We start from the raw sequence: 57671 nt of genomic DNA, 5'->3' as shown, positions 1-57671 counted from the left end.
AGGGCCAAGAAATATCACTAACTATAGTATGCCGATTCAATTGGTGACTATAATCAAGCAATTGCTTCTATTTCGCCAGCGATCTTGTTGAAAATATTGATATTTTTAACAATTTCAGTAGTCTCTTGAGGGCCGGCTTAACGTGGGATTATGCACGCTGTAATGCTAATAGTATTTTCGGTGCTACTCTCGTAATAACAAACAACATCAGGAGAATTCAAGCTTTCGCTTGATTGGGACCACATATGCCTAAAACCATTTCACATGCCTTGCTCAAGAACTTTCTCGGGCAGGCACCGCAGTGGTACAAAACGACGATCATCTGCTTTTTGATCATTAACCCCTTCGTAATGTTCCTGATTGACCCTTTCGTCGCAGGCTGGCTGCTCATTGGTGAATTCATCTTCACCTTGGCCATGGCGCTTAAGTGCTACCCCCTTCAACCAGGAGGCCTTTTAGCGCTCGAAGCCGCCATTCTCGGTATGGCTGGGCCGGACGCCATCTATCAAGAGGTGCTCGCCAACTTCCAGGTGATCTTGCTGCTGATGTTCATGGTGGCCGGCATCTATTTCATGCAAAATTTGTTGCTATTTGTGTTCACCAAGATTTTGGTAACCGTTCGATCAAAAGTATTGCTATCTCTTTTGTTCTCCTTTGTTGCCGCTGTTTTGTCGGCCTTCCTAGACGCGTTAACGGTAACCGCGGTACTCATCAGCGTGGCAGTGGGCTTCTATTCGGTGTACCACAAGGTGGCCTCAAACCACAACACGGGCAAACACGACCACGGCGATGATAGCGGGGTGGTGGAATACCACCGCGAAGACCTCGATCAATTCCGCTCTTTTTTGCGCAGCCTCATCATGCATGGCGCTGTCGGCACCGCACTGGGCGGCGTATGCACGCTGGTCGGCGAGCCCCAAAACCTCTTGATCGCCGAAAAAGCCGGCTGGGACTTTATTAGATTCTTCCTAGAAATGGCACCGGTGACCATGCCTACTCTTGTAGGTGGATTACTGTGCTGTGTCGCACTCGAAAAATTGCGCTGGTTTGGCTACGGCGCTGAAATACCAGACAACGTTCGCATTGTATTAAAGCAATACGCCACAGAAATGGATGAAAATCGCACGCCCACTGAAAAGGCGGCGCTGATTATTCAAGCGGTGGGCGCAGTCATTTTAGTCTTCGCGCTCGCCTTCCACGTGGCAGAGGTTGGCTTGGTTGGATTGATGATTATCGTGCTCCTAACGGCATTTAACGGCATTATCGAAGAGCATCAGATTGGCCACGCGTTTGAAGAGGCCCTGCCGTTCACCTCACTACTCGTGGTGTTTTTTGCGATTGTGGCGGTGATTCATGAGCAACACCTCTTTTCGCCAATTACCAATTGGGTACTGGCACTGGATCCGGCGCAACAACCGCCCATGCTGTTTATTGCCAATGGCGTGCTGTCGATGATCAGCGACAATGTGTTCGTTGCTACTGTCTATATCAATGAAGTCAAAGCCGCCCTAGTGGCAGGCACTATTGACCGCCCCCATTTTGAGAAGCTAGCCATTGCAATTAATACCGGTACAAACCTTCCGAGTGTAGCGACACCCAATGGCCAAGCGGCATTTCTCTTTCTGTTGACGTCTGCTCTGGCTCCCCTCATTCGATTGTCCTATGGTCGAATGGTGATTATGGCGCTGCCCTATACGTTCGTTCTCGGTGGTATCGGGCTTTACGCAGTTACCTACAATATCTAATCCTCTTTGACACTGCCCGCCAGACATTGGGTCTGGCGGGCTGTAACCCCCCTGCTAGCCACATGACTGAACACCCCACATCGCCAGATGACCCTTTTCGTGCGCAGCATAAACGCCGCCTTGAATACATGCCTTGGTTGTACTTTTCGCTAAAGCCAAAACACCTGGCGTGGGCCAAAGTCTGGCAGGAGTCGCTACAATCAACGCTCAGCGCCATGGAAACCGTTCACTTTGAAGGCGATTGCTTCCTCGCATCATCAGCAACTTTGTTCGCCGAACCCGGTCGAGACATCGACATTCACCAAGGCACTTATATCGCGGCAGATTGCTATCTGCACGGTCCAATTGTTTTGGGAAAAAAGGTTTCTTTAAACCAAGGCTGCCGACTTGAAGGCGGTAGAGCCGGCATCCAAATTGGCGACCATACCCGCATTGCCGCCGGCTGCCATTTCTATGCGTTTAACCACGGCATATCGCTTGATCGTCCATTGATGGACCAGCCGACAACGTCGAGAGGCATTGTAATAGGGTGTGATGTATGGATTGGCGCGGCCTGTGCAGTCACCGATGGCGTCACCATAGGTGATCACGCTGTGGTCGGCATAAACTCCACCGTAACGCGTGATGTGCCACCCTATGCAATTGTTGCAGGATCACCTGCGAGAATTGTGGGTGATCGCCGGGACCGCTGACGCATTGCCCCAGCCCCGCCGTGTGCGAATCGCTAAGTGCGCTCCAATTCAACTTGCTCTTGCTGTTTTTGAGGTGCGCTGGGCAACAGCCCTTTTTCTTCCAAAGCCTTTTTAGATGAATCCACCCCCTCTTGAAAATGGCGCAACAATCGCTGCCAACCCTCTAACAACTCCGAGTTCGCTCGCCGCACCTGTGTTTCAAGAGTTTGCGACTCCAAGTCAGCCACGTGCGCTTCCAATGCCGCAAGCTTTTGCTCTAAATCAAATACCTGGACTTTGAGTTCTGCAATAGTGATCGCCAGATTTTTTTCGCGTTCGATACTCTGTAAATACTGCCAAACCAGCAGCACAAATAAAAAAACAAATAAGGCACCTGCAGAGCGCATCATGAACGCTAGTCTCCCTGGTTGATTTGCTGAACAAATTTAATCAGCCTGGCCTTAAGCGCAGGTGGAATTTCTTTCAGCACCAACGTATCGGAACCGGGATCATAAACCACCGTTTGCCCTAAACATTCTGAAGAAAAACTCAAGCTCAACTGATCTGTCCGACCACTGATCCTCACAAACTGGCGCATTTGTTTGCGATCGGCATAAAACTGGGCGGGCGCCTCTGGTGCCGCCTCGATGACAAAGCGCTCAAACGCGGCGGGTTCTTCATCACTTATTTGCTGAGACAGAGTGGCAATTTCGATGGCTTTACCGCTTTTATCTTGCTCTATACAAAAATCCGCCACCTTTTTCTTGCAGGCAACGGCTTGCTCTTCGTGCAGATTCGCTGAATAGCGCTCAACCAACTGCAAAAAAGCGGATGTTTGTGCCGCGTGATCTACCGGGTCAGCGAATCCCACAGCAGCTTCAAATGCCTCTGACAGCGGTTTTTCCCCACGCGCGCGCAACATCGTTAAATACGGCTCAGGTTCTGTCGCTTGCCACTCGGTGATGGAAATCTTTACACCGGCGCGCAAACCCCGCACATCAATATTTTTTGCGTCCGCCAACTGCATGGCAGGATCAATATAGATTCCACCTTCGTGCTGCAGCAGATATAAATAGATGCAATCTTCGTCGGCTAAGGTTTCGTGCAACAATAAAAGAAAACCATCAAAGTGAGCAACTGACTGGGCCATTTGGAGTTGTAAATGGTCAGCAAATCGCTCAGAGAAAGCATGGAAACTTTGTTTTTTCTCCAAGTACTCTGCCAGCCAAGCAGGCAGCGGGCAGGCGCCGGCATCTCTATCAAACTGTCCAAATTGCTTGCCGGCCTTGCCAATAAACGCCAACTTCAAATCTTGGCTTATATCCTGAGCGAGACCGTTTAAGCTGTGGGCAGCGGCAGACTTGGTGAGCTGGGTGACATCATCGTTGACGTGAAATCTATGGATCGACAGAGCATTTATGGGCATAGCAAACTAACAGACCAATTTGTACATTCACAGGTGCACGCACACGCGTTAAGCTAGCACCCAACCAAAGGAAATCGGGAGGTATTATGCCGCAATTGCGATCACTAGGCGCCCTGTTATTTTGGGCAGTAATTGCCGTGCCACACACAACCGCGGAACCGACAAACGTCGTCATTACAGAGTTGAGTTGGGCCGACAAACAGTTTATGGAGGCCCAAATTGCCCGGGTTGATGACTTAGTCAGGACTGAGCTGGGTGCGCAGATTCATGGCCAAGAGCGGGATTTAGACGTCTTACAACGCGTTGTTAGTCGCAATTTGGTTGAGCGCACTGATACCCAGACACAACAAGCGCTCGGGCTAGCACTGGGCAACGTCATTGCCAATAAGACGGGTATGCAATGGGTAACCTATGTTGACGATGCGGGCAGGAGCCGAGCGCTGTGCGTAAAAGACACAACCCACTGCCTATTTCCAATGACGATGCTCTCGCGTCGCATGGCTGTAGGCCTTTATCCAGAGGTCAAGAAAATTTATGCGGAGGCCCTAGAAATGGTGGCTCCAGTCATAAACAAGAGCCCTTACGACGTCGCGACAGAGGGCTAATCTTGTCGACTACCCGTGTAGTGCCCTAGATCTTTTGACAGGCGCTCGCGGGCAATTGCACGATACGAGCGAAATGATGCGGCCATGACGCCACTTTGCTGAGCAATCTTCATTTGTTTGATCCGCTCGTCATCCACATAGCGGGCTAAGCGGTGCACCTTGGCCTTGGCGGGCCCATACAAAACCGGCACCCACTCGTCGATACAGGCGACGGCGTCTTCAGGAGAGAGCCGCAAGAAAGGGAAAAACGCGTTGTATAAACCCACCAAATTCTTCTCGCCTGGCGCGTGCAATGAACCTGGCGTCAACCAGCTGGCGGCAAAACGGAATGGGAACAACAAGATATTTTGGGCAGACTTCAACAGTTGGAAGATAAAATTCAACGGCAAATAAACTGTCAAAACTAAACACTGCACGATAAAACGCGAGCCATCGTTAGACCAAGACAGCCGCTTAAGATTGCGAGGCCAAAAAAGCGCTTTAACGTCGACTACATCCGCCACAAGTCGACGCCTATGATAACGGCGAGCGATATCGAAGCAGGCAGACTCGGCTTCAGATAACAGCCCAACGTGCTTGTTATGGGGAATCAAGAGAGTCATTTCCTTATGCCTTAATACCTATATAGCACGCAAATTTAGTAGCGCGGACAATATGTCTAGTTTACCTGCTTGCAGGGTAAATACACTTTTAACGCGCCTTTACCAGCTACCGCCTCTCTGAACAGCCCCTAATATAGACTATAGTACAAGAAAGAAAAACCCCCTCAAACACTCGCAACTGCTGCTCTGGCGCGCCAGGTCCAGTACTGCACCCGCCCATCAGGCCGCCTCAATCAATAGACCGCGAGCCCAACGTTGAGTAACGCCGGCGGCATCTGGTTATCCAATTTAGCCACATCGTCTAAATCGGCAATATCCAGCTCAATCGCACGCCGGCCTTTTAGCCATTGCTGCTGTTCGAGTTTAGCCTTTATATCTGCAGCGCTATTGGAAGCAGGCCATACCTGAATTGAAATTTGGCTTGTGGGCAGGTAAAAACTCAGGGGGAGTGGCGCGTCTGGCACGGATTGATTAATGCCAAATGCTAAGCCCTGCAGGTACAACCAGCTACCCAAGCGGGCAAACTGAGGGGAAGGGAAAGCGCGGCCATCGAGTGACTCGCCACAGCTCAGCTTATGTGCCCTATCGACTAACTCTGCTCGCGCAAGCAACGATTCAGGCCAGGTGACAAAAGGGATAGACGAATCTTCGGCGCGCTGTTGTTGCCCACCCATTAAGCGGCCAGAGTCTGACAACACCCAACCTTTAGGCCCTGGGGTCTGCCAACCCAATTCCGCCAAAACCAAATTGAGTAACCGTGCTGGTAGCTTTAGCTTCTGCCCAATCTGACTTGCGGTTAAGGGCGCCTCTGGCAGATCCTGCCAAATTCCATGCCCCACAATCGCTTCTGGCCACCCCACATATTCACCGTATTTAGGGTGACTTAGGTAAATGCCGCCCTCAAACTTGCCCTTCTCGGTGAGCTGCCAACGGTCGTCGACCTTGACCATCCAATGGGCGCGAGCCAAGAGTACAAATACCTCTTTAGGCTCTTTTGCGAGCTGCTTAGCCAGTGCGGTCGTCGATAGATATTTGATATCAGCCATATAACTGCTTTGCCTAAAAAACCTTCACATTAAAACAGTCTGCATGGAGGGTAAAGAATAACTCGCTATGAGCGGCCGTTTTTTGTACAATACGCGCCCTTTAAATTTGGCGACCGCGCGGGATATAGCGGTAGGCCATACTCTACCGAGATAATTCATGTCTTTGCCTTCCAGCTTTGCCGACCTGGCACTGGCTCCTGCCGTTTTGAAAGCAGTTGCCGAACTAGGTTACGAACAACCCTCTCCCATTCAAGCCCAAGCCATACCCCATCTCATTGATGGACGGGACATATTAGGTGTGGCACAAACCGGTACCGGTAAAACGGCCGCGTTTGCATTGCCCCTCCTGACCAAGATTGACGTCAATGACAGCAGTACGCAAGTACTTGTATTGACGCCCACACGTGAACTTGCGATTCAGGTTGCCGAAGCCTTTCAACGCTACGCTACCCACATGCGTGGCTTTCACGTGCTGCCTATATATGGCGGTCAGGAGATGCGCTCCCAATTGCGACAACTCCAACGTGGCGCCCAAGTTGTTGTTGGCACACCGGGCCGCGTCATGGACCACTTACGTCGTGGCAGCCTTCAATTAAACAAACTGAATGCCATCGTGCTGGATGAAGCCGACGAAATGTTGCGCATGGGGTTCATTGACGACGTTGAATGGATTCTTGAGCACACACCGGCCGAGCGTCAAACCGCCCTGTTTTCCGCAACTATGCCGCCGCCCATTAAGAAAGTGGCAGATCGCTATCTGAAATCTCCCGCAGAAGTAAAAATTTCGCCCGAGAGCAGCACCGGCTCAAACATTGAGCAACGCTACTGGATGGTAAGCGGCACCAACAAGATGGATGCCCTCACCCGTATTCTCGAAGTTGAAGATTTTGATGCGATGATTATTTTTGTGCGCACCAAAACCGCAACGGTTGAATTAGCTGAAAAGTTAGAGGCGCGCGGTTTCTCAGCCTCCGCTATCAATGGCGATATGAATCAGGCGCTGCGTGAGCGAACCATCGAACGTCTGAAACAAAACAAACTCGACATCCTCGTCGCCACCGATGTTGCTGCCCGCGGTATCGATGTTGAGCGCGTAAGCCATGTCATGAACTACGACATCCCATACGACAGCGAAGCCTATGTACACCGGATCGGCCGAACTGGCCGTGCAGGTCGAAGCGGCAAGGCCATTTTGTTTGTGGCGCCTCGGGAAAAGCGATTGCTCTACGCAATTGAAAAAGCCACCAATCAGCGCATTGAACGTATGGATCTGCCGACGGGCGATGCCGTCACAAAGCAGCGCATTGATCAATTTAATTTGCTATTAACCACTACCCTGACCGAGCAGCGCAACAAATTAGATTTTTTCTACGAGCTGCTCGCTGATTTCAGTCAGACCCATGACGTATCTGCTGAGGAAATCGCCTCCGCGTTGGCCTACCTGTGCCAGAAGGAGCGTCCACTTCAAGTCAAACTCGCGGATATAGTCGCCGGTTCGGACAATGACCGAGGCCGACGCAACGATCGGGGTGAACGTGGTGAGCGCGGCGAACGTGGCGATCGCAAAGACAAACGCGAGCGCGGCCCGAAGCGTGACGACATCCCCATGGATACCTATCGATTAGAAGTCGGTCGCGATCATGGTGTAAAGCCGGGTGATATTGTGGGTGCCATTGCAAACGAAGCGGGAATTGACAGCCGCAACATTGGTAATATTCGCCTTCAAGATGGCCATAGTACGGTTGAACTGCCGAGCGGCATGCCCAAGGAAACCCTGACGCATTTGCGCAAAGTGTTTATTCGTAGCCAGCCGATAAACATCAGCCTTGACGCCACCGGAGCCAGTGGCAATTACGAAAAACCAAAGCGGCGCCCACACAAAGGGGATCGCCCAGCACGTTTGGGCGATAAACCCGCTCGCAAGCCACGCAAGTCAAAAGCGCGCGACTAAGCGCCTCGCAGCGTGAAAAAATAATCCCCGCATAAAGCGGGGATTATTTTATGTGCGCTTAATACAATGACGTTAGGACTTCTAAAACATACCGCCAAACTCAACTAGCGTTGGCGCTGCCTCTTCGGCGGGTATATGGGCGCGGCGCCCTCAGGCCGGGTTTTGAAACGCTTATGCACCCATAGGTATTGCTCTGGATGCTGCTGAACTGAGCGCTCGATTTCCGCATTCATTCTGCCAGTATCTGCTTCAGCATCTTCAGTCGGAAACCCCTTAAGATGGTGCAGGCGCAAAACATAGCCATTAGCACCCCCTCTGTACGCCTCTGCAAACACCACCGCCGCACCGGTTTGGCGCGCAAACTGATGTACGCTTGGCACCGTAGCGGTTGGCACACCAAAAAATGGCACAAACAAACTTCGCTTTCGACCGAGGTCCTGATCTGCCGCTAACAGCCCAGCTTCTCCACGAGACAATCGCTCGATAAATTCCGGGACTTGTTTGCGCGGTATTAATCGTGCCTGGTAACGCTCACGCGATCGAGTGGCCATGTATTCCCACAACGCATTGTTGTTGACACGAAACAATACATTCACCGGCCGCTGCAGACTCAAATAGGCATACACCATTTCAACACAAGTATTGTGCAAGCCAAAAAACAGCACAGGTCGACCAGCTAACTGCTGGAGAACCTCACCGCCCTCAAGGGTAAAAAAACCTTCGAACCGCGAACGCCTGCTCCACCATACCAAGCCACTTTCGAACAGGGTTAAACCTGCTCCAGCAAAATGCGCACGCGCAACTTGCCAGCGTCGCGCATCTGACCAATCTGGAAAACAGAGCGATAAATTCTGCAATGCAATTGATCGCCGCTTTGGCAAAAGATAAAAAAGGCAACAACCTAGGCCGCCTCCAACGCGTTTCACTACACCATAGGGCAAGCGCGTAACCAACCACAAAAAGGCGAACCACAGCCACAACAGCCAGTACTTTGGCAACAAGAATGACCATTGAAATACTTGCGCCTCACGATGAGCTGCACTTGAGCGCGCCTGAATACTCGTTGTTTTCAATCACTAGGCCTCATCAAACATTTGGATATGGTAGCCCGCCTCCACCGCATCCTTTAATGCCTTATCTGCTAACAATATCCGATTGTCCGTCATTGTTGACTCCGGCAATCGTTTGCGATTTTCAATAACCGCCTCGTTAAAACCGGCACGCATTAAATAAATTTTACAAAGATTTTCCGCGCCAAATAGATCTTTAAAATTGATATAAACGATAAACGGAACCTGCTGCCCAACAGAGATCCCTGGCCGCGCTTTTACGGCGCTCGCCGAAACTGAAAATACGTACATAAATACCTCAAGTAGCCAAAATAACGCGCAACGCATCAAGTTTTAATGCCGCGGCGGATAAGTATTCTAATAACGCCTGCTGATCCTTTTTCAGCTGCTCAACCTCCTGTGGCCGAATTGCCGGATTGACCTTTGCAAGCGCAGCGAGACGCGCCACCTCATCACCTAGCTTCTCAGTAAGATTGGCCTGCGCTTGCGCTAACAACGCCTCTTGACGCGGGGCGACGGCCAACTGAGCCTTCTTGACTAATTCCGCAATGGGGTCGCGGGCTTGCTTGGCAATTTGCTGAGCAGTGTTGCGCGGCAACTTCTGTAGCAAGGGTTGTAATTTTTCACTGGTCAGCACGTCAGTTAGATCGCGACCAGACATATCCACCAGAACACGGAGTGGCGTCAACGGAAGATAACGGAACAACTGCAGAGCACTGGGAGCGGCCACGTTTAGCAGAAATACCGCCTCTAACATTAAGGTTCCAGGCTTGATGGGTCCGAGCTTGATAGTGGCCACGGAGGTATTTCCGAAACCACCACTTAGCACCATGTCCATTGCGCCGGCGACCATCGGATGCTCCCAAGTCAGAAACTCTATATCTTCTCGGGACAATGCCATTTCACGCTGATAGGTGACGGTGACACCATCACCGGGCAAAGCGGGAAAGTGTGCACACTGCATATGATCACCGGGGTGTAAAACCAAGCTCACCGACGAGTGTGGCTCTTGCTCAACGCCATAGGCATCAAACACACGACTCATGTAATCCTCTAGCTGACCCCGCCCCTCCTGCTCAATCAGCGCTTCAATCACACCATCTGCGACATCCATGCGGCAGGAATTCAATTCCAGCAAACGGTTCCGACCCGCTTCCAATACTGCTTTTAATTCTTGCGTCTGGGACCTTGCCGCATCAATGATTGCATCCCAATCATCTGTTTCACCTTCTAGTACCGCGGCAATCATTTCACATTGCTGATCGTAAACAGCAGCGCCCACGTGACACACCTCTTCGAAGGCGTTCAGGCCATCGTGATACCAGCTAAACAATTTTTCCTGTGGACTAAACTCGTAATATGGCACCCAAATGTGCACATCATTGCGCTGCCCGATGCGATCTAGTCTCCCGATGCGCTGCTCTAAAAGATCTGGATGCTTTGGCAAATCGAACATAACTAAATTGCTAGCGAATTGAAAATTACGCCCTTCGCTGCCGATTTCGGAACAGATAAGTGCCTGTGCACCTTCATCAATATCCGCGAAATATGCGGCTGCACGGTCTCGCGCAACCAGCGACAGTCCTTCGTGAAATGCGCTTACCGCAAAACCCTCTGACAAGCGAAGGTGCGACTCTAAATCCAACGCAGTTTCCGCGCTGGCGCAGATCACCAGTACTTTTTCGCCACGATGCTCCCGCAACCATTGACTCAACCAGGTCACGCGCGCATCGAATTCAGGCCATGTATCTCCCATGTCCTCGCGTAGCTGTTGCTCTGGCAGTAGATCGGGATCCATTAGTACGTCTGGCGCTTGCAATGCAACAGGATGCACATGGCGCGCTGGGAAGCCCTCGACGCCGTGACGGGTATTTCTAAACAATACGCGACCGGTACCGTGTCGATCCAACAACTGATTTAGCGCCACTTGCAAATGCGACGCACGCTCTAGCGCGTCTTCGGAGTTGACGATCTGTTGTACCACCTCAGCATCTACAAAATCTCGCAGTTGTGCTAATACTGAATCGGCAACCGCTGCCTGTGCCACAGATGCCACAGGAACAATTTTTTGTACCAAGGCATTGACGTCAGCGTACTCACCTTCCTGGCGCTTAAACGCCTCGAGATCATAATAACGATCAGGATCTAACAGGCGCAGACGGGCAAAGTGACTCTCTACACCAAGTTGTTCAGGCGTCGCCGTCAACAGCAATAACCCCAGCGCTTTTGCTGCCAATGACTCTACCGCTCGGTACTCATCACTGACCGAATCAACAGACCACTTTAGGTGATGCGCCTCGTCAACCAGCAACAGATCCCAATGCACCGACAGCGCCTGATCCAGCCGGACCTCGTCATCAACGAAAACCGACAAAGGGCAAATGATGAGCTGCGACGTCTCAAAGGGATTCGGAGCCTCAACCTCGTGCATTGACAACTCATCATCGTCGACAATCGACAAATCCCGCAACCGCTCTTCAGTGAACAAACTAAATTGCAAATTAAATCGGCGCAGCATTTCCACTAGCCACTGGTGAACCAAAGAATCCGGCACCAAAATCAGCACCCGATTGGCACGACCATTAATGAGCTGCTGATGCACGACTAAGCCCGCCTCAATGGTTTTGCCCAAACCCACCTCGTCGGCCAACAACACCCGTGGTGCGAAGCGATTGCCCACCTCATTGGCAATGTAAAGCTGGTGTGGCAACAATTGCACCCGCGCCCCCAACAACCCATAACTGGGGGACGATTGCTGCTGCTTTAGATACTCCAGTGTTTCCAGGCGCAAATTGAAGCGCTTGAGAGAATCCACTTGACCAGAAAACAATCGATCCATCGGTGCAGAAAACTGCACAAAGGAATCCAAATCAATTTCTTCAATTGCGTGCTCACGACCCTCAGGATCCAATCCTTGGTAAATCAGTAGTCCGCCTTCCTCGTGTATCGCGGTGACCTTGATACGCAACCCTTCAGCCGAGCGAATACTGTCACCGCGTTGATATCGAACGCGACTGATGGGTGCATTGTTCATGGAATAGGTTCTGCGCTCCCCCGCGGCGGGGAAACTAAGGGTCACCAAGCGGTCTTCGACCTCAAGTACCAATCCAAGCCCTAATTCGGCCTCTGTGTCGCTGATCCAGCGCTGACCCATTTCAAATGTCTGTTGAGACACGCGATACCTCGTTTTATATTGCTACCGGTCGCCCGGAAAAAGCGCACATTATAGCGCGACCACCCAACTTTCGGGCAGTAAATAGACGCCCATAAAAAAAGCCGGCACGCGGCCGGCTTTCATTTACAAGGGTAATTACAGCTTGCTGTCGAGCTCAGGAACTGCGTCGAACAGGTCTGCAACCAAGCCATAGTCGGCTACCTGGAAAATAGGCGCCTCTTCATCTTTGTTAATGGCCACAATCACTTTACTGTCTTTCATGCCCGCCAAATGCTGAATAGCACCAGAAATGCCGACGGCTACGTACATATCGGGAGCAACGATTTTCCCAGTCTGACCTACTTGCATGTCGTTAGGTACGAAACCCGCATCCACAGCGGCGCGCGATGCGCCAACGGCTGCGCCCAGCTTATCCGCGACCTTGTACAACAACTCAAAGTTGTCGCCATTTTGCATGCCGCGGCCACCTGAAATTACTATTTTAGCGCTGGTTAACTCTGGGCGGTCGCTCTTGGCAAGTTCCTCGCCAACAAATGATGAAATACCCGCATCGTGTGCCGCACTCACAGTTTCGACGCTTGCACTACCACCCTCAGCCGCAACGGCATCAAACGCGGTACCGCGCACAGTGATCACCTTGATCGCATCGGTGCTTTGCACCGTGGCGATGACGTTGCCAGCATAAATCGGGCGCTGAAAAGTATCAGCACTTTCAATACCAGTGATATCGGAAATCGCTTGCACATCCAGCAGAGCTGCCGCTCGAGGTAACACGTTCTTACCACCAGTAGTCGCAGGAGCCAGGATGTGGCTGTAGTTTTTACCCAACTCTGCAATTAGCAGACCCAAGTTTTCAGCCAAGCCATGGGCATAAGCGGCATTATCTGCCACGAGAACTTTCGCAACACCAGCGACTTTAGCCGCCGCTTCAGCCGCGGCACCACAATCTGTGCCCGCCACCAAAAGTTCGATGTCACCACCAATCGCTTGAGCCGCCGCAACGGTGTTTAACGTGGCGCCCTTCAGGCTCGCATTATCGTGTTCTGCAATTACTAAAATAGCCATTTAGATCACCTTTGCTTCGTTCTTCAATTTCTCGACCAGCTCCGCCACATCAGCAACTTTAATGCCTGCTTGACGCTCTGCTGGTGGGGCGACTTTTAACAGCTTAACGCGAGTGGCTGTATCGACACCCAAATCCGCCGGTGTCACGGTTTCGAGAGGCTTCTTCTTAGCCTTCATGATATTTGGCAGCGATGCGTAGCGCGGTTCGTTCAAACGCAAATCCGTCGTGACAATCGCTGGCAAGTTCAAGGCTACCGTCTGCAGGCCGCCATCGATCTCACGGGTGACCTTAACCTTACCTTCGGCAACATTGACCTCAGAGGCAAACGTGCCCTGTGGCATGCCGGCGAGCGCGCCCAGCATTTGTCCGGTTTGGTTGTTATCGCCATCGATGGACTGCTTGCCGAGAATCACCAAATCGGGTGTTTCTTTGTCGACGATGGCCTTTAAACACTTGGCCACGGCCAAGGGCTCTAAATCAGTATCCGTCTCAACGAGAATGCCGCGATCGGCACCCAGCGCCAAGGCTGTGCGAATTTGCTCTTGAGATTGCTTAGCGCCAATAGAAATCGCCACAATTTCGGTTGCAACGCCCTTTTCTTTTAGGCGCACAGCTTCTTCGACGGCAATTTCGCAAAATGGGTTAATAGACATCTTGGCGTTGGCGGTATCCGCCCCAGTGCCATCGGCCTTTGCGCGTACTTTTACGTTGTAATCAACAACGCGTTTTACAGCTACAAGAATCTTCATGGATATTCCGTTCGCTCTTCAGATGAGGACAAGAGCATGGGTGATTACATGCCCACCTGGTTTACTGTCTCACGATTATCCGGTATAAATTCGAACAAGCGTTTGAGAACCCCGCTATACTGACGTTTTTGCCCCCTAAAAGCAAGGAGCCAGAAGCGAGACAAAGCCTAGACCAGAGCAGGCTTTCGTATCAAACCCAAGTGAAAACGACATAAAAACCAAAGGGTTAACACCATTTTGATAGCCAAATTGGGCAATCTCAACATTGGTGGGCCAACCCGGCCTGACATATACTCTGGCCGCCACAACAACAGCCAGCCGCTGCACGCAGCGCCAGCACATTGAAAAAGGTAACGAGGAGAGGACTGTGGAAAGAGAATTTATGGAGTATGACGTTGTCATCGTAGGTGCAGGCCCAGCGGGGCTTTCTGCTGCCTGCCGCCTGCGTCAGCTCAATGAGGAGCTCACCGTGTGTGTGGTGGAAAAAGGCTCCGAGGTCGGTGCCCACATCCTGTCCGGCGCGGTATTTGAGCCCACAGCTCTCAATGAACTCTTTCCAGATTGGAAAGAAAAAGGCGCGCCACTGCACACCGAGGTCAGTGGCGACGATATTTACCTGTTAAAAGACAATGCCAAAGCGCAAAAGATTCCCGGCCTGTTTGTGCCTAAAACCATGCACAACGAAGGCAACTATATTATTAGCCTCGGCAACCTGTGCCGCTGGCTAGCCGAACAAGCCGAAGCCATGGGTGTTGAGATCTTCCCGGGCTTTGCCGCTTCAGAAGTGCTCTACCACGAAGACGGCAGCGTCAAAGGCATCGCCACTGGCGACATGGGTGTCGGGTTAAACGGTGAGCCCAAGGACAGCTACATGCCGGGCATGGAACTGCACGCTAAGTACACGCTTTTCACCGAGGGTTGCCGTGGCCATTTGGGCAAACAGTTAATCGCCAAATACGAATTGGACAAGGGTAAAGAGCCCCAACACTACGGCATTGGCATCAAAGAAATTTGGACCATTCCCCCTGAACAGCACAAACAAGGCTTAGTGGTACACACAGCGGGTTGGCCACTGTCTGAAAGCGGCTCTGCCGGCGGCAGTTTTTTGTATCACATTGAAGACCATCAAGTGGTTGTAGGCCTGATCACCGATTTGTCCTACAGCAACCCACACGTGAGCCCCTTTGACGAGTTCCAGCGCTACAAGCACCACCCTGTGATCGCCCAGTATTTACAGGATGGAACGCGCACAGCCTACGGTGCCCGCGCCATCGTCAAGGGTGGTCTGCAATCGCAGCCTAAGATGTCTTTCCCTGGTGGCCTGCTATTGGGTGACAATGCCGGCACGCTGAATTTCGCCAAGATCAAAGGCTCTCATACCGCCATGAAATCCGGCATGCTCGGCGCAGAGGTGGTTGCGCAAGCGCTGGCCGACGGCCGTAAGAGCGATGATTTGACGGAATTTGCAAGTGCCTATAAAGATTCATGGGCGTGGAAGGAACTGCATCAACAGCGCAACTTCGGCCCCGCGCAGCACAAGTGGGGCAACCTTTTGGGCTCGGCCTACGCGTTTATCGATATCAATATCTTTAATGGTAAATTGCCCTGGACACTGTCGGATCCAAAGCCTGACCATGCACAGCTTAAACCCGCAGACCAATGCCCTAAAATTGCCTACCCCAAACCCGACGGCAAGCTCAGCTTTGACAAGCTCTCTTCCGTATTTTTATCGAATACCAATCACGAAGAAGACCAGCCTTGCCACTTGCAACTAAAGGACAAGGACATTCCGATTCAAGTGAATCTGGCTAAATACGACGAGCCCGCGCAACGCTACTGCCCCGCAGGGGTTTACGAGGTAGTGGAGACCGCTGAGGGAGAAAAGCGCTTTCAAATTAACGCGCAAAACTGTGTGCACTGCAAAACCTGCGACATTAAAGACCCAGCCCAGAACATTACCTGGGTGGCACCGGAAGGCACTGGCGGCCCCAATTACCCCAACATGTAAAAATTTCCACAAAATAAAAAAGGGATTCAATGAATCCCTTTTTTATTGGCAAAACTTTGCGCACTTGCTGCACTGGCTTAAACGCCAATATCACCTTCGGCAAGCACAAAAAATTCCCCGCCGCTCCACACACCCATGCTACCTGTGGCGGCAGCTTCGGCCCAATCCACCAACTGATAAAACACATTGCGGTGCACCAACGCATCAAGACTGTAACGCACGCGCACAAATGGCAGCGGATTGCCCTCGCTGTCGGCGTCCACCGTCAAAGGGTGGGCCTTATCTAAAATGAACTCGTCGCCGGTGTGGGTGTAACAGGTAATGCACGCCTCTGGCCCACTGCCCGCTCGCTCCGCACGCACCACCAGCAGCGGCGCCACATCCACCTGAATGCGCCACTTTTCAACGGGCGTAACCAAAAAATATTCGCCAGACTCTTCCCACAACACAGAGGCAAACAGTGCGACGAGCGCCGAACGTTTAATTTCACCGCCCTCGTGAAACCAGCGCCCTTCGCGGTCGATTCGAATATCAATATCACCTGAAACCGGTGGCTTCCATAAATGCACCGGTGGGCTGCTTAGGGATTTGGCAGTGGCCGCCGATGACGTGGAATCGTCATTGCTACCTGCAGTTTTGGCAGCCAATAACTGAGACTCCAGCTCGTTGACGGACATAATTAGCACCTATGTGGGGGACTCTTTAGCGGACCCGGTAGTGAACCCGCACCAAACTCTCGCATTCACGAGCGCCACTAACGCGGCGCTTCGTATTGTTGATAGCTGTAGCGTTTGGCGAATGTTTCGAAGGCCGAGCTGTACAGCGCGTCAACCCGACCATTGTAACCGGGCAACCAACTCTCCTTAACCGCCAGCATGACGGCATCCACCAATTGGCCGGTATAGGCATCAAAAATAAGCAATTGCACACCCACCTCATCCCGACCGAAGTCAGCCTCTGGCGAACGCGCTGCCCACTCTGTGACGCTGTAGGCGCCATCGCCAGCAAACAAGAGCTGGGGGTAGATCACAAAATTAACACCATTGTGGCGGGCGTGCTGGACAGCGTCGGCGGGATTGGTGGCGCTGCTGGCCAATAATACGGTGGCAAACTGTTGCCGCAGGGCGGCGGCCAAGTGCTGACTTAAGGCTCGATCAACCTCCGGTTCTGGCCCGCTATTTGGGACGGCAACAAACCACGCACTGTTTCTTGGAGCAACCCAAGCTCTGGTACCTTGGACAGAATGCCGCTCCACCATCTGCAAATCTGCTAACAGGTCGTGGGCCGTATTAACCGTGTGGTTAAAGGTGCAAGCCGCCAACCACAGGGGGGCCAGCATTACTAAAAATCGAAGGTGCAACATTGTCAGCTTCCTAACGTGATCAGTGACGTTAACGGGAGCGATGCACATTATGTGCCTAATTCAATGCGCCTTCACCAGCGCCCTAATGACGAGCCTATTCGCCTGGCTCATCGGGCCGCGGGTGCTGGCGAACGGGATCCAAATTCCCCATATGCACGCCGATATCCTTGATGAAATTCATCAAGCCATCCATGTCTTCCACTAAGGGCCTGAAGGATCGCGAGTGATAGAGCTCTACGGCGCCCTGGGTCAATGCCCAGTAGGCTGCGTAATAAAAGTACGGCGGCACCCGCTTGAGCCGCCCCTCTTCAATTCGGCGCTCAAACATGTGGTTGAGGGTGTCTTTGGTGGAATTGCGTATAGCATGGAGCTCATCGATCCCTTCAGGGGCCAAATTGAGCGAGATTATTTTTTCTTCCAAACGCTGAAATAACCGGTCGCGCTGCGGATCGGCTATACGGGATTCAAAATACACCCGTGCGGTGGCAGCAAAGTCCCCATCTTCCGCCAACTTAAAGCTGTCTTTAAGACGGGCGGCCAGTGTTTGCTCATAGTCAAACAATAACCGCATATAGATTTCAACTTTAGAGGTAAAGTGTTTGTAGATAGTGCCCTTGCCAATGTCCACAGCTTCGGCGATTTGCTCCACGGTGACCTTTTCTTCGCCATGCTCCAGCAATAGCGCCAAAGCGGCGTCTAAAATCCGCTGCTCACGCTGGCGGAACTTCTGGACTTTCTCGCGGGCTTTATCCATGCTTCACACTCTCGGTTGATGGTTGTGACCAATATTAAAGCATAAGTCTCCAAGATTCTAAGCTTGGCTGCAATTCTCACTATTCGCAAAACCCATTTCCAAAAGTTGCCTAGAAAATGTCGAACCCGCTGCTTAACATCCTAGATATCGAACAATTGGATCTGAATTTGTTTCGCTCCCGACAACACCAAGAAAACCACCGCCACCATTTGTTTGGCGGGCAGGTGCTCGGCCAGTCGCTTATGGCCGCAGCGAGGACGGTGGAGGGGCGCATGCCACACTCTATGCACGCCTACTTCATGCGAGCAGGCGTCAGTGACATCCCGGTAATCTATGACGTCGATCCCATTCGCGACGGCGGCAGTTTCACGACGCGCCGGGTAGTGGCACGTCAAAAAGGCCGCGCCATTTTTAATATGTCGTGCTCGTTTCATATTGAAGAGCCGGGCTTTGAGCATCAGATATCTCTAGCCAAGATGCCGCCCGCGCCCGACACGTTGGACAAGGCCAGCTTTATTAAGCCTGAAGCGCAACAACCGGATGGCAGCGACGTGCACGCCATGTATTTTGATCTGCGCTCCGCTCAGCCCGACATCTATACCAGTAGCGAAGCGACACCCCCTTACAGTGAATTTTGGATGCGCTCGGTGGCGACCCTGCCAGACGACCCATTGTTGCATTGCGCCGCATTGGCATACGCCAGCGATATTGGACTCATGGCGACATCCACCCTGCCCCACCCAACCTCAATCATGTCGCCGGCGTTAATGCCTGCAAGTATCGATCATGCGATGTGGTTTCACCGCCGCTTCCGAATCGACGATTGGCTGCTATACAGCACAGATAGCCCTTGGGCCGGCGGTGCGCGCGGCATCAATCGGGGCTTGCTGTACGACACCCAAGGCCAACTGGTGGCCTCAACAGTGCAAGAGGGCCTCATTCGACCGATCACACCGCGATAGCGCCACCAATTCCCTTAGGGGCTTCTATACTGGGTGGGTCGTCTTACACAACTCACGGAGCCTCCTATGACCCACATCTGCATTTCAGACGCCATTGAAATACTCGAAGAGCTGGTTGCCTGTCTTGACGATGCCTACTGGGAGGCCGGAACAATTGAAGATAAAGATCGGTTTTATAACCTTATTTACGCCATCAACAGGGAACTGTCGGAATTAAGTAAGCTCAGCGTTCAAGATCACAACCTCGCCTACGAGCGAATTAGCCTCGAATTTACGCAGGCGAAAGACCGCCTCAACGCACTCAAAAATTCCGTCGACACCCAAGTCTTGCGCTCACGCACTGCACAACACCTGGCAGATTGCTTGGTCAGCATGCAGCAAATGCTCGGTTGACAGCGAGCGCTCGCGCCAGCCGTCCAGCACAACGCCGCGTACGCTCGCGACCAAATGGCTCACCTGCGAGTCGTGCGCCTGAGAGATATAGCCATTGCCCTCACTCGCCCAAGGTATCTAGTCCAAAATTGTTTAATAGCTAGGTATTCTGCACTGGAAAAACACACGCCTTGAACAATACTTAAACATACCGGTGTTGCTCTCCCCCCTTTTAAATGCAGCATCGGTGGCTATGCGAATAGCTAGTTTCAAGGATTTATCCTTTATGTTTCACTCCTAAAATGGTCTTGGCCCGGCATTCCCCCCCAGAAATGCCGGGATTTTTTTGTTCATTATTAATGCCTACTCGTGAACTCGCTGTAGACAGGTCAAAAACAAATTAAGCAGGCGTGCAGGCTTAGGTGATAGGCGCCAAATCGCTTCGAATTGGCATTGATAGTTAAAGTCGGCGTGCTCAATGCGCCTTAACCGGCCCGCAACCACCTGCGACTCTGCGTAGTGGTCTGGCAAATAGCCGATGTAGCGACCGCTGAGCAATAAATGCAAAATCGCTTCTTGATCGTACACAGTGGCAGCGCGCTGCAGCCCAAGCTTGCGCGCCTCTTCCATGTTGGGCGAGTGGTAGCCTAACCCCGCATATCGACATTGCAATATTGCTTCCGTCGACCAGGTGGTGGACGAATACAATGGGTGACTTGCACCGCAATAGAGGTGCATCCGCTCTTCAAATAACGGAGCATAAGAAAGACTGGCTGACGCGCGGTGACGGGGAATGACGCCGCAATGAAAGCGCCCCTCTATGACCCCTCGTTCAATTTCATTGAGCGGCTCCACATATATCTCAATGCTCACGTCGGGCGCCGCATCCGTAAATTTCGCAATCGCATCTGAGAGCCTGCACGCTTGATTGGTTGCGGTTTTATCGAAGAGCGCAAGGGTCAAGGTACCACTGAGATGTTGCTTGAGATCATTGACATCAGCGCGAAACTCATCGAGTGATCCCAAAGTGCGCAGCGCCGACTGGTACACTTTGCGCCCCTCCATGGTCAACGCAAACCCACTGCGTCCACGCCGACAAAGGGTTAAACCCAAGCGCTGCTCTAAATCTTTTAAATGGCGACTGATCGTGGATCGGCCAATGTTCAGCTCCAATTCCGCCGCAGTGACCCCGCCACTTTCAGCCACCACCTTAAAGACCCTCAGCAAACGAATGTCGGTGTCAGCCAACTGCCCTAGCAGTGCCTTTTGTTTCATAAAATTCACACTTTAAATGGATATGTTGCGATTTATACAACATAACAGCCCCGCTAAATTAGCGCCACCTGTCAACGCATGAGCGAGCCTTACCATGACCAACAGCCATTTAGCAGCCCACTGGATGCCCTTCTCCGGCAATCGGGAGTTCAAGCAAAATCCGCGGATGATCGCCAGCGCTGATGGCGCCTACTTCACCAGTACCGATGGGCGAAAAATTTTTGATGGATTATCCGGCTTGTGGACTTGTGGCCTCGGCCATTGCCGCCCTGAGATCAGTGACGCCATTGCCAAACAAGCGCGCACACTGGACTACAGCCCCGCCTTTCAATTTGGCCACGAGCTGGCCTTTGAGTTAGCCAACAAGGTCGTTGAGCTCATGCCCGAGGGGCTAAACCACGTGTTTTTCACGGGCTCCGGCTCAGAGAGTGCCGACACCTCCTTAAAGATGGCGCGCGCCTATTGGCGCAAGCGTGGCCAACCCAGCAAAACCCGACTCATAGGGCGGGCAAAGGGCTACCACGGGGTCAATTTTGGCGGGATCAGCGTGGGCGGAATCGGCCCGAATCGCGCGCTGTATGGCGACCTTATCAGCAGTGATCACCTGCCACACACCCTGCTCAAAGATCAGCCTTTTGTAAAAGGGATGCCTACAGAGGGCGCGGCACTCGCTGACGAGCTGCTGGAGATCATCGCACTGCACGATGCGTCCAACATTGCCGCGGTGATTGTTGAACCCTTTGCCGGCTCCGCCGGCGTGATCATACCGCCCCAAGGCTACTTGCAACGACTTCGCGAAATTTGCGACCAACACCAAATCTTGTTGATTTTCGACGAGGTGATTACCGCCTTCGGTCGCTGTGGTGGAATGACCGGCGCAGAGGTTTTTGGCGTCACCCCCGATATTCTCAATGTTGCCAAGCAACTCACCAATGGCGCCGTACCCATGGGCGCTGTGATAGCCACCAGCGACATTCACGATGCCTTCATGGAAAACGGCGGCCCCGAATACATGGTGGAATTTCCCCACGGTTATACCTACTCAGCACATCCGCTGGCCTGTGCGGCAGGCCTCGCGGCACTGGAAGTGCTACAGCGCGAGCAATTGCCACAGCGCGTGGCGGAGTTGGCCCCCTACTTTGAATCACAACTGCACCAACTGCGCGATCGCCCCCACGTGGCAGGGATTCGCAATTTCGGGTTCGCCGGCGCACTCAGCCTTGCGCACTACCCCGGTGAGCCGGCACGCCGGCCCTATGAGATCGCCATGGCCATGTGGAAAAAGGGCTTTTATGTTCGCTATGGCGGCGACACCGTGCAACTGGGCCTGCCATTCATTACCGAAAAATCAGAAATTGACACCTTACTCAACGCACTGGCCGATACCCTCTCCAGCCAATAATTCACACCTAGCTATGCACAGGATACTTTCATGACAGTCATTGGACACATCATTAACGGCGAACAGGTCAATAGCCATGGCCGCACCCAAGCGGTATTTAACCCCGCCACGGGCAGCAGCGAACGCAGCGTGCAACTGGCTGATGCAGACACTGTGTCCCAGGCCATTAGCGCCGCCTCCGCGGCCTTCCCCGCCTGGCGTAACACCCCGCCCCTCAAGCGGGCTCGAGTGATGTATCGCCTCAAAGAGTTGCTCGAACGCCACGCCGATAAAATCTGTGAACTGGTCACCGATGAACACGGCAAAGTGCTCAACGATGCCATGGGCGAATTACAGCGTGGCATTGAGAATGTCGAATACGCCACCGCGGCGCCGGAACTGCTCAAGGGCGAGCACAGTAAAAATGCCGGCCCCGCCATCGATGCCTGGAGCGAATTCCAACCGCTGGGTGTGGTGGCCGCCATCACCCCGTTTAACTTTCCCGCCATGGTGCCTCTGTGGATGTGGCCCATGGCCGTGGTGTGTGGCAACTGCGTCGTACTCAAACCCTCGGAGCGAGCCCCGAGCGTGGTAAAATTTATCGTTGAACTGGCACATGAGGCCGGACTGCCTAAAGGCGTGCTCAACTTGATCAACGGTGATAAAGAAGCGGTCGATACGCTGCTCACCGACCAGCGCGTGCAGGCGGTGAGCTTTGTGGGCTCGACGCCCATTGCCGAATATGTGTACCAAGAAGGAAGTCGCCACGGCAAACGCGTGCAGGCGCTGGGCGGCGCCAAAAACCACGCCATTGTTATGCCAGACGCCGACATGGAAAACGCTGTCAGCTCCTTAATTGGTGCAGCTTTTGGCTCATGCGGAGAACGCTGCATGGCCATTTCGGTTGCCGTCGCCGTAGGGGGCGCAGCTGCCGACCAACTGGTTGCCGGCCTCTCCGCTGCCATGACCAAGATAAAGACCGGCACTGGGCGCGATAACAGCAACGACATGGGCCCCCTAATCACGAGCGCACACCGAGATAAAGTTAGACAGTTTGTCGATGACGGCGTGTCAGAGGGCGCTACATTGGTGGTGGATGGCCGGGCGTTGTCGGTAGCAGACCATCCGGACGGCTTCTTTATGGGCCCCTGCCTGTTCGACCACGTAACGCCATCCATGCGCATCTACCGTGAAGAAATTTTTGGGCCAGTGCTGTGCGTACTGCGTGCTGAATCGCTAGAAGAGGCCATGAACCTGATCAACGATCACGAGTTTGGCAACGGCACGTGCATATTTACCCGAGATGGCGAAGCGGCCCGCTACTTCAGCGACCACATCCTCGTGGGCATGGTCGGAGTCAATGTGCCGCTGCCCGTACCCATGGCATTCCACAGCTTTGGCGGCTGGAAACGATCGCTATTTGGAGACCTAAGTGCCTATGGCCCCGATGCCGTGCGCTTTTACACGCGCCGCAAAACCATCACCCAGCGCTGGCCCTCGTCTGGCGTACGCGAAGGCGCGCAATTCACCTTCCCAAGCTAAGTAGCGCACCCTTTCATGGCTCACAGGCTGCGGGCCATGAAAGGCGTTATCTCTGCAACAGCGGCGCACAGGCTCTACTCTAACCGGGTCTTCTTGCGCAACGGATAGCAAGCTCGCGACATTAGCGGTTTTCGCCGCGGGAGCACCTCGCTATAATCCCCCGCCGGTGTTGGCGCGGCGCGGCATTGAAACGCTTTGAAACCTTTGCCCAAGCACAGACACATCGCCAAGGCCGCCAGCCACTCAATCGCGATGCGCACTCCACACACACTCGCCCAACAGGATTCATAGCCTCCGTGTTTACCCTTGCTGCAGCCTTCGACGCCATCGATAACATCAACGCTCTAGACCCCAACAGCGAGTCTGTAGAGGGCGAGCCCATAGCAAAGTCATTGATATACGGCCAACGCATGAGCCGTTGCCTTGCGGCGTTTAAACCTCAGGCCAGTGATGCGCTTGCCATTGCTGCGCGCGCGCAACATATCGAACGCTGGGTGATCCCCCGCAGTGACTACCCCATGAATCGAGCGGGCTACCACAGCTGGCGCACTGAACTCGGTCAGCACCATGCGCGGCGCACGCAAACGCTGCTCACAGGGCTGGGTGCGGATACCCAGCTGATCGAAGAGGTGGGCCGACTCCTGCGCAAGGAAGATCTCAAGCACGATCCAGACACGCAAACGCTAGAGGACGTAGCCTGCCTCGTCTTTATCCAGTTCTATTTAGACGCCTTCAGTCAGCAGCACGACGAGCCAAAGCTGATTCGCATCATCCATAAAACGTGGCGCAAGATGTCTGATGGAGGGCGCGCAGCCGCATTAACAATTCCCCTCAACCCAGCGCTGCAACTGTTGATCAATAAAGCGCTCGGAGTGCCATAATGCTGGCACTGTTAAAACACATCCATATGGGTTTGGCATTGCTATCCATCACAGGATTTTTTGTGCGTGGCATTGGGCGGCAATTAGATGCCCCATGGCTCCACAGCCGCCTGACTCGCGTAGCGCCTCACATCGTCGACACCGCCCTACTAGTTAGCGCCTTAGGACTGCTGTACGCCTACCAGTGGAACCCGTTTCAACAGGACTGGCTTACCGCCAAAATATGCGCGCTGCTCATCTACATCGGCCTGGGGGTTATCGCCTTTCGCTTGGCGAAAACTCCGAGGCATCAAGCTACCGCATGGATTTTGGCGCTATTCACAGCCATCTATATCGTTTGCGTAGCATTCACCAAAGACCCAACACCTTTTCTGCAGTAATCGGAATCCAATCTATGTGGTTTAAGAACTTACAAATTTATCGCATTAGCGATGGCCATTCGCTCGATCTGTCGTCGCTCAGCGACACGCTGAAGGCCAATGCATTTGCCCCTTGCTCGCAACAAGATATGTTCAAACAAGGCTGGGTACCGCCGCTCGGCAAACACAGCACTGAATTCACCCACATTGCGCAAAACGCTGCGCTTATCACACTTCGCAAAGAGGAAAAGGTTCTTCCCGCCGCGGTAATCCGGGACATGGTGGAGGAAAAGGCAGGCCAAATAGAAGCGGCAGAAGAGCGGCGCGTTTACCGCAAAGAAAAGGAGCAAATGAAAGAAGAGATCCTGTTCGAATGCCTACCTAGAGCACTGCGCAAGAGTCGCCGCACACATGCACTGATCGATTTGGAGCAGCGACTCATCATCGTCGATGCCGCAAGCCCCACCCGCGCCGAAGAGCTCATCACTGCGCTCCGTCAAAGTCTGGGCTCGCTCCCGCTGGCGCTTCAACAGTACGAGCTGTCACCTGCGGTTCAAATGACCCAATGGGTCAGCGGCAATGAACTACCAGACGGATGGCAATTGGAAAACGAGTGCGAATTGCGAGAAACCGGAGAGGAAGGCGCCGTACTTAAATGCAAACGCCATGACCTGCTGTGCGAAGAAATCCAAAGCCACATTGACGCGGGTAAGCAAGTGTTCCAGCTAGCGCTCAATTGGCAGCAACAACTGACCTTCGTACTCACCCACGAGGGGCATATAAAGCGACTGAGCTTTGGCGACGAACTCAAGCAAGAAGCGCAAGACAGTGGCAGCGACCAGCTGACCTTGCTCGACAGCGAATTCACGTTGATGACCTTATCGCTGCGACGATTCCTACCGGACCTCGCCGAAGCATTAGGCGGCAACAAAGCCGAAGCAGTTTAAATCCCTTCACGCCCTATTCCGCGCATTTGAGACCCAGTTAACAGCTAATACCTAGGTATTAGCTGATTTTCTGACCTCTTTCACACCCGCTATGACGTAAGAGTCACAAAATTCACTATTGACTTAACCTTTAACTTGACGTATATCATAAAGGGTGTGTAACGAAATAACGCAAAAGCATAACGACTACGGCGGCTAATCATGAAAAAAATCATACTTGCACTTGGACTCGTGGGGCTCTTTGCAGCGCCTGTGACCCTGGCCTGCGACGAGGCCTGCCAAAGGGAAAAGGCTACAAAGAAAACGGGTGAAGACTTCCCGAAATACCTGACTTGGAAATATTGCGAAGGCATTGCCGGCGAATTCATGACATCCACCATGAAAAGCCTGCAAAGCTACACCGAAAAGCACCTAGACGTTACCCGTCGCCGTGGCATGCGCAACACCCAGAGCTATCTGGAACAGCGCAAAGATTGGCTGACCGAGTGTGACAACTATATGGCTGCCACCGGTAAAGGTCGCGTTTTCCGCGACGACAAGACCACCAACAACATCATGGCTGCTATCGATAGCGTCAATGCAGAGCTGGGATCACTCCTGAGCGGCGTCACCTACGCCAATGAAGGCGGCGATGACACCCAAGTTGCTCAGACCAAGTTTGACGAGTTATTTACTTTGGTAGATAACCACAAGAACATTCTGCTGATGAAAGGTCATATGATCACATCGCGGTAACCGTTCCGATTGACGCCGAATTAAAAACGCCAGCATTACGCTGGCGTTTTTGTATCTGCAGACTTGCGCTTTATTGAAAGCACTGGCCGGTCAACATTCGATTTAGGCATCGCCGGCTTAGGCTTCGGTGCGGTGCGCTGTTTCGCCGCCTTGGCAATGGCCTCAACGCCGTGGCGCAACAACCGCGCCTGCTCAATCACACTAAGCTCTGGCGGGAAACGCCCAGGATTGACGCCCTGCGGATCGCGGGGGTTACCATCAACCGTCAGACTAAAGCCGCTGCCATGCTGGGCTGACTGGCCGTCCGCACCTACTGTCCAATCTTCAAAGTCCATGAGTAAAACTTCCTTCCTTAATTCTCTTCACCGCCCTCGCCCAGTAATTCGCAGCGCAGACCGACGCTTCGGCACCACTAAAAGATGCGCATTAGACCACAATTCAACACCAGAAGGGTACTAGACGTTCGGTGCACGGGCTGTGTAACAGGTCCCATAGCGTGCTAGCGACCCGGGGCTTGAATCAATTCGTCCAATATTGCGGGGTCATCAAAATGCCGACGACCGGTGAATGCAACCGCGTGATGGCCAGGCGCTCGGTGACTGCCTGCGGCAGGAACACCCATGGGCCAAAAGAAAAATCGCTCAGAGCGCAGCGATTCTGGTACGCGCCCCGCACGATTGAAGATGGACCAGTAATGGATTGCGTCTGCGGTTAAGGGGCCCACCACCCCGCCACTCGCCCACTGCACCGGCGTCATTGGCATGGAAACTGCCGCCTGAGGGGGAGCACTTGGCCGCACGGCGAGTAATCGATGGGTGTCGGCACTCAGATAAAGTCTTGGGCCAGCGCTTAGCGCCTGTATCGGTCCGACATAATGGGGCTCTTGCCAAAAGGATTCCGGCGCAAGTGCGACATAGCCTGCGGCCGGGTAAAGCTGATACCAGCAGCCGCAGGTGTGCATGGCATCAAATGCAATGGGCTCGCCGCCCATCGTTAAGTGCACCCGCCAATGGAGGCCATCTAAAGTACCCGACAAAAAATCCAGTGGCCCTTGCGCCGGGCGCTCCAAAAACCAAATTTGGTAATTGAGTTGTAAGGTTTGGCGACCGTTAAACCAACCGAGACTTGGGTAGACGTAAACTCTAGGGTCGCGCCCATCAAATCTCAACTGCCCTTCGCCCGTGCGAACCAATGAGCCGGGTAGATTCGCCGCACCACTCCCCGATGGCAGCGCGAATTGCGGTGCCCACCGATCGAACAGACTGGACCAAGCAACCCCGTTTACACCTTCGAGGACCGGACTGGTGTGCCAGCCAGCGCCCGAGGCCGGCGCAAATAATTGCCACGCCATCGCATCGTCGCTGAAAGCAGCCTGCTCCTCGGCTGTATGTGCCAACTCCCGATTCACTCCGGCTAAAAACGCCAAGCGCGTAACGGGGTACAAACCCAACGCCCGCAAGCTGGTTCGGTATTCCGCCGGCACTGTTGCGCGCGCAACAAGCTTTTGCCAAGCGCGCTTATCGTTAGCCAAATGTTGCAACAGAGGATCTATACAGCTGGGCGCACCAAGAGCGAGAGCTTCGTTAGCCATGGCGTTGGCCCAACGCAACCACTGCAGCCGCAACTCAGGCGTACTAGCCCTGGGGATTTGAGAGGCCAACTGACGATCTACGCGGAGGAAGGCAGCACCCGCAATTGGCGTGTAGGGCAGATAGCTGTGCGCAGCGCGGTATTCAGCTGCGCGGTAAATGTCGGTACAGGCGTGATGGTCCGGCGCTACAGGAATTTGCGTACAGGCGCTTAAAGCGCCCACAAGCAGCCCTAACAGCCATACCGGAATATTATTCCGCCGTGGTTTGACGAGCTTTTGCACGCTGCTGACGCTCGGTGGGCGCGCGCCCGATATGGACATCGTTGCGCATGTTAGCCAATTCAATTTGACGCTGCCGCTCTTCAAATCGACGGCGCTGCTCCTCTGTTAACAAATGGTGGCAGCGAGGGCAACAGACGCCCTGCTCAAATTTGGCTGACTGCTTGTCAGCTTCTGTTATCGGGTGCCGACATCCGTGACACAAATCATAACTGCCACGCTGCAGCGCATGATTAACCGCAACGCGATTATCAAATACGTAGCACTCGCCCTGCCACAAAGAGTCGGTTTCCGGCACTTTTTCGAGGTAATTAAGGATGCCACCCTTGAGGTGATACACCTCCTCAAACCCCTGCGATTTCAACAGTGCTGTGGATTTTTCACACCGAATACCGCCAGTGCAGAACATGGCCACTTTCTTGTGTTTCTTGGGGTCTAAGTGGGTCTTTACATATTCAGGGAATTCTCTAAAGCTCTCAGTGGCCGGATCTAATGCCCCCTTAAAACTGCCCACCTCATACTCGTAATAATTTCGGGTATCAATCAGCGTCACCTCGGGATCACTGATCAAGGCATTCCAGTCTTCAGGTTCCACATAGGTGCCCACGACTTCCTGCGGGTCTATGCCCGGCACACCCATTGTGACAATCTCTTTTTTCAGCTTCACCTTAGTGCGATAGAAAGGCATTTCGTCCTCAAAGGACTCTTTAGTATCCAAGGTTGCAAACGCAGGCTTGGCCTTCAGGTACAACAACAGATCATCGATGCCCGCACGCGTACCCGCGACAGTGCCATTAATGCCTTCAGAGGCCAGCAGTAAGGTGCCTTTAACCTCTAAGCGCGTCATTTCCGCCAGGAGCGGTTCGCGCAGCGCCCGATAGTTGGGTAAAGACACGAATTTATAGAGTGCACAGACAACGTAAGACATGAAGAACAACCATTACAAACCAGAAAACAGCCGCGCATTGTAGTGATTGCTCAAATACTGCACAACCGCGATTTTCAGCGATTAACCGACCTTACTGCCGCCCAGACACTGAGGTGAAGCAGGCGCCTGATCGCCCTGCCATTGATCTGGAGCCCAAGTGTGCAGAGCCAATGCATGTATTTGCTGCATGATCTCACCCAACGCACCGTAGACAAGCTGATGCTGCTGCACCAGTCGCTTGCCCGAGAACGCCTCTGCCACGAGCTGCACTTTAAAATGAGATTCAGAGCCAGCCGGCACATTGTGCATATGGCTTTCGTTTTCTATGGACAGAAATACCGGATTAAACGCTTCGCGCAATGCGGCCTCAATGGCTTGTTGCTGAGACATAGACAACCACTCAAAACAGAATTTGGAGAAAATTTCGGTGCTGCATTATAGCGCGAGCGGAGGCCAAATAATGCAATTGCACAAAAATCCAAAAAAATTACATGACTGATTAGTCATTACTTGTAACCCCTTCGACTTTCAGCATAAAGTACTACGTATTGGCGCGATAATTAACGCATTAACAATTAACGCCACTTGATAATTGGCCCTACCGCCTATCTTCTATTGGATCACGCTAATGACAAAAGCAAATACACCGCACTTTGTAGAGCGCCGAACGGGTCGCGACCGCCGGGAAGAAAACGACAGTTGCGCAGCGCTGCCCATCGACTTATATCACCGTAAACGCCGTAAAACGCCCGATCGACGCGCAGCCGATCGCACCCTAGCCGAAGATAAAATCCACTTTTATGCCAGCCAGGGCGTCGCCACAGAAGTTCACTGAACGCTAGCGACCTATGGGGTAGTGCGGGAAGCGCTGAAAAAAGGTCGCCACATCAAAGTGCTTTCGCACTTGCGCATAATAATCTTGATGGCGATGACGGTGCGAATTATGTCCGTCATACTGCAAATGATCCAAACACTCACTGCACACCGACATTCCAGCCGGTTTCCGAGCCCCTACAAAGACATCGGGCAACTGAGGGAAATTTTTACACCAACACAGGTGATACTCTGCACACTGCGGCTGCCAAACAATCACTCGCGCATTTTTATAGGCAACGGTGTGATCCAGTAATTTACGCAACGCCACAGTGCCTACAGCAATACCCTGCCCAGCCAACTGAATGCGCTCCTCACCGGTTAAATGCAATACCGGATCAAAAAAATCAAACTGCCCCAGCTCGGTAGCGCCCATCTTTTTGCGCAACGCCAACAGCGGCGGAAAATCAGTAAAATCGGGCAAATTCACTAGCGGACGTCCTGCAAGATAGTGGCTATTCGACCATCTGCATCGGTTCGCACGCGAAATTCCACTCGCCTTGAACGCGCATCATCTTCCAGCCCCTCGTCACTGAGTACGGGCTTAGAAGAAGACAGCCCATTGGCGGTGAGGTGTGCGGTTAGCCACGCTTTTTCCAGCGCGACGGCTGGCAGCGAAAGTACGTACCCCAACGCCGATCGCGTGCGCGCTTGCGACAGTGCCATATTGCGAATGTAGGCTTCATCGGGCGTAGTACCCAACCCCCAATCGCTGGACGTATGACCCTCGATACGCACCTCGAGAATATCCTGGCGGTATTTTTCGCGGGTTAAAATTGACACATAGCGTGGAAAAAAATCTGCCAGTATGGCTGAGAACGCTGGATTTAATTCAGCCTCACCACGATCAAACAGCAACTCTGTATTGTAAAAGCGCAGGCTCAAATCGCGATTAAGCTCAGCGCCCCAGCGCGGTAAATCGTCGGCAAATTCTTCCTGAAGGTCTTGGTAAAGCTGGGTTCGCAGTCGATCATATAAAATCGCTACGTCTTTTATCTTTCTCGATTCAATCTCCAACTGCACCATGTAAATGACAGAGATCAACAAAAACACCATCATTAGCCCACCCATCAAGTCACTGACGGAGACCCAGTGTTCTTCCTGCTCTAACGTGTCATTCGGTGAGGGCTCGAGCCCGCTGCTGAGGTTTGGCATCGCGTGGATTTACCTGTTCGGCCAATTGAATAAGATCGCGCAACCTTTCCGTGAGCGGCGCATAATCATTTACAAATTTTTCAGACAGTGAAGTCATTTGATAGCCAAACGTTTTCAGCGCCTGCACTAACTCCTGCTCTAAGCCCTGCTGAATTGCGGTCAAGTGCTGTGCCACACGGGCGTCACTATCCTCCGCCAGGGATGCGAGCTGCTGATGCACCCGCTCAGATGTTTCAGTGAGCTGACTCAACGATTGTTGTAGCGCCACATCCACCGCTTGCTGATTCTGACTGACCGCCGATGTTAACTGGGTCGTCAACCCATCGATGCGAGCGCCCAATTGCGGCAAGCCCTGAGCCGCTCGCTCAGACACATCCGCCAACACTTCAAGTTGCGTTGATAGCTGGCGTGATTGAGCTTCAGTGCCCGCCAATAATTGCCCCAGTGACGTTGAAACCTGTTTGAATACTTCGGCATGCTGCACCATGTCTCGATAGGCTTCGGCGGCCTTATCCAACAATTTTCCATTGGCATCTTGACTGCTCAACAAGGCTTCTAGCTCACGCTTATAATTTTCCTGCCATTGCAACATCTTTCCGACAGCCGCGTTTAACTCGCGGAAATTATCACCGTACTGGGCATTGATCTCAGCATTAAAATCGCGCATGACTTTTTCAATAGCCACCACCAGCGCCCGTGCGTTGGCCTCGGCCATTTCGGTTTGATAAGACCTGAGCTGCTGAACAATTGCATCCAGCGCCGTCAACTGCTCTCGGTGTTGCTGCGCCAAGGCAAGCGATAAACCATCGCCCTCTGCGGGCGTTAAGCTCTGATGGATGTCAGTGAGCAAATTCGCTAAATCCGTGACACTGGCGGTGTGGTAAGTTTCCTGTTTCTTGCGCTGTCCCATCACCGCAAAGAGGTGTCGCATCTTGACGCCAAGCGCCCCCAACAACCCGACAATCGAGGTCCAGAATGCCGTCTTGAGTCCGTCAATAAGCTGCGGGACACTGGCACTGATATCCGTGGTATCAAATTCGAGCAGGCCGAGTGCGACACCAAGGAAGGTGCCGAAAATTCCCGTACTGGTGAGAATGGCTGGCGACTGTCCAGCGGAGTGACTGTTGTAACCGGGGCCGATAAAATACACGGCTAAAATGCAAATGAGTGCCATCAGCCCCAGTGTTAAGGGTGGAAATTCAGCCAAAAATGCCATGGCACGCCCTGTATGGTCTTATTTTATTTTCGTGGTTATGCCCACAATATAGACCAATGGGGCCTTGGAACAAGCCCCCTATTCACATTACTGAAGACTCATCTAGCTCCGACGATCCGCAGCGCGCTGTTTACGCTCCCCTCGCTTATCGGTGCGGCGATTCATGCGCTCCCCTTTTTTATCCAAGCGACGATCGATACGATCACCCTTCTGATCCAGACGGCGATCAATCCGCTCGCCCTTGTTATCTAAACGACGATCTATTCGATCACCCTTGGCATCCAGCTTAGCTGCACGCACCTCGTGGCCATTGGCCTCGGCGCGGTCGGCACGTCGGTCGAGGCGCTGATCGATGCGATCACCTTTCTTATCCAGTCGCCGCTCAATGCGATCGCCCTTGTTATCAAGTCGCTGCTCGATACGATCACCTTTCTGATCCAAGCGCATTTCCTTGTGATCGCCACGCACATCGTGGCGCTCTGCAATGGTGTCCTGAGCTAATGCAGCACCGCAGAACAGCAAAGTAAAGGTGGTAACAAGGCTAATAGGAGTCATTGATTTCATCGCTAATCTCTCTTTGTAATGGCAGTTAGAAGTGTCAATTCACCCTATACAACGGCCATTCCCATAAATGGTTGACGCGACAGCGAAACATTTTGTCGAGCGCGCGTAAAACTAGGGGTGCACCACTAAATCCACCAATTGATCGGCTAACGACGCGAGCGTGAAGGGGCCATCGGGTTTGTACCAATGCCAGGTTTCCATGGCCGCGCCCCGAATAAAATGGCGCGCCAAACTGGGCTCTGCAGAGAGCCCGCCCGCAGCTTTTAGGTTCTTCAGGCAGTCCAACCAGCGCTGCTCATAGCGATCACGCAACGCCAGTATGTGGGCTTGGCTCGCCGGACTGAGAGAGCGCCATTCAGTGACCAAAATGCTAAAACCCGTGCCTATTTCGCCATGAATTGCCTGCAATTCACAGGCGACCAACACCCGCAACCGGTCGCGGGGCTCGCGCTTGCCCGCCAACTGGCGCTCCATTGCATCCTCCACCAGCAATATCAGCTCCTCCATCAGCTGAGCCAGAATGGATTCTTTGTTGGGGAAGTGATGAAACAGGCTGCCCGACAGAATGCCCACCTCCGCGGCGATATCGCGCACCGTGGTACGGGCAAAGCCCCTCTCGCGAAAAAGCGATGCCGCTACGCGCAATACGCGCCCTTTGGCCGACTGTTGGTTTTCTAACACACGGTCGCTGGTCAAGCCGCACACTCCCTGCTTAAACAATTAAGGGTGGCAATTAATCGGAAAAACCGCCTATTGTCAACCAAGCGCTTGCTTGGTATTGTCGACTCATATAATCAATAACAGGGAGCCACCATGGCCAACTCACCCGCTGTTATCACCTGCGCCCTAACGGGTGTGCTTACCAACCCAGCACAACATCCTGTGCCCGTGACCGCGCGAGAAATGGCCACTGCCGCCCGTCAAGCCTTTGAAGCGGGCGCGGCCGTGATGCATGTCCACTTCCGTCGGCAGGAGCCAGGCCAGGGCCACCTGCCCTCCTGGGAGCCCGAAGTGGCCTTTGAAATTGCCGAAGCCATACGGGCCGCCTGCCCGGGCGTACTGCTTAATTTTTCCACTGGCACCATCAATCGCGATCAAGCTGGCCCCATTGCCTGTCTGCAACGGTGCAAACCGGAAATTGGCGCCTGCAACGCCGGCAGCCTTAACTACTTAAAGGTCAAGCGCGACGGCACCTGGGCATGGCCACCCATGCTTTTTGAAAACACGATTGAGAAAATTGAAGAGCTGCTAGCGGTCATGGCCAGCACCGGTACCCGTCCAGAGTTCGAGTGCTTTGATCTGGGAATTGTGCGCTCTGTGGGCATGTACCAAGAAGTGGGGTTAATCGATCGGGCTAGTTTCAATTTTGTCATGGGTGTTGCGAGCGGCATGCCCGCAGACTCTGAATTGTTGCCGTTGTTGCTCAAATACCTGCCCGGCGATAACCCCTGGCAGACCACATTAATCGGTCGACAGGAGATTTGGCCCGTCCATCGACGCACTGCTGAATTAGGTGGGCACTTGCGCACGGGCCTAGAAGATACTTTTTACTTACCTAATGGCGAACGCGCAGCGCACAACGGGCAGCTAATTGAAGCGCTGGCAAAGATCGCAGAGCAATCGGGCCGCGCCATTGCCAGCCCGGCACAAGCACGAGAATGTTTTTTATAGGACTTGCTATGAGCTACCAATCCGTACTTAAACCCGACCTTTTCAAAAACCAATGCTTCATAGTCACGGGCGGTGGCAGTGGTATTGGCCGCTGCGTCGCGCACGAGCTGTCATCTTTAGGAGCACACGTGGTCATTACGGGCCGCACGCAAGCAAAACTCGATCGCGTCAGTGAAGAGATACGCAATGACGGTGGCTCCGTGAGTAGCGCCAGCTTTGATATCAGAGATGAGGTGGCGGTAACCCAAGCAATCGCCAACATCATTACCGAGCACCCGGTTATTCACGGCCTTGTAAATAACGCAGGCGGACAATTTCCAGCGCCTCTCGAACTCATCTCGGCCAAAGGCTTTGAGGCGGTAGTGCGCAGCAATCTGCTTGGCGGGTTTCTCATGGCGCGCGAAGTCTACAAACACAGCATGCAAAAACACGGTGGCGCCATCATAAATATCACCGCCGATAATCTAAATGGCATGCCCGCGATGGGCCACTCAGGGGCAGCGCGTGCGGGCATGGAAAACCTCACTAAAACCTGCGCGTGGGAATGGGGCTTTTTTGGCGTTAGGGTCAATGCCGTAGCACCCGGCTGGGTTGCATCCAGTGGCTTCGACACCTACGACCCACAATTCCAAACGCTCATCAAAGGCGTAAAAGACCACGTCCCCTTAAAGCGCCTGGCATTCGAGGCCGAGATCAGCGCCGCCATTTGTTTTCTACTCAGTCCCGGTGGGGCTTTTATCAATGGTCACACGCTGCGCATCGACGGCGGTTCGTCGCTAGGTTCTGCACCCGCTATTTGGCCGCTGCCCGAAGGGCCTGCAGCCAACAGCAGTCCATTCAATGGCTTTCATCGCGCTGAATTGCCTGCCATGTTGCGCGACAGCGAGAACGAATAGATGCCTAAGCTAATTACCCAATTGCACATCGACAGCGCCACTGCACGGGAAAACCGAGCACAACTGTTAACACAGATAGCCGACATTACTTCACTGGATCAGGCACTCAGTGCGGCAGCTGAGAATAAGCGCGAGAAGTATGCTGCGCGCGGCATGTTGTTGCCACGTGAGCGGTTAGCTCAGCTCATTGATGAAGGCAGCCCATTCGTCGAGATTGGCAGTCTGGCTGGTTACAAGATGTACGACGATAAGGACGGCACTGGCGCCGGTGGTGGCTGTATCGGTGGCATTGGGTTTATTCAAGGCACGCCCTGTGTCATACGCGTCGACAACTATGCCATCAAGGGCGGAACTATCTCCCCGGTAGGCATGGAAAAAGCCCTGCGACTTCAGCAAATTTCAATGGAAAATAAACTGCCATTTGTAACCTTGGCCCAAAGTGGCGGCGCGAATTTGATGTACGCCAATGAAATTTTCGCGCCGGGTGGCCGGGGCTTTGCCAACCAAGCCCGCATGTCAGCGATGGGTATTCCACAGATTACTGTGGTGCACGGTAGTGCAACCGCTGGCGGCGCCTATCAACCGGCATTAAGTGATTATGTGGTATTAGTGCGCAATCAGGCGACCATGTATTTGGCCGGCCCGCCCCTGCTCAAAGCCGCCACCGGCGAAATAGCCACCGACGAAGCGCTGGGTGGCACCGAAGTCCATGGCGAGATTGCGGGCACCGGCGATTATATTGCCGAAAATGATAGCGAGGCCATTGAGCTCGCACGGGATTTGGTGGCTCAGTTGCACTGGTTTACCTTGGCTGAAAATTCAGTAGATCAGCCGCCGAGCTATGACCTAGAAAGTTTGTTATCGGTCATTCCCGCCAACAATAAAACACCCTTTGACGCCCGCGAGGTCATCGCCCGCATTGTAGACAGTTCGGATTTTTTGGAATTTAAATCCAATTTTGACCGGCAAACCGTGTGCGGGCACGCGCGCATTCACGGAGCGGCCATTGGCATCATCACCAATAATGGCCCTATCACCTCGCAAGGCGCCAACAAAGCGGCTCAGTTCATCCAGTTGTGCGAGCAAAGTCGGACCCCACTGTTATTTTTGCACAACACCACGGGGTTTATGGTGGGTACTGCCGCTGAACAATCCGGCATCATTAAACACGGTGCAAAAATGATTCAAGCGGTCGCCAACGCAAGCGTGCCTAAATTCAGTATCGTGATGGGAGGTTCCTATGGCGCCGGCAACTATGCCATGTGTGGCCGCGGTTTCGATCCCCGCTTTATTTTCGCCTGGCCCAATAGCCGCACCTCGGTGATGGGCGGCGCACAAGCGGGCAAAGTCCTGCGCATTGTGACCGAGGCAAAAGCTGGTAGTACTGACGCCGACATGCTCGACAAAATTGAGCGCGATACCGCTGAATTTGTCGACGCCAACGCCACTGCACTGGCCTGTACTGCACGCCTTTGGGACGATGGCATTATTGATCCGCGCCACACCCGCGATCTACTTGGATTATTACTGTCCATTACCCAACAAGCGGATACATTCCAACTCAACAGCAGCAAGTTTGGCGTAGCACGTTTTTAGCCACTCACGGAGAACCTATGCAATTTACAGAGCAACACCAAGCACTCCGACAAAATGTGGCACGCTTTGTCACTGAACAACTGAATCCACACATCGACGAATGGGAGCGTGCCGGGCACTTTCCCATGCACGATATTTTGAAATCATTGGCCGACTTGGGATTGCTCGGCATCAGCAAACCGGAAGCCTCAGGAGGATTGGGCCTCGACTTCAGTTACGAACTTATCCTGGCTGAGGAATTGGGGGGTGCGCATTGCGGCGGCGTGCCACTTGCCATTGGCGTTCAAACGTCCATGGCCACACCGGCATTGGCACAATATGGATCAGACGAACTCAAGCAGGAATTCCTAACGCCAGCCATTGAGGGCAAACTCATTGCGGCCATTGCCGTATCAGAACCAGGCGCAGGCTCTGACGTTGCCAACATCAAGACCCGCGCTCGCAAAGACGGTGACGACTATATAATTGATGGCGCAAAAATGTGGATCACCAACGCCCATCAAGCCGACTTCTATTGCGTTTTAGCAAATACCAGCGACGACAAACCCCACAGCAATAAAAGCCTCATCATCGTTCCGTCCCATTGCGCGGGCGTCAGTCGAGGGCCAAAGCTAGAAAAAATGGGCATGCGCTCATCAGACACCTCCGCGGTTTTTTTTGACGGTGTTCGCGTCCCTCAGCGCAATCGCATTGGCGACGAGGGTGCAGGATTTTTGTACCAAATGCTGCAATTTCAGGAGGAGCGACTGTTTGGCGCAGCGCTAACCATCAAGGGCTTTGAGCTATGCATTCAAAGTACAATTGACTACACCCGTGAGCGCCAAGCGTTTAATGCGCCCCTACTCAACAATCAAACTATTCACTTCGCACTCGCCGAACACCAAATGGAAGTCGAAGCGCTGCGGTCACTCATCTACCGCGCCACGGAGAATTATGTGGCGGGCCAAGATGCCACGCTGCTTGCGTCCATGGCAAAACTGAAGGCCGGTCGTCTCTCGCGCAGCCTACCTGATCAGTGTTTACAGTTTTGGGGTGGCATGGGGTTCATGGAATCGACGCTCATAAATCGTCTGTATCGAGATTTTCGGCTCACGGCCATTGGTGGCGGCGCCGATGAAATTATGCTCGGCATTATTTGCAAACTTATGGGCATACTCCCTAAAAAAGCAAAGGGCTAAGTCGATGAATATCCCCACATGTGAACACATAAAAATTGCCCGCAACCTTTGCGGAATCACTGTCACGCTAAATCGCCCACAGGTGCGCAATGCAATCAATGGCGCCATGCTCAACGAACTGCTCGGCGTGTGCACCTGGATTTCAACACAGCAGGACATACGCGCATTGGTGCTACAGGGTGCCGATGGACACTTTTGCGCAGGCGGCGACATTGCCGACATGCTTGCAGCCGCTCAGGCCTATGAATCCGGTGACCAATCGGCATTTTATGAACTCAATCTTGCCTACGGAAAATTGCTGTTAACGATGGCGCGACTGCCCTGCACTACTATAAGCCTACTCGAGGGCTCAGTGATGGGCGGTGGCCTCGGTTTGGCGGCGGTGTCAGACATATGCCTCGCCAGCGAAACCGCACTGCTCGCCATGCCCGAAGCCACGCTCGGCTTACCACCTGCGCAAATCGCCGCCTTTGTGGCTGCGCGCATTGGCAACGCCAAGGCGCGACAAATGGCACTCACCGCAAAAAAGCTAACAGCACAGGAAGCACTGGACACTGGGTTAGTTGATCAATTGGTTCAAGATCAAGTGCACCTACAACAAGCCCTTGCCACTCAACTGCGTGCCATCAATCACTGTTCGCCTGCGGCCTTGAAAACCACCAAATCACTGCTGATACAACAAAGCCCCTTCAGCGAAGCCAACGACGCCAACTGTGAGCAAATGTTAGCGCGGGCAGCCCAAGCCTTTAGCGATGCAGTTACCCAGGGCGATGGCCCAGAGGGAACGCAGGCATTCATGCAAAAACGGCGGCCTAAATGGATTCGGGACGAGGAAGTTACAGCATGACAAACCGGAAAATTCAACGTCTGCTAGTGGCCAACCGCGGTGAAATTGCCTGCCGAATATTTCGTACCGCAAAAGCCATGGGCATGCACACCATCGCTGTTTTCAGTGATGCCGACGCCAACGCGCGACACGTTAAAATGGCGCACGAATGTCATCGACTCGGAACATCGACGGCCACAGACTCCTATCTCAACATTCAAGCCATTGTGCAGGCGGCAAAAGTCAGTGGCGCAGATGCAGTGCATCCAGGCTACGGATTTCTATCGGAAAATCACGCGCTTGCACAAGCACTTGACCAAGCCGGCATTATTTTTATCGGTCCTTCAAGCAATGCCATTGAGCTTATGGGCGACAAACGGCGCGCCAAGCAATTCGTCGCGCGTGCCGGTGTACCACTACTGCCCGGGTTTTCGGAGGAAAATGCGTCCAATGATCAGCTCATCAACGCCGCACAGGAGATCGGCTTCCCGTTGATGGTTAAAGCTGCACATGGCGGCGGCGGTAGAGGCATGCGTTTAGTGCTCGCGGCGGAACAGCTCGCGGCAGCCATCGACAGTGCCCGTGCAGAAGCACGCAATGCCTTTGGTAGTGATGCACTGCTGATCGAGCGGGCACTCACACAACCACGGCACATCGAAATTCAAATCTTCTCCGATCAACATGGGCAGTGTGTATATTTAGGGGAGCGCGATTGTTCAGTGCAACGCCGCCATCAAAAGGTCATAGAAGAAGCCCCCGCTGTTGATTTACCCGCTCCGCTACGACAAGCCATGGGCGAAGCGGCGGTGCGCATTGCATTGAGTTGTGACTATGTAGGCGCAGGCACGGTGGAGTTTCTCGTCGAGCAGGAGCAGTTTTACTTTTTAGAAATGAATACCCGGCTGCAGGTAGAACACCCTGTTACCGAAGCCATTTATGGCGTCGATCTCGTGCAGTGGCAACTGCAAATCGCCCAGGGAGCGCCACTACCGAAAACACAGCAGCAACTTGTGCCCAGAGGACACGCCATAGAAGTGCGACTGTACGCTGAAGACCCCGCACAAAATTTCATGCCACAAATCGGGCGCATGGCACTTTGGCAGAGCCTAGAGCAAGCGCACCAGCGAACGGATCACATGTTATTTAACGGCGCAGAGATCACCCAATGGTATGACCCTTTGCTGGCAAAGCTCATTGCCTGGGGTGAGTCACGGGACGCCGCCATACAACAACTATGCAATCAGATAGATGCCACCATCGCGCTTGGCGTTAACCATAATCTCGGCTTTCTCAGGCGCATATGCACACACCCAGGATTTACCGAGGCTCCGCCAACCACACAATTTTTAATCACCTACGATATCGCTAGGCCATCTGAAGCGGCCATGACTCAAGCGCGCGCCGCAGCCTGTTTGTACGCGTTCACACGCGCGCAACCAAACAACAAAAGCCACCATGCTCTGTCACAACTTAGCCACGCCAAGCAACAACGCTGGCTGCACAATGGCGCAGGTTTTCAAGCCACACTCGACGCCCGCCAATGGTGTAATGGCACATTAATATTGCACCTGAACGACGAGCAAGCGCTGCATTTAGAGCGCTGCTCATACACAGACAACCAAATATCCTTCACCCTTGACCACCAGTGCATTCACGCCTTTGTCGGTCACAATGAGCACCAGATTTTTGTGCAGCTGAAGTCTGATCACTACACCTTTGAACGCAACAAGCTGATCACAAATGCCGACACTGCCAGTGCATCCGGCAATTTAAACGCACCCATGGATGGTCAGGTACTCGCCATCTTGTGCGAATCTGGGCAGGTTGTTAATGCGGGCGACACCCTCTTACTGTTAGAGGCCATGAAGATGGAGTTGCCTATCAAGGCCACTGCAACGGGCGAAGCGACGCTGATGTGTCAGGTGGGCGACCAAGTTCGACAAGGGCAGTGTTTGGTTAACATTGCACCAGCGCCTGAAAATTGCGCGGCGCCGTCGGACCACATGCAGCAAACCAAAACAGCCTTTAAATCAACTGTGGGAAAATAACATGCCGATGCGCGATAGCATTCGCCTACCTAACCCCTACCAAACTGACACGCACCAACAGTGGCGCGCGAGCTTGCGTAAATTTGTAGATTCTCATATCACGCCCTTCGTAGATGATTGGGAGGAAGCCGGCACCCTTCCCCCATCGCTTTGGCAGGATGCCGCAAATGTCGGGTTACTGCAGTTGGGATACCCAGAAGCCTTGGGCGGCATCAGCGCGGGAACCGATTTACACCATATGATCATTGCCGCCGAGGAATTGGCCGCCTGCGGTGCTGGCGGCGTCTATGCATCGTTAATGGTCCACGGTATTGCGCTGCCGCCCATCGTTCACTATGGCAGTGAGGCACTGAAACAACGCATAGTCCCATCCGTGTTGGCCGGAGAGCAACACATCAGTTTGGCGATTACCGAACCGGGCGGCGGCTCCGATGTTGCACAGTTAACCACACAGGCACGACGAGAAGGCGATCACTACATCGTCAATGGCAGCAAAACACTTATTACCGGTGGCCTCCGCGCCAATTGGTTTACTACCGCCGTGCGCACGGGCGAAGCCGGTGTGAACGGCCTTTCGCTGTTATTGATTAACGCCAATCTTGAAGGCGTATCGCGCACTCCCCTCAGCAAAAAACAAGGCTGGTGGTGTTCAGACACCGCCACCCTCTATTTTGACAATGTCGTCGTACCCTGCGACCACTTAATCGGGCAAGAAAATAGTGGGTTTTTACCCATTGTCCACAATTTTAATAATGAGCGACTGGCGTTAACCGCCAGTGCCCTAGAAGCTGCAAGAGTATGTTTTGAAGACGCTTGGTGTTGGGCCAACGAACGCAACACCTTCGGCAAGCCATTGATCAAACACCAAGTGATTGGACATAAATTTGCAGAGATGCTGCGCCAGATCAATGCCACCCAGGGCTATTTAGACAGCTGCGCGTGGCAAATTACCCAAGGCATCAGTAAACCCAGCGACGTCGCACTGCTCAAAGTTCAAGCCACACAAACCCTGGAATTCTGTGCCCGCGAAGCACTGCAAATTCTTGGTGGTGCGGGCTACTTACGGGGTTGTCGCGCGGAACGCATTTACCGTGAGGTGCGGGTAAATGCTATCGGGGGTGGCTCAGAAGAAATAATGAGAGACCTCGCCTGGCGACAATTAATGGCGAGTAATGCGTAAACGCAGCCAGCAAACTGCTAGACTAGCATCAACGTTCGATGTCCCGGTGGCCTATGTCTCACGCTTTTTGGTGGAAATTATTGATAGGGATCATCACCTTAGCCGGTGCGCTCACCGCTAATGCCACCAATACACCCACGGCACCCACCCACAACCAAACGGTGTTGCCCACCGACAAAAGCCCTCAACAAGTCATCATCAAGATACCCCAACAAGAGTTCAGTAGTTCGGGGCACACCAACTATGTCATCACCCTGCTGCGGCTTGCTCTCGCACGGAGCAAATCACCCAATGAGGAAATCGTTCTACAGTCTATCCCTGAAACCTTTACCCAGGCACGACTTATTGCGGAATTACAGCGTGGATTATCGGTGGATGTCATTTGGACCATGACATCCAAAGAGCGAGAAGATGCCATGCAACCCATTCGGGTGCCGCTTCTTAAAGGCCTATTGGGCAAGAGGGTTTTTTTAATTCGTGCAGGCCAACAGGATGTTTTCTCACGCATTACGTCGCTACAGCAACTGGCACAGCTGACAGCTGGACAAGGCGCCCACTGGCCCGACACCGACATACTGAGAGCCAATGGCTTGCGCGTGCACACCTCAATACAGTACGAACTTTTATTTTCGATGTTGCGCGGCGGGCGTTTTGACTACTTTCCTAGAGGTGTTAATGAAGCCTGGATTGAGCTTGAAGCCCACAAAGATGAAGGGCTAGCCGTAGAAGAAACATTGATGTTGTCGTATCCAGCACCCATGTATTTTTTTGTACAACACGGAAATGCCGCGCTTGCCCAACGACTAGAACAAGGATTGGAGTTGATGATTCAAGACGGCAGCTTCGACGCTCTATTTGAAAGCCACCCAAGTCTGATGCATTTTCTAAAGCGCGCCAACATGAAAAATCGGCGCGTCTTCAAATTGGCAAACCCCGGACTCCCCGAAGAAACACCTCTCCAAGAAGCCCGTTATTGGCTGGGCGATTAATCTTTATTGCGCGCAGCTAAACGCGGCTCAGACACAGCAACCCATTTTCCATCCACCCAGGCAATGGCCTGCGTGGAACCATAGGGCCCCATCTCTTTTAATTTGTGGCCTTTATTGAGCAAGATTTGACGCGTACCCGCGGGCATATTCGCCTCTATGAACAACATATCGGGACGCCACTGCTGATGGATACGGGTTTTTGCCAAGGCGTCATCGAGCGGCATGCCCAAGTCTAAATGGTTCACGATGGCTTGCACCACTTGGGTAATAATCGTAGGGCCACCCGCGGCACCCACTGTCATCACCGGCTGATCGCCCTTGAGAATAATGGTGGGCGTCATCGAGGACAGTGGCCGCTTGCCCGGTTGCACGCTGTTGGCCTCAGTGCCCACCAAACCGTACACATTGGGCACGCCCGGTTGCACGGAAAAATCATCCATTTGGTTATTGAGCACGACGCCCGTGCCCGGCACGATCACCTTCGAACCAAAATCCGTGTTTACTGTTGTGGTAATAGCCACCCAGTTGCCCCATTTATCGGCGGCAGCGATATGGGTGGTGTGTTTCGCGAACAAATCGACATCGACATCTTTCGGGGTGCCGGGTCCGGTGACATCTAACACGCTATCCATATTGATGCGTGCAGCTTGTCGTCCAATGTAATCTGACTGCACTAAACCTTTTGGCACCTTGGTAAACGCAGGATCACCCAACCAATAAGCCCGATCGGCAAACGCCAGTTTCATCGCTTCACCGATGACGTGGTAACGGTCGCCATCGTTGAGTGATTTCAGATCGAAGGCCTCCAGCATGCCCAATATCTGTGCGGTATGCACCCCACCCGAACTGGGCGGCGGAAACCCCACCAAGGTATAACCCCGATACGATGTGGTAATTGGTTTGCGCTCAACGACGGAATAATCAGCAAAGTCTTTCGCGGTTAATACACCGCCGTTGGCGGCCATCCAATCGCCAACAGACTTGGCAAAGGCACCCTTATAAAAATAGCCGCTGCCTTCTTTTGCAATAGCCCGCAAGGTATTAGCCAGATCGCGCTGCGCCAAGGTATGGCCTTTGGGCCAAGGGTTGCCCTCTGGATCTAATAAAATCTCGGCGCTGCCGGGAAATTGTGCAAGCCGCTCTGCTGAACGCGCTAGGCGCCCCGCAAATATTCTGTCAATGGCAAAACCCTGCTCTGCCAAAGACGCCGCGGGAAGTAACACTTTTGCATAGGGTAAGGCGCCGGCCTTTTGCATCGCCAGCTCATAGGCTGCCACGGAACCGGGCACGCCGGCGGCCAAGGGGCCCATTTGACTCAAACGGGTATCGGCAACTCCCTCAATAACGAACATGTCCCTGTGAGCGGCCATGGGGGCCGTCTCTCGGCCGTCGATTGCAAATAACTCACCCTTGGCTGTGCGAATTAAAACAAATGCGCCGCCACCAATACCGGAGTTGTGGCTATCCACAACACCCAGCGTTATGGCTGCCGCTACGGCGGCATCGACTGCATTCCCGCCCTCAGCTAAGGCGTTCATACCCGCCTGAGTCGCAAGAGGATGCACTGTGGCTACGGCGCCAGCGTCAACCGCTTGTGCATAAGGTGGCGCATCAGTTTGAGCACTTACATGACTCACTAACGCTAATAACGCACCTGCAAACAACAGCCGATTGAGCACTTGCTTCATCTGATTATCTCCTGTCAACGTATTCTGGCAGCATACTCCGTCTGCCCTTTAGTGCAAAGGAACGGGGTACAATTTTGCTGGCCCCAACCCTATACTGGGCCAGCAGCTTCACCATACCTGATCACATTATAACCAGCGGTACGCGAATGAGCAGTCTCACCACCATCGAAGTCAACAAAGAGGATATGAAATTCTCTGCCGCCCACTTCACGATATTTTCGGGCACTGAGCGCGAGCGATTGCACGGCCATAACTTTCGCGTTTCCATGAGTATCAGCTCACCCGCCAATCGCAACGGTTTGGCATTCAGCTATAAAATTCTCAAAGATAAAATTCGTGCGCTCTGTGACGAATTGGATGAATACACCCTGCTGCCAGCCAAATCGCCCTATTTAGCCATCGTCGAACAAGGCTCCCAATACCAAGCCAGCTTCAACGGTGAAACCCTGGTATTTCTAAAAAGTGATTGTAAATTGCTGCCCATTCCAAACACGACGGTAGAGGCCTTTGCAGACTATCTACTGCAACGCTTTCTGCACGACGATGACTTTGTCTCGCGCCACGACATCGCACAGGTAGAGATGAAAGTTTCCTCTGGCCCTGGTCAATGGGGCTCCTGCATTTGGCGCGAGGGCATTTAATTGACTCCACCGTTAACGCAGCAGGAATTAAACTGGCGCCGCGAAAAAGTATTTTTAGTATTGGCGGGCTTTTTCTTAAGCGCTATGACGCTGCTCAACGTGATTGGCATCACACGCTTTATTCAATTGGGCCCAATGGCGCTCGCTGTGGGAGTTCTTCCCTATCCACTGACTTTTTTGTGTACTGATTTAGTCAGCGAAATCTACGGTAAACGGCGCGCCAATTTTATGGTGACCGTTGGCCTCATCATGAATATCTTTGTTATAGCAGTACTTTGGATTGGCAATTCACTGCCTTCCGTAGCCGCCGACAGCATGCCACCTTGGCAATCACTCAACCTATCAAGTGACGTGATATTGCCCGACGGCACCGTGGTTGGCGACACCATTGAACTTTACCAGCTGATCTTCGCCTGCACCTCCGGCGCCGTCGTGGCGTCTATGCTCGCCTACATTGCAGCGCAATATTGCGATGTCCACCTATTCCATTTTTGGAAGCGCCTCACCAAAGGAAAACACCTGTGGCTGCGCAATAATCTATCCACATTGGTTAGCCAAGGCGTAGACTCATTCACCGTAATCAGTATCACCTTTGGCGCAGCCTATTTTGCCGGCGCCATTTCACTGCCCCAGCTATTGGTTTTAATGGGCAGCAACTACCTTTTTAAGATGGTGGTGGCACTGGTGGATACACTGCCCTTTTACGGCGCGGTTCACTACCTGCGTCGCTATTTACACATCGACAATGAAGTCGAACACTGAGCGCGCCTAGCGCTCTATTTGGCCCAAATTCGCGTGAATGACTGCGCCGTTAAATACCGGCTGGGTCGCTGCCGCGTAAATTGCCGCAGCCATTTCCTGCGATTCGATTAGGCGATTAAAGGTGACGCCACTGGCAATGCTATCGAGAATCGATTGATCGCCGCCCACATGCGCCCGCAACATTTCAGTGTCGGTAAAACCCGGGCACACACAATTCGTATGAATGCCCCTGCCCGCCAAATCTTGGCAGGTGGCGCGCATCAAGCCAACCAACGCATGTTTCGAGGTGACATAGCTGCAGGTATTGGCCACGGCTTTTTCGCTCAAGGTTGAGCCCACGTACACGATGGCCGAGCCCGGTGCCATGGCGGGCAATATCAATTGATTTAACTGACTCGGTGCCACAACGTTAAGCTGAAGCACTCGGCTGAAATCTTTCGCTTCAATGGCGTCGACACTGTCTTTATGCATAATGGCAGCATTGTGCACCAACACCACCTGCCCCGACCCCGTTGGCAGCGCCGCAGACACCGCCGAGTGCACCAAGGCCCCACCCTTTTCCTCCCAGCGTATGTCACTCATGTCCAGTGCCAAATTGACAACGCCTTCCACGCTGCAGGGTGACCGAGAAATGTTGATAACCGCAAACCCGTCATTCAGAAACCGCTCGATGACCGCCCGCCCGATACCTTTACTACCACCGGTAATCACTAGTAATTTCGCCGTCACAAGCCACTTCCTCTCGCCAATTGATTAATGCGCCCATTTTAAGGGGATAGACCCCATCCGCAAAACCCCTCACGCCTTTTACGGCTGTTGCCCCTGCTGAAAGCAGGTAACTCGGATAGTAAGCTAGATAGCAACGCCTGCTCACCACGCCATAGTGACACAGCGCCAGTAAAACTTCGCCGCCATCCAACATCCAAACTGCTGCGTATTGATCAGTTAAATCCGGCGTGTCAGCGCCCTTCAAATCGCGCTGCCCAAAGGCATTTGAGCGTGGGGCTATCAGACCAGTTGTGAAACTCAATTATTAAAATCCAAGCCACCTAACTATAACTATGCTTAATGTCCAATGCGGCTCAAGCTGACTGGCACACTGAGCGCCACAGCAATAGCTACGGGTATCAATTCACTCACACGAAAGCATTACGGGAGATTGCAATGAGTAATAACGAATCAATGGCCAGGGGTAAGTGCCCGGTAATGCATGGCGCACTCACCCGCACCGGCGGCACTGGCACTGCCAACGAAGACTGGTGGCCCAACCAATTAAAACTGAGCATCTTGCATCAGAACGATCGCAAGGCGAATCCGCTGGATGAAAGCTTCAGCTACAAAGATGCCTTCAACAAATTAAACTTAAAAGCCCTCAAGAAAGATCTGCACGCACTCATGACAGATTCGCAGGACTGGTGGCCCGCAGATTACGGCCACTATGGGCCGTTTTTTATTCGCATGGCCTGGCACAGTGCCGGCACCTACCGCATGGGCGATGGCCGCGGCGGCGCAGGCAGCGGCGAGCAGCGCTTTGCACCCACCAACAGCTGGCCAGATAACGTAAATCTGGATAAAGCCCGTCGCCTGCTTTGGCCCATTAAGCAAAAATACGGGAACAAAATTTCCTGGGCAGATTTAATGATTCTAACCGGCAATGTGGCGCTGGAATCTATGGGCCTTAACACCTTTGGCTTTGCCGGCGGCCGGGAAGACATTTGGGAACCCCAAGGCGACACCTACTGGGGCTCTGAGAAGAAGTGGCTGGCAGACAATCGCTACAGCGGCGAACGCGAGCTGGAAAACCCGCTGGCGGCGGTGCAAATGGGCCTGATTTATGTAAACCCCGAAGGCCCCAACGGCAAGCCAGATCCAAAGGCCGCCGCCCACGATATTCGTGAAACTTTCGCGCGTATGGCCATGGACGACTACGAAACCGTGGCGCTGGTTGCCGGTGGCCACACCTTCGGTAAAACCCACGGCGCAGGCCCGGAAAGCCACAAGGGCCCGGAGCCTGAGGCCGCACCCATTGAGGCGCAGGGCTTTGGCTGGCACAGCAACATGGGCACAGGCCACGGCGAAGATACTATTTCGAGTGGTCTGGAAGGCGCCTGGACGCCAACCCCCACCCAATGGGACAACAGCTTTTTCGACACGCTCTTTGGCTACGAGTGGGAGCTCACCAAAAGCCCCGCTGGTGCCCACCAGTGGAAGCCCAAGGGCAATGCAGGCCAAGGCACAGTGCCCGACGCTCACAACCCCAACAAGCGCCACGCGCCCATGATGGCCACCACCGACCTCGCACTCATTGCAGACCCGGCCTATCGCAAAATTTCCGAGCGGTTTCATAAGAACCCAGCCGAATTTGCCGATGCCTTCGCCCGCGCCTGGTTCAAGCTCACCCACCGCGACATGGGCCCCAAAAGCCGCTACCTTGGGCCGGAAGTACCGGCAGAGGAACTGCTCTGGCAAGACCCACTGCCCGAGCGGGATTTCTCGCTCATCTCCGGCAAAGATGCCAACGACCTGAAAGCGAAAATACTGGCCAGCAAGCTCACGCACACAGCGCTCATTGCCACTGCCTGGTGCAGCGCCAGTACTTTTCGCGGTTCAGATAAACGCGGCGGCGCCAACGGTGCCCGCATTCGGCTGGCCCCGCAAAAAGATTGGCCCGCCAATGAGCCGGAACAATTGGCCAATGTGTTGAGCACGCTTGAGCGTATTCAAAAGGCGTTTAACAAAGCCCAAACCGGCAAAAAGCGCGTAAGCATGGCAGACATGATTGTACTGGGTGGCAACGCCGCCATTGAGGCCGCTGCCCTAGCGGCAGGCCACAAAGTAAAAGTACCCTTTTCGCCGGGCCGGGTAGATGCCACGCAAGAGCAAACAGATGTTGATGCCTTTGAAGTTTTGGAACCCAAAGCCTGCGGCTTTAGAAATTACCAAAAGGCCGATTACAGCGTAAGCGCAGAGGAGTTACTGCTAGACCGTGCGCAACTGCTCACACTCACGGCACCGGAGATGACGGTAGTCATTGGCGGCATGCGCGCGTTAAATGCCAACGTGGGCGGCCAGCCTCACGGCGTGTTCACAAAAACGCCCGGCAAACTCACCAATGATTTTTTTGTAAACCTGTTAGATATGAACACCCAATGGGTGCCAACCTCTCCAAAGGCCAACCTCTTCGAGGGCCGCAACCGCAAAACCGGCAAAGTGCAATACACAGCCACGCGGGTAGATTTACTGTTTGGCTCTAACGCGCAGCTAAGGGGTATTGCGGAGGTTTACGCAATGGAAGGTGCAGAAAAAACCTTTGTGAAAGACTTTGTTAAAGCCTGGGCGAAAGTGATGGATGCCGACAGGTTTGATTTGCGCTAGCTTATCTTTAGGCTTTTGAGAAGAACTGGAACGCCGCCTTAGTGCGGCGTTTTTTTGTGGTGTTTATTGTGATGTTGGTTAGGGGCTGTTGGTTTAAAAGCGGTTTAGTTGGGTGGGCTAGGCCACCCACCCCCTTGCGCCCGCAGGCCACTACATCGCGGGTTTTTGGCATAGTGCGATTCTCATAGCCTTGCAATTGGCCTGCGGGCGCAAGGGGGTGGCTAGCCTTTGTGTAGATGGGTGGTAAGCGAAAGCAGCTGGGTCATGAAAGCTATTTTTGAATAGCTGCGTTTAACCGACCAAAGAAAGTGCGCCGCTTCACGCTGCGCAACTCTACTTATATTTTCTTAAATCGGTAAGGATTTTCACTGCCTTCACTGTGAAAATACAAAAGCTCGCCATCTGCCACTTGCACAAATGCAGGTTTTACAAGATGCGCTACCGCACGCTCTGCCCCCAGCCCAGAACTTCCAGTCTGCCCATTGTGTGCAAGCAGGGTTTCATCTAACCGCAACCGACTCTCTGCGGGCACCACATTTACATGGGTGGAATACCCTAAATCCCCCGCGGCCCGCTTCAACTCATCAGAACCCTTGCACTCAAGAGTCATCTTGTAACCGCTTGAGTAAAACCGTTCCCATCTGACAACAGGCAGCAGCTCGCCGGCTTGTGCAGTACTCGCCAAAGTGAAAATAGTAAATACGAATACAGATAAAACGGCTTACTTGGCTTACGCTCCTTGTTAAATTTTAACACTGCAGCCTGCAAACCATCAGCGCTGAGCAGAAATCAATGACTCTGACCCTATTGATCGAAACCACCACTATTTAAACGGCGTATTTCTTGCTCCTATTACGGGCTTCAGCACATCAAGAATTACTTCTGCACATTCCTTTGGCGAAGTCTGAGCTATAAAATGGCCGCCGTCGATTTGCATGACATTAAGATTTGGATAACAACACTTTACCGCATCCACGGCACTAGACCCGACGAGCCTATCGGCAGCAGGTCGAATATAAATACAAGCAACATCGTGAATTTCGTCACTTACCTTTATCAATGAAATATTCTTGAATCGCTGCTTGAGAACTTTAACCGGCACAGCATGCAGGGCATTCAGAATTTCTTCAATTTTCGCTGGGGCTCCACGCCCATTAAAACCAAAAAAATTTATCAAATTTCGAACTAAAAAATTTTTCCTTATCCATCTGGTCGGCATCGCAAACCCCAACAATGAAATTCTTGAAGGAGGCCCAATAAAGCTAGCAATAAAAATTAAACTGATGAGCTTATTGCCTAACAACCCACACAAAGCGTGCGCGATAGGACCCGAATACGACTCAGCAACTACAACAACATCATTTTGCCCAACCAACTCTGCAATTAATACAGCTTGCTCATCATAGGTTTCGCCACCGATATCGTTTAATGATACAACTTGAACTTCAAATTCAAGCGGTATGTACTTCACCAGATCATTAAACAACTGCCCTGTTCCATCTAATCCTGGCAATAATAGTAATTTCAAGTATCACCCCACTTATCAATGCAGAATGCCAAAATCAAAATGCGCCTACGATGATATGCGCTACAGCACTACCTGTATCCACATAGAGCTCACCACCGGCAATGCTGATACTCCAGCGGATGTTGCGATCCAGGTTTTTGGCGAGCTGTTCTATGTCTGCCCAGGGGAAGCGGGCGATGGTGAGTTTTTCTGATTGGGGGATATCTTTGCTCTCTATGCCCCACCAGGTATCTGCGGTTTTGCCAAAGGCATAGAGCTTTACCTCTGCGGCTTGGTTTACGGCTTTGCGGAGCCTGTCTGCTTTGGGTTGGCCTACTTCGATCCATAGGGCAATTGCACCGTGATCTTCTTTTAGCCAGAGGTCTGGCTCTTCTGCGGTTGAAATACCTTTGGTAAAGGCCAAGCGTTCATCGGCATTTAAGGCAAAGGCCAGAATACGCACCACCATGCGCTCAGCGGTTTCAGAGGGATGCTGGGCAAGGGTCAGTTGGTAGCTTTGGTAGTGGTGCTTATCGCTATCTGCCAGATTCAGGTTTAATTTATATATCGTGGGCTTAAGGGCCATGAAAACTCGCCGGTACTTGATGTGTAGCCCCGTAGAATATTGCAGCAACGTCAGAATTACAAAGCGAAACGCCGCTCCTATTCCCACTCCACCATTCTCCACACCACCCAAGCTCACAAGAAGTAAGGTAAACACCTTGTGCCCGCAGGCCAATTGCGAACACCTCACGCAGCACGTTGCCCAATACTCGCAGCGCAGTGACCGGAGGGCACAAGGTGTTTGCCTTGCTTCCTATGCCTAAGTTAAAACCCTATAAACTCCACGCCCTCACCTGCTTTTGCCTGCGCGACGAACCACTTGAGCAACCAGCCGCACCTACGTTTCAACAACCCACTCGCCAAAGCTCTTCCTCTAAAAAGTACGCATCAAAACCAACGCACCACCCAAGCTCACAAGAAGTAAGGTAAACACCTTGTGCCCGTAGGCCAATTGCGAACACTTCGCGCGGTGTAGGGCCTCCAGGCACAAGGTATTTACGAATGCGCGATGCTGCCAAAATAGTTTCTGAGGGACTTAAAGTATTCAATTCGAAAAAGCAAAAAACGCCGCATAATGCGGCGTTTTCTAAAGTTCTCTGCTACCTGAGCGGCACCGAAAAACTATTTCACGAGAGTTGTAATAAACTTCGAAGCGGCTTTTTTGGCAAGATCTTCTGCTGCCGCGCTTACCGCTTGATTATTACCCGACTTTATATCGTCTGTACTAATTGGTGTATTCTTTGGATCGTTAGATCCGTTGAATGTGTCGCTCGCTATAAGCTTGCCCGTGCTATCAAGCAACTTCATCTCAATAATACCTGCAAGCAGAATATTTTCATCTTCAGCGCCAATTGGCTTGCCCAACCACCAATAGGTTGTGTTTAAAGAAAGCGTATAGTCGCCACCAGATTTGGCATTGAACTGCTCTGAGAAATGTACAGCCAACTCAGCCTCAACTGTTTTGGCTGGGTCAGCTAATTCGAGCTTCTGCTCAAGTGCACCACCCTTCACTTTCTGCCCTAACGCCCCAAAAAGCATTGCTCCATCCAGATTAGAGGCCATGCTTGCTGCTGGAAGTACGGTTACAGAAACTCCTTTTCCGTACAAATTTTTAGCATCATCAGGACTTAATTTTACAGTTGGCGTTGCACATGCCGATAGCAGAAATGCAAGAAAAATCCCGCCTAAAGAAATATATCCTCTCATAAAGCCTCTATTCTAATTATTAATTGTCGAAAAAATACCGCCAAGCATAATAAAGAATGCGTGCCTATATCTTACCCATAAACTGGCGTAAGAATTATACCGCCAGACCTGACTCCAAGGTCAAGCAAGTATTCCAAACACTATAACTTCCCCCTGAAAAATAGCCCACTCATCACACACTCCACTACAAATGCTCACAAGAAGCGAGGTAAACACCTTGTGCCCGCAGGCCAATTGCGAACACCTCACGCAGCACGTTGCCCAATACTCACAGCGCAGTGACCGGAGGGCACAAGGTGTTTGCCTTGCTTCCTGCGCCGAAGCTACAACCTTATTCCTCACCTGCCTTGCCCAGTCAGCGAACAGCCTGAAAAAACCACCCCACCACTTGCCCTACTACCGATGCTGACAAGAAGTAAGGTAAATGCCTTGTGCCCGCAGGCCAATTGTGAACACTTCGCGCGGCATATTTCCTTGTACTCGCAGCGCAGTGGCCGGAGGGCACAAGGTGTTTGCCTTACTTCCTGCGCCCAACCTAGATATTTATAACTACCCCTCCCCTTCAATGGGCCAAAAAAACGGGCGACTAAAAAGTCGCCCGCTTAAGAATTAACTACTTACTAAAACCCGCTACCCAAACTACCTGCTCTTAGAGCGCGGTTTCCCCCTGCGCGGGTTTTGCGGTTTGCGTGCCGGGATTTTATCGAACTTATTGCCGCTCGCCTTCTGGCGTGCGCCACCCTGTACAAACTGCTTACGGCCATTTTTAGATTCACTGGGTAGTAGCTTATCGATCAAATGCGCCTTGTTCATTTTAATGAGCGATTCACGCAAAAAGCCCCAATTGCTAGGGTCGTGATAGCGCAATAACGCCTTGTGGAGTTTACGTTGATCTTTATCGCGCGGAATGTACAGGCTGCCCTTTTTGTAGCTTAATTTTTTCAGCGGGTTGCGCTGTGAAAAATACATGGCCGTGGCCAGTGACATAGGCGATGGGTAGAAGGTTTGCACCTGATCTACCTCAAAGTTGTTTTTCTTCAACCACAGCGCGAGGCTTAGCATGTCCTCATCTTCTGTGCCGGGGTGAGCGGCGATGAAGTAAGGCACCAAGTATTGGGTTTTACCCGCCTCTTTTGAATACTTATCAAACAGCTTTTTAAAAGCGTAATAGCTCTCCATGCTGGGCTTCATCATCATGTCTAATGGGCGCCCCTCGGTGTGCTCGGGTGCGATTTTCAACATGCCGCCTACATGGTGCGTTACCAATTCTTTTACGTATTCCGGGTCGCGCACGGCCAGATCGTAGCGTAAGCCAGAGGCAATAGAGACCCGTTTAACGCCGGGAATCGCGCGCGCTTTGCGGTACAACTGCGTGGTGTGTTTGTGATCTGTGCCCAGGTTTTTACAAATTGTGGGGAATACACAAGAGAGCCTGCGGCAGGCGCTTAAGGTGGGCAAATCTTTACACTGCAAACGGTACATGTTCGCCGTGGGGCCACCCAAATCGGAAATGTGGCCGGTAAAGCCCGGGACCTTTTCCCGAATATCTTCAATTTCACGCAGAATGGATTCTTCTGAACGGCTTTGGATGATGCGCCCTTCGTGCTCGGTAATCGAACAAAAGGTACAGCCGCCAAAACATCCGCGCATAATATTGATGGACGTTTTGATCATCTCATAGGCGGGGATTTTCGCGTTTCCGTAACTCGGATGCGGGCGTCGCTGGTAGGGCAAATCGAACACGCCATCCAGCTCATCGGTTTCCAACGGCATGGGCGGTGGGTTAACCCAAATTTCGCGGTTGCCGTGTTTTTGAATCAACGGGCGCGCGTTAAAGGGGTTCGCTTCCTGGTGCAGCACGCGCGAGGCGTGGGCGTAGAGCACTGGGTCGTTGCGCACTTTTTCAAAGCTGGGTAGCCGGATATAGGTATTTGGATCTTTGTAACTGCGACCGGCCAGAGGCATGGGAATAATGCGCACGGGTTGCACTTCATCGGCCGGGTTCGCCGCTTGATTTTGCTGGCAAGGCGCGCTGCTGGCTTGCAACTGCCCCTCGCCCGCTTTCAAGCCCACTTGCGTGTTGTTGGCATCGTTGCCGGTATCTTGCTGATACTCGTAGGGGTTGGGCAATTTATCAATATTGCCGGGCCAGTCGATCCGGGATGAATCAATTTCCGTCCAGCCCGAAGGCGGCGCTTTGCGAATCACCGTGGTGCCGCGCAGCGTGCTCAACTCTTCAATGGTTTTACCGGCCGCTAAGCCATGGGCAATGTCGGCAATGGCGCGCTCGGCGTTGCCGTACAACAAAATATCAGCCGTGGCATCTATCAACACCGAGCGGCGCACTTGGTCGCTCCAGTAATCGTATTGAGCAATGCGACGCAAGCTCGCTTCAATGCCACCCAGCACGACTGGCACATCACTGTAGGCTTCTTTACAGCGCTGGGAATACACCAGCACACAGCGATCGGGCCGCTTGCCGCCCACGCCGCCGGGCGTATAGGCGTCATCGTTGCGCACTTTTTTATCGGCGGTGTAGCGGTTGATCATGGAATCCATGTTGCCGCCGCTCACGCCAAAAAATAAATTCGGCTTGCCCAACGCTTTAAAGGGGTCGGCAGATGTCCAGTCTGGCTGACAAATCAATCCAACGCGAAAACCTTGCGCCTCTAAAAAGCGACCGATCACCGCCATGCCAAAGCTTGGGTGATCTACGTAGGCATCGCCGCACACGATGATGATGTCGCAGGAATCCCAGCCGAGTTGATCCATCTCTGCGCGCGACATGGGCAAAAACGGCGCTGGGCCGAAACATTCGGCCCAGTAGCGAGGATAAGAAAAAAGCTGTGTTGCCTGAGTTGAGTGCGCCATGGCTATAATTTACCGCCGCGGTCCACGATCAGTTCCGGCGCGCGACTTACTTGTTTGAGTCTTAGCGCCAGACTTGGTTGTACGCGGTTTTTTAGCGCCCGATTTGCCGGCCGCTTGTTTTGCCGCCGGTTTCGGAGTCGACGCTTTACTCAGAGGCGCCAACGCGGGGCGCGCTTTTTGCGGTTTGGCGTGGTCTGCAGATTCCTGCATTGTGCCGCCTTCGGCGCGGGGCTTTTTCAATTGTCGCGCCAGTGGACGCTTTGAGGCGCCCACGCGCAACTTGCGCTCATGGCGCTCACGGGTTTCGCGGGTCTCCACGGCCTCGGATTGCGGCCGGTGTTCAATGCCCGCCGTGGCGCACAGATCGCTAATTTCTTTGTCGGTGAGCTCAACCCACTGGCCCACGCGCACGTGCGAGGGAATGAAACAATTGCCATAGCGCACGCGCTTCAAACGACTGACGCGCACGCCTTGCGATTCCCACAAGCGACGCACTTCGCGATTGCGCCCCTCCATGACTACGCAGTAAAACCAACGGTTGCGACCTTCGCCGGCGCCGTCAACGATATCGGTAAACTGGGCTACGCCATCTTCTAGCAATACGCCATCCAACAAGCGCTGACGCATGTCGTCGTCTACATCGCCTTGAATGCGCACGAGGTATTCCCGATCGATGACCGAGGACGGGTGCATTAATCTATTAGCCAATTCGCCATCGTTGGTGAATAGCAGTAAGCCGCTGGTGTTGAAGTCCAATCGACCTACAGAAATCCAACGCTCACCTTTCAACTGGGGCAGGCGATCGTATACGGTGCGTCGGCCCTCCGGATCGGAGCGCGAGCAAATCTCACCTTCGGGCTTGTTGTATAGCAATACGCGTCGGGTGACTTCACCGGCGCTGAAAGTGATGTTTTTGCCATCGACACGAATGCTCGCATCGGCGCCAACGCGATCGCCAAGGGCCGCCGTTTTACCGTTGACCTCCACGCGCCCCGACTCAATCAATCGCTCCATTTCTCGACGCGAACCGAGGCCGGCGCGGGCCAGCACTTTTTGGAGTTTTTCGTCGCTCGCTTGAGTCGACTGGGGTTCTTTTTGTTTACTCATACCGCACTTGGGTCTTCTTCAATGGATTCGCTTGACGCCTCGAGGTCTGCGTCAACTGGGGTTGCCGAGACTTCGGCATCCAATAAATTAATGTCACTCTGACTATCAGAATCCGGCACTGGGTCTGATTCAGCGTGCACATCTGTGTCTGCGTCTGCGTCTGTGTCTGCGTCTGCGTCTGCGTCTGCGTCTGCGTCTGCGTCTGCGTCTGCGTCTGCGTCTGCGTCTGCGTCTGCGTCTGCGTCTGCGTCTGCGTCTGCGTCTGCGTCTGCGTC

55 protein-coding genes and 1 pseudogene are annotated in these 57671 nt (G+C 53.0%); 25 read left to right on the top strand and 31 right to left on the bottom strand.

Annotated features, from left to right (window positions below; genetic code table 11):
• The first annotated feature begins 245 nt into the window (after positions 1-245).
• Positions 246-1745: a sodium/proton antiporter NhaB gene (gene nhaB, locus FHS30_RS06590; RefSeq protein WP_183909640.1), complete on the top strand. Its 1500-nt coding sequence runs from the start codon at positions 246-248 to the stop codon at positions 1743-1745.
• 62 nt (positions 1746-1807) lie between these two features.
• Entirely contained in the window at positions 1808-2437 is a 630-nt protein-coding gene (locus FHS30_RS17290) for an acyltransferase (RefSeq protein WP_183909638.1), read from the top strand.
• Between the two features lie 32 nt (positions 2438-2469).
• Here FHS30_RS17290 and FHS30_RS06580 read toward each other — a convergent pair whose 3' ends face one another.
• On the bottom strand, positions 2470-2826 hold the full coding sequence (locus tag FHS30_RS06580; protein WP_183909636.1) for a hypothetical protein: 357 nt from the start codon (positions 2824-2826) through the stop codon (positions 2470-2472).
• A gap of 5 nt (positions 2827-2831) precedes the next feature.
• Complete coding sequence (locus FHS30_RS06575; protein WP_183909634.1) at positions 2832-3842, bottom strand: nucleoid-associated protein; 1011 nt, start codon at positions 3840-3842, stop codon at positions 2832-2834.
• 86 nt (positions 3843-3928) lie between these two features.
• Between FHS30_RS06575 and FHS30_RS06570 the strand changes: the two genes are divergently transcribed.
• Positions 3929-4447: a DUF3806 domain-containing protein gene (locus tag FHS30_RS06570; protein WP_183909632.1), complete on the top strand. Its 519-nt coding sequence runs from the start codon at positions 3929-3931 to the stop codon at positions 4445-4447.
• Here FHS30_RS06570 and FHS30_RS06565 read toward each other — a convergent pair.
• Positions 4444-5049 (bottom strand): hypothetical protein, encoded by a 606-nt coding sequence (locus FHS30_RS06565; protein WP_183909630.1) that lies wholly within the window; start codon positions 5047-5049, stop codon positions 4444-4446. The genes FHS30_RS06570 and FHS30_RS06565 overlap by 4 nt on opposite strands.
• A 233-nt stretch (positions 5050-5282) precedes the next feature.
• A complete protein-coding gene (locus FHS30_RS06560; RefSeq protein ID WP_183909628.1) occupies positions 5283-6095 on the bottom strand; it encodes a 4-alpha-glucanotransferase in 813 nt (270 codons plus the stop codon).
• A gap of 157 nt (positions 6096-6252) precedes the next feature.
• On the opposite strand from FHS30_RS06560, the gene FHS30_RS06555 reads away from it, so the two are divergent.
• The gene (locus FHS30_RS06555; protein ID WP_183909626.1) at positions 6253-8046 is read left to right on the top strand and encodes a DEAD/DEAH box helicase; all 1794 of its coding nucleotides are present in this window, start codon (positions 6253-6255) and stop codon (positions 8044-8046) included.
• A 104-nt stretch (positions 8047-8150) separates the two neighbouring features.
• On the opposite strand, the gene FHS30_RS06550 is transcribed toward FHS30_RS06555, so the two are convergent.
• The 5 genes from FHS30_RS06550 to FHS30_RS06530 all read right to left on the bottom strand — a co-directional run bounded on the left by FHS30_RS06550 (position 8151) and on the right by FHS30_RS06530 (position 14106).
• The gene (locus tag FHS30_RS06550) at positions 8151-9119 is read right to left on the bottom strand and encodes an LpxL/LpxP family acyltransferase (RefSeq protein ID WP_183909624.1); all 969 of its coding nucleotides are present in this window, start codon (positions 9117-9119) and stop codon (positions 8151-8153) included.
• Between the two features lie 3 nt (positions 9120-9122).
• Entirely contained in the window at positions 9123-9407 is a 285-nt protein-coding gene (locus FHS30_RS06545; protein WP_183909622.1) for a hypothetical protein, read from the bottom strand.
• A 7-nt stretch (positions 9408-9414) separates the two neighbouring features.
• On the bottom strand, positions 9415-12291 hold the full coding sequence (gene rapA, locus FHS30_RS06540; protein WP_343048934.1) for an RNA polymerase-associated protein RapA: 2877 nt from the start codon (positions 12289-12291) through the stop codon (positions 9415-9417).
• Between the two features lie 135 nt (positions 12292-12426).
• On the bottom strand, positions 12427-13356 hold the full coding sequence (locus FHS30_RS06535) for an electron transfer flavoprotein subunit alpha/FixB family protein (protein WP_183909620.1): 930 nt from the start codon (positions 13354-13356) through the stop codon (positions 12427-12429).
• Positions 13357-14106: an electron transfer flavoprotein subunit beta/FixA family protein gene (locus tag FHS30_RS06530; protein WP_183909618.1), complete on the bottom strand. Its 750-nt coding sequence runs from the start codon at positions 14104-14106 to the stop codon at positions 13357-13359.
• A 382-nt stretch (positions 14107-14488) separates the two neighbouring features.
• On the opposite strand from FHS30_RS06530, the gene FHS30_RS06525 reads away from it, so the two are divergent.
• Positions 14489-16114, top strand: a complete 1626-nt coding sequence (locus FHS30_RS06525; RefSeq protein WP_221197224.1) for an electron transfer flavoprotein-ubiquinone oxidoreductase — start codon at positions 14489-14491, stop codon at positions 16112-16114.
• Positions 16115-16191: 77 nt separating this feature from the next.
• Here the strand turns inward: FHS30_RS06525 and FHS30_RS06520 are convergent, their stop codons facing one another.
• From FHS30_RS06520 to FHS30_RS06510, 3 genes are all read right to left on the bottom strand, one after another.
• A complete protein-coding gene (locus FHS30_RS06520) occupies positions 16192-16791 on the bottom strand; it encodes a DUF1285 domain-containing protein (RefSeq protein ID WP_183909614.1) in 600 nt (199 codons plus the stop codon).
• Between the two features lie 77 nt (positions 16792-16868).
• On the bottom strand, positions 16869-17477 hold the full coding sequence (locus tag FHS30_RS06515; protein ID WP_183909612.1) for a DUF4823 domain-containing protein: 609 nt from the start codon (positions 17475-17477) through the stop codon (positions 16869-16871).
• A 94-nt stretch (positions 17478-17571) separates the two neighbouring features.
• Positions 17572-18231: a TetR/AcrR family transcriptional regulator gene (locus tag FHS30_RS06510; RefSeq protein ID WP_183909610.1), complete on the bottom strand. Its 660-nt coding sequence runs from the start codon at positions 18229-18231 to the stop codon at positions 17572-17574.
• A gap of 116 nt (positions 18232-18347) precedes the next feature.
• On the opposite strand from FHS30_RS06510, the gene FHS30_RS06505 reads away from it, so the two are divergent.
• Together FHS30_RS06505 and FHS30_RS06500 are read left to right on the top strand one after the other, a co-directional pair.
• Entirely contained in the window at positions 18348-19193 is an 846-nt protein-coding gene (locus tag FHS30_RS06505) for an acyl-CoA thioesterase (RefSeq protein WP_183909608.1), read from the top strand.
• A 66-nt stretch (positions 19194-19259) separates the two neighbouring features.
• Positions 19260-19586, top strand: coding sequence for a hypothetical protein (locus tag FHS30_RS06500; RefSeq protein WP_183909606.1), 327 nt, complete (start codon positions 19260-19262; stop codon positions 19584-19586).
• A gap of 342 nt (positions 19587-19928) precedes the next feature.
• On the opposite strand, the gene FHS30_RS06495 is transcribed toward FHS30_RS06500, so the two are convergent.
• Positions 19929-20840: a LysR family transcriptional regulator gene (locus tag FHS30_RS06495; RefSeq protein ID WP_183909605.1), complete on the bottom strand. Its 912-nt coding sequence runs from the start codon at positions 20838-20840 to the stop codon at positions 19929-19931.
• A 94-nt stretch (positions 20841-20934) separates the two neighbouring features.
• Between FHS30_RS06495 and aptA the strand changes: the two genes are divergently transcribed.
• The 6 genes from aptA (at position 20935) to FHS30_RS06465 (ending at position 26685) form a co-directional block, all read left to right on the top strand.
• Positions 20935-22242, top strand: coding sequence for an omega-aminotransferase AptA (gene aptA / locus FHS30_RS06490; RefSeq protein WP_183909603.1), 1308 nt, complete (start codon positions 20935-20937; stop codon positions 22240-22242).
• A gap of 30 nt (positions 22243-22272) precedes the next feature.
• On the top strand, positions 22273-23763 hold the full coding sequence (locus FHS30_RS06485) for a CoA-acylating methylmalonate-semialdehyde dehydrogenase (protein WP_183909601.1): 1491 nt from the start codon (positions 22273-22275) through the stop codon (positions 23761-23763).
• Between the two features lie 185 nt (positions 23764-23948).
• Positions 23949-24644 carry a DUF4202 domain-containing protein gene (locus FHS30_RS06480; RefSeq protein WP_221197198.1) on the top strand — a complete coding sequence of 232 codons (696 nt, stop codon included), beginning with the start codon at positions 23949-23951 and terminating at the stop codon, positions 24642-24644.
• Positions 24644-25024, top strand: coding sequence for a SirB2 family protein (locus FHS30_RS06475; RefSeq protein WP_183909599.1), 381 nt, complete (start codon positions 24644-24646; stop codon positions 25022-25024). Before FHS30_RS06480 ends, FHS30_RS06475 begins: the two co-directional genes overlap by 1 nt.
• A 14-nt stretch (positions 25025-25038) precedes the next feature.
• Positions 25039-25950: a recombination-associated protein RdgC gene (gene rdgC, locus FHS30_RS06470; protein WP_183909597.1), complete on the top strand. Its 912-nt coding sequence runs from the start codon at positions 25039-25041 to the stop codon at positions 25948-25950.
• 201 nt (positions 25951-26151) lie between these two features.
• Positions 26152-26685 carry a hypothetical protein gene (locus tag FHS30_RS06465; protein WP_183909595.1) on the top strand — a complete coding sequence of 178 codons (534 nt, stop codon included), beginning with the start codon at positions 26152-26154 and terminating at the stop codon, positions 26683-26685.
• A 35-nt stretch (positions 26686-26720) separates the two neighbouring features.
• Here the strand turns inward: FHS30_RS06465 and FHS30_RS06460 are convergent, their stop codons facing one another.
• The 4 genes from FHS30_RS06460 to FHS30_RS06445 form a co-directional block, all read right to left on the bottom strand.
• Positions 26721-27020, bottom strand: a complete 300-nt coding sequence (locus FHS30_RS06460) for a hypothetical protein (protein WP_183909593.1) — start codon at positions 27018-27020, stop codon at positions 26721-26723.
• 164 nt (positions 27021-27184) lie between these two features.
• Positions 27185-28498, bottom strand: coding sequence for a hypothetical protein (locus FHS30_RS06455; RefSeq protein ID WP_183909591.1), 1314 nt, complete (start codon positions 28496-28498; stop codon positions 27185-27187).
• A gap of 28 nt (positions 28499-28526) precedes the next feature.
• The gene (gene trhO, locus FHS30_RS06450; RefSeq protein ID WP_183909589.1) at positions 28527-29483 is read right to left on the bottom strand and encodes an oxygen-dependent tRNA uridine(34) hydroxylase TrhO; all 957 of its coding nucleotides are present in this window, start codon (positions 29481-29483) and stop codon (positions 28527-28529) included.
• 81 nt (positions 29484-29564) lie between these two features.
• Positions 29565-29873 (bottom strand): BolA family protein, encoded by a 309-nt coding sequence (locus tag FHS30_RS06445; protein ID WP_183909587.1) that lies wholly within the window; start codon positions 29871-29873, stop codon positions 29565-29567.
• 238 nt (positions 29874-30111) lie between these two features.
• Between FHS30_RS06445 and FHS30_RS06440 the strand changes: the two genes are divergently transcribed.
• Positions 30112-30318, top strand: coding sequence for a hypothetical protein (locus tag FHS30_RS06440; protein WP_183910300.1), 207 nt, complete (start codon positions 30112-30114; stop codon positions 30316-30318).
• 3 nt (positions 30319-30321) lie between these two features.
• Here the strand turns inward: FHS30_RS06440 and FHS30_RS06435 are convergent, their stop codons facing one another.
• The 5 genes from FHS30_RS06435 to FHS30_RS06415 all read right to left on the bottom strand — a co-directional run bounded on the left by FHS30_RS06435 (position 30322) and on the right by FHS30_RS06415 (position 33987).
• On the bottom strand, positions 30322-30786 hold the full coding sequence (locus FHS30_RS06435) for a hypothetical protein (RefSeq protein ID WP_183909585.1): 465 nt from the start codon (positions 30784-30786) through the stop codon (positions 30322-30324).
• Positions 30786-31511, bottom strand: a complete 726-nt coding sequence (locus tag FHS30_RS06430) for an OmpA/MotB family protein (RefSeq protein ID WP_183909583.1) — start codon at positions 31509-31511, stop codon at positions 30786-30788. The genes FHS30_RS06435 and FHS30_RS06430 overlap by 1 nt, the downstream gene beginning before the upstream one ends.
• The gene (locus tag FHS30_RS06425) at positions 31471-32727 is read right to left on the bottom strand and encodes a hypothetical protein (protein WP_183909581.1); all 1257 of its coding nucleotides are present in this window, start codon (positions 32725-32727) and stop codon (positions 31471-31473) included. The genes FHS30_RS06430 and FHS30_RS06425 overlap by 41 nt, the downstream gene beginning before the upstream one ends.
• 102 nt (positions 32728-32829) lie before the next feature.
• Complete coding sequence (locus FHS30_RS06420) at positions 32830-33291, bottom strand: hypothetical protein (RefSeq protein ID WP_183909579.1); 462 nt, start codon at positions 33289-33291, stop codon at positions 32830-32832.
• A gap of 111 nt (positions 33292-33402) precedes the next feature.
• Positions 33403-33987 (bottom strand): TetR/AcrR family transcriptional regulator, encoded by a 585-nt coding sequence (locus tag FHS30_RS06415; protein WP_183909577.1) that lies wholly within the window; start codon positions 33985-33987, stop codon positions 33403-33405.
• Between the two features lie 117 nt (positions 33988-34104).
• Here FHS30_RS06415 and FHS30_RS06410 point away from each other — a divergent pair, with 117 nt between their 5' ends.
• The 8 genes from FHS30_RS06410 to FHS30_RS06375 are packed head-to-tail and all read left to right on the top strand — an operon-like array spanning position 34105 to position 43675.
• On the top strand, positions 34105-34962 hold the full coding sequence (locus tag FHS30_RS06410) for a beta-keto acid cleavage family enzyme (protein ID WP_183909575.1): 858 nt from the start codon (positions 34105-34107) through the stop codon (positions 34960-34962).
• An 8-nt stretch (positions 34963-34970) separates the two neighbouring features.
• Positions 34971-35858 (top strand): SDR family oxidoreductase, encoded by an 888-nt coding sequence (locus tag FHS30_RS06405; protein ID WP_183909573.1) that lies wholly within the window; start codon positions 34971-34973, stop codon positions 35856-35858.
• Complete coding sequence (locus FHS30_RS06400) at positions 35859-37454, top strand: acyl-CoA carboxylase subunit beta (RefSeq protein ID WP_183909571.1); 1596 nt, start codon at positions 35859-35861, stop codon at positions 37452-37454. It abuts the gene before it with no gap.
• 17 nt (positions 37455-37471) lie between these two features.
• Entirely contained in the window at positions 37472-38632 is a 1161-nt protein-coding gene (locus FHS30_RS06395) for an acyl-CoA dehydrogenase family protein (RefSeq protein WP_183909569.1), read from the top strand.
• A gap of 4 nt (positions 38633-38636) precedes the next feature.
• Entirely contained in the window at positions 38637-39479 is an 843-nt protein-coding gene (locus FHS30_RS06390) for an enoyl-CoA hydratase/isomerase family protein (protein ID WP_183909566.1), read from the top strand.
• A complete protein-coding gene (locus FHS30_RS06385; RefSeq protein WP_183909565.1) occupies positions 39476-41506 on the top strand; it encodes an acetyl/propionyl/methylcrotonyl-CoA carboxylase subunit alpha in 2031 nt (676 codons plus the stop codon). Before FHS30_RS06390 ends, FHS30_RS06385 begins: the two co-directional genes overlap by 4 nt.
• 1 nt (position 41507) lies before the next feature.
• A complete protein-coding gene (locus tag FHS30_RS06380) occupies positions 41508-42686 on the top strand; it encodes an acyl-CoA dehydrogenase family protein (RefSeq protein ID WP_183909563.1) in 1179 nt (392 codons plus the stop codon).
• A gap of 53 nt (positions 42687-42739) precedes the next feature.
• Positions 42740-43675 carry a substrate-binding periplasmic protein gene (locus FHS30_RS06375; RefSeq protein WP_183909561.1) on the top strand — a complete coding sequence of 312 codons (936 nt, stop codon included), beginning with the start codon at positions 42740-42742 and terminating at the stop codon, positions 43673-43675.
• Here FHS30_RS06375 and ggt read toward each other — a convergent pair.
• Entirely contained in the window at positions 43672-45363 is a 1692-nt protein-coding gene (gene ggt, locus FHS30_RS06370; protein ID WP_183909559.1) for a gamma-glutamyltransferase, read from the bottom strand. The two genes, FHS30_RS06375 and ggt, sit on opposite strands and share 4 nt — an antisense overlap.
• Before the next feature lie 146 nt (positions 45364-45509).
• Between ggt and FHS30_RS06365 the strand changes: the two genes are divergently transcribed.
• Positions 45510-46004 (top strand): 6-pyruvoyl trahydropterin synthase family protein, encoded by a 495-nt coding sequence (locus FHS30_RS06365; protein ID WP_183909557.1) that lies wholly within the window; start codon positions 45510-45512, stop codon positions 46002-46004.
• Positions 46005-46766, top strand: coding sequence for a queuosine precursor transporter (locus FHS30_RS06360; protein WP_246341208.1), 762 nt, complete (start codon positions 46005-46007; stop codon positions 46764-46766). It abuts the gene before it with no gap.
• Positions 46767-46772: 6 nt separating this feature from the next.
• Here the strand turns inward: FHS30_RS06360 and FHS30_RS06355 are convergent, their stop codons facing one another.
• Positions 46773-47495 carry an SDR family NAD(P)-dependent oxidoreductase gene (locus FHS30_RS06355; RefSeq protein WP_183909555.1) on the bottom strand — a complete coding sequence of 241 codons (723 nt, stop codon included), beginning with the start codon at positions 47493-47495 and terminating at the stop codon, positions 46773-46775.
• Positions 47496-47930: 435 nt separating this feature from the next.
• On the opposite strand from FHS30_RS06355, the gene katG reads away from it, so the two are divergent.
• A complete protein-coding gene (gene katG, locus FHS30_RS06350; protein ID WP_183909553.1) occupies positions 47931-50141 on the top strand; it encodes a catalase/peroxidase HPI in 2211 nt (736 codons plus the stop codon).
• Between the two features lie 337 nt (positions 50142-50478).
• On the opposite strand, the gene FHS30_RS06345 is transcribed toward katG, so the two are convergent.
• The 7 genes and pseudogenes from FHS30_RS06345 to FHS30_RS06315 form a co-directional block, all read right to left on the bottom strand.
• Positions 50479-50751, bottom strand: coding sequence for a hypothetical protein (locus tag FHS30_RS06345; protein ID WP_183909551.1), 273 nt, complete (start codon positions 50749-50751; stop codon positions 50479-50481).
• A gap of 213 nt (positions 50752-50964) precedes the next feature.
• Entirely contained in the window at positions 50965-51669 is a 705-nt protein-coding gene (locus tag FHS30_RS06340; protein WP_183909549.1) for an alpha/beta fold hydrolase, read from the bottom strand.
• A 34-nt stretch (positions 51670-51703) separates the two neighbouring features.
• A complete protein-coding gene (locus tag FHS30_RS06335) occupies positions 51704-52234 on the bottom strand; it encodes a YaeQ family protein (protein ID WP_183909547.1) in 531 nt (176 codons plus the stop codon).
• A 599-nt stretch (positions 52235-52833) separates the two neighbouring features.
• Entirely contained in the window at positions 52834-53418 is a 585-nt protein-coding gene (locus tag FHS30_RS06330; RefSeq protein WP_183909545.1) for a hypothetical protein, read from the bottom strand.
• A 639-nt stretch (positions 53419-54057) separates the two neighbouring features.
• Positions 54058-56289 (bottom strand): YgiQ family radical SAM protein, encoded by a 2232-nt coding sequence (locus FHS30_RS06325; RefSeq protein ID WP_183909543.1) that lies wholly within the window; start codon positions 56287-56289, stop codon positions 54058-54060.
• 255 nt (positions 56290-56544) lie between these two features.
• A pseudogene (gene rluB / locus FHS30_RS06320) lies at positions 56545-57396 on the bottom strand (23S rRNA pseudouridine(2605) synthase RluB); the annotation flags it as partial.
• A partial coding sequence (locus FHS30_RS06315; protein ID WP_221197197.1) for a hypothetical protein occupies positions 57393-57671 on the bottom strand: 279 nt, incomplete at its 5' end. The gene FHS30_RS06315 and the pseudogene rluB, both read right to left, overlap by 4 nt.

This window comes from Simiduia aestuariiviva, assembly GCF_014192475.1.
GTDB classification, from domain to species: domain Bacteria; phylum Pseudomonadota; class Gammaproteobacteria; order Pseudomonadales; family Cellvibrionaceae; genus Simiduia; species Simiduia aestuariiviva.
This window is presented reverse-complemented; position numbering and strand designations above follow the sequence as displayed.

What these genes read in the sequence shown, in the direction of transcription:
- FHS30_RS06445 (WP_183909587.1), bottom strand. Translation starts at nt 29,873, where the DNA reads ATGTCTCAGCAACAAGCCATTGAGGCCGCATTGCGCGAAGCGTTTAAT.
- FHS30_RS06570 (WP_183909632.1), top strand. Translation starts at nt 3,929, where the DNA reads ATGCCGCAATTGCGATCACTAGGCGCCCTGTTATTTTGGGCAGTAATT.
- rdgC (WP_183909597.1), top strand. Translation starts at nt 25,039, where the DNA reads ATGTGGTTTAAGAACTTACAAATTTATCGCATTAGCGATGGCCATTCG.
- FHS30_RS06420 (WP_183909579.1), bottom strand. Translation starts at nt 33,291, where the DNA reads ATGAAATCAATGACTCCTATTAGCCTTGTTACCACCTTTACTTTGCTG.
- FHS30_RS06380 (WP_183909563.1), top strand. Translation starts at nt 41,508, where the DNA reads ATGCCGATGCGCGATAGCATTCGCCTACCTAACCCCTACCAAACTGAC.
- katG (WP_183909553.1), top strand. Translation starts at nt 47,931, where the DNA reads ATGAGTAATAACGAATCAATGGCCAGGGGTAAGTGCCCGGTAATGCAT.
- FHS30_RS06425 (WP_183909581.1), bottom strand. Translation starts at nt 32,727, where the DNA reads ATGGCATTTTTGGCTGAATTTCCACCCTTAACACTGGGGCTGATGGCA.
- FHS30_RS06460 (WP_183909593.1), bottom strand. Translation starts at nt 27,020, where the DNA reads ATGGACTTTGAAGATTGGACAGTAGGTGCGGACGGCCAGTCAGCCCAG.
- FHS30_RS06410 (WP_183909575.1), top strand. Translation starts at nt 34,105, where the DNA reads ATGGCCAACTCACCCGCTGTTATCACCTGCGCCCTAACGGGTGTGCTT.
- aptA (WP_183909603.1), top strand. Translation starts at nt 20,935, where the DNA reads ATGACCAACAGCCATTTAGCAGCCCACTGGATGCCCTTCTCCGGCAAT.
- FHS30_RS06565 (WP_183909630.1), bottom strand. Translation starts at nt 5,049, where the DNA reads ATGACTCTCTTGATTCCCCATAACAAGCACGTTGGGCTGTTATCTGAA.
- FHS30_RS06365 (WP_183909557.1), top strand. Translation starts at nt 45,510, where the DNA reads ATGAGCAGTCTCACCACCATCGAAGTCAACAAAGAGGATATGAAATTC.
- FHS30_RS06405 (WP_183909573.1), top strand. Translation starts at nt 34,971, where the DNA reads ATGAGCTACCAATCCGTACTTAAACCCGACCTTTTCAAAAACCAATGC.
- FHS30_RS06560 (WP_183909628.1), bottom strand. Translation starts at nt 6,095, where the DNA reads ATGGCTGATATCAAATATCTATCGACGACCGCACTGGCTAAGCAGCTC.
- FHS30_RS06530 (WP_183909618.1), bottom strand. Translation starts at nt 14,106, where the DNA reads ATGAAGATTCTTGTAGCTGTAAAACGCGTTGTTGATTACAACGTAAAA.
- ggt (WP_183909559.1), bottom strand. Translation starts at nt 45,363, where the DNA reads ATGAAGCAAGTGCTCAATCGGCTGTTGTTTGCAGGTGCGTTATTAGCG.
- FHS30_RS06535 (WP_183909620.1), bottom strand. Translation starts at nt 13,356, where the DNA reads ATGGCTATTTTAGTAATTGCAGAACACGATAATGCGAGCCTGAAGGGC.
- FHS30_RS06545 (WP_183909622.1), bottom strand. Translation starts at nt 9,407, where the DNA reads ATGTACGTATTTTCAGTTTCGGCGAGCGCCGTAAAAGCGCGGCCAGGG.
- FHS30_RS06485 (WP_183909601.1), top strand. Translation starts at nt 22,273, where the DNA reads ATGACAGTCATTGGACACATCATTAACGGCGAACAGGTCAATAGCCAT.
- FHS30_RS06330 (WP_183909545.1), bottom strand. Translation starts at nt 53,418, where the DNA reads ATGAGAGGATATATTTCTTTAGGCGGGATTTTTCTTGCATTTCTGCTA.
- FHS30_RS06500 (WP_183909606.1), top strand. Translation starts at nt 19,260, where the DNA reads ATGACCCACATCTGCATTTCAGACGCCATTGAAATACTCGAAGAGCTG.
- nhaB (WP_183909640.1), top strand. Translation starts at nt 246, where the DNA reads ATGCCTAAAACCATTTCACATGCCTTGCTCAAGAACTTTCTCGGGCAG.
- FHS30_RS06525 (WP_221197224.1), top strand. Translation starts at nt 14,489, where the DNA reads ATGGAGTATGACGTTGTCATCGTAGGTGCAGGCCCAGCGGGGCTTTCT.
- FHS30_RS06440 (WP_183910300.1), top strand. Translation starts at nt 30,112, where the DNA reads ATGACAAAAGCAAATACACCGCACTTTGTAGAGCGCCGAACGGGTCGC.
- FHS30_RS06515 (WP_183909612.1), bottom strand. Translation starts at nt 17,477, where the DNA reads ATGTTGCACCTTCGATTTTTAGTAATGCTGGCCCCCCTGTGGTTGGCG.
- FHS30_RS17290 (WP_183909638.1), top strand. Translation starts at nt 1,808, where the DNA reads ATGACTGAACACCCCACATCGCCAGATGACCCTTTTCGTGCGCAGCAT.
- FHS30_RS06395 (WP_183909569.1), top strand. Translation starts at nt 37,472, where the DNA reads ATGCAATTTACAGAGCAACACCAAGCACTCCGACAAAATGTGGCACGC.
- FHS30_RS06325 (WP_183909543.1), bottom strand. Translation starts at nt 56,289, where the DNA reads ATGGCGCACTCAACTCAGGCAACACAGCTTTTTTCTTATCCTCGCTAC.
- FHS30_RS06375 (WP_183909561.1), top strand. Translation starts at nt 42,740, where the DNA reads ATGTCTCACGCTTTTTGGTGGAAATTATTGATAGGGATCATCACCTTA.
- FHS30_RS06465 (WP_183909595.1), top strand. Translation starts at nt 26,152, where the DNA reads ATGAAAAAAATCATACTTGCACTTGGACTCGTGGGGCTCTTTGCAGCG.
- FHS30_RS06555 (WP_183909626.1), top strand. Translation starts at nt 6,253, where the DNA reads ATGTCTTTGCCTTCCAGCTTTGCCGACCTGGCACTGGCTCCTGCCGTT.
- FHS30_RS06430 (WP_183909583.1), bottom strand. Translation starts at nt 31,511, where the DNA reads ATGCCAAACCTCAGCAGCGGGCTCGAGCCCTCACCGAATGACACGTTA.
- FHS30_RS06335 (WP_183909547.1), bottom strand. Translation starts at nt 52,234, where the DNA reads ATGGCCCTTAAGCCCACGATATATAAATTAAACCTGAATCTGGCAGAT.
- FHS30_RS06390 (WP_183909566.1), top strand. Translation starts at nt 38,637, where the DNA reads ATGAATATCCCCACATGTGAACACATAAAAATTGCCCGCAACCTTTGC.
- FHS30_RS06505 (WP_183909608.1), top strand. Translation starts at nt 18,348, where the DNA reads ATGTCGAACCCGCTGCTTAACATCCTAGATATCGAACAATTGGATCTG.
- FHS30_RS06510 (WP_183909610.1), bottom strand. Translation starts at nt 18,231, where the DNA reads ATGGATAAAGCCCGCGAGAAAGTCCAGAAGTTCCGCCAGCGTGAGCAG.
- FHS30_RS06385 (WP_183909565.1), top strand. Translation starts at nt 39,476, where the DNA reads ATGACAAACCGGAAAATTCAACGTCTGCTAGTGGCCAACCGCGGTGAA.
- FHS30_RS06345 (WP_183909551.1), bottom strand. Translation starts at nt 50,751, where the DNA reads ATGACTCTTGAGTGCAAGGGTTCTGATGAGTTGAAGCGGGCCGCGGGG.
- FHS30_RS06400 (WP_183909571.1), top strand. Translation starts at nt 35,859, where the DNA reads ATGCCTAAGCTAATTACCCAATTGCACATCGACAGCGCCACTGCACGG.
- FHS30_RS06575 (WP_183909634.1), bottom strand. Translation starts at nt 3,842, where the DNA reads ATGCCCATAAATGCTCTGTCGATCCATAGATTTCACGTCAACGATGAT.
- FHS30_RS06475 (WP_183909599.1), top strand. Translation starts at nt 24,644, where the DNA reads ATGCTGGCACTGTTAAAACACATCCATATGGGTTTGGCATTGCTATCC.
- FHS30_RS06580 (WP_183909636.1), bottom strand. Translation starts at nt 2,826, where the DNA reads ATGATGCGCTCTGCAGGTGCCTTATTTGTTTTTTTATTTGTGCTGCTG.
- FHS30_RS06495 (WP_183909605.1), bottom strand. Translation starts at nt 20,840, where the DNA reads ATGAAACAAAAGGCACTGCTAGGGCAGTTGGCTGACACCGACATTCGT.
- trhO (WP_183909589.1), bottom strand. Translation starts at nt 29,483, where the DNA reads ATGTCTTACGTTGTCTGTGCACTCTATAAATTCGTGTCTTTACCCAAC.
- FHS30_RS06520 (WP_183909614.1), bottom strand. Translation starts at nt 16,791, where the DNA reads ATGTCCGTCAACGAGCTGGAGTCTCAGTTATTGGCTGCCAAAACTGCA.